We start from the raw sequence: 47,961 nt of genomic DNA on the forward strand, positions 1-47,961 counted from the left end.
GTGTATAAGAGACAGTCGCCGTACTGCGCCGCACTGGCTCCGCCCGCGCCGCCGGTGCCACCTGCTCCGCCGGTGCCACCGCTGAAGCCCGCCGCCCCGTCCACTCCGGCAGCACCGAGGCCGCCCGCGCCGCCGGCGCCGCCGTTGCCGAACAGCCACGCGATGGCGTCGCCGCCGGCGCCGCCGGCGCCCGCGGCCAAGTCGTCGATGCCTGCACCGCCGGTGCCGCCGGCGCCGCCGTTGCCCATGAACCAGCCGCCGGTGCCGCCGATACCGCCGTCAGCGCCGGGCCCGCCGTCACCACCGGCCCCGCCGTCGCCGAACATTCCGGCCGCCCCGCCGTTGCCGCCGACCAGGCCCGCCTCGATCTGGTCGAAGCCGTCACCGCCGTCGCCGAACCAGAGGCCGCCGGCTCCGCCGTCGGGGTTCTCCGCCGTCCCGTCCAGGCCGTTGCCGATCACATAGGCGCCCAGGAGTTGGTTGATGCCGTTGTTGATCTGTTCGCCGAACGGGCTGGTGATCCAGGCCTGCATCGATGCGTGCAGTGGTTCGTAGAACAGCTCGTCGAACCAGTCGGCGGAGTCGGATGCGGTGGTGGTGTCGGCGGCCACCCCGGTGTCCGGGGTGAACCAGTCGATCAGCCAGTCGAAGTCCAGGCCGTCGGCGTGTGCCGACGGGGTGACCGGGGCCAGGCCGAGGCCCAGGAAAGTTCCCACCGCCGCTCCGGCGCCCACCAGGCGCCGACGGACCGATTTGGACTTTCGCGGCGTGCCCGGACCACTCATCGCCTCAACGTACTAGCTGAGTGATACCTGAGCAAAGGGAAACAACGGTCTGGGTGGAGCAAGGACGCCGATTAAGCAGCGGACGCCGGGGTGAGCTTCACGACGGGGATCGGGCGGCTTGTCCGGCGCTGGTAGCCGTCGTAACGATTGGCATTGTTGGCGTTGACGATCCGCCACAGCCGGGCATAGTCCGGGTCGTCGGGCAGCACCGGCTGGGCGGTGGCCCGAAGGCGTTTCGGCCCGACGTTGATCGCTACTTCGGGGTGGGCCTTGAGGTTGTGGTACCAGCCGGGGGAGCGGGGAGCGCCGCCCATCGACGCGACGATCAGATACGCATCGCCGTCGCGCGCATAGGTAAGGGTAGTGGTGCGTGGCTTGCCCGTCTTGGCACCGACGGTGTGCAAAAGGAGGTTGGGCGGCAGGCCCGGCAGCTTATGGCCGATCCAGCCGTTGCTTCGCCGGTAGATCAGGTCGTGCAGGCCGAGGACGCGGACGCCCACCTTTTCGATCCAGGGAAGATGGTCCATCACATCAGTCTGACGGTGCCGACTCGCTGCTGGCCAGTGCGGCTCTCAGTATCGCCCCGGTGCACTCGCGGTCGCTGTCGCGGCGCACCAGCAGGCCTTTGGCGAAGGACAGCCGGTCGCCGTTGCGGCGCGGCACCACATGCAGGTGGATGTGAAAGACACTCTGGAAGGCTGCCCGGCCGTCGTTGATCGCGAGATTGTTTCCGTCGGCGTGCAAGCCGGAGGCCCGCGCGGCCTGGCCGATGCGTTGTCCGACTTTGAGCATGCCGGCCAGGGTGGCGGGCGGGGTGTCGGTCAGATCCACGAAGTGCTGCTTGGGGACCACCAGGGTGTGGCCGCGGGTGAAGGGCCGGATGTCGAGGAACGCCAGGTACTCGTCGTCTTCGAAGACGCGCACCGCGGGCGCGTCGCCGGCGACGACGGCACAGAACACGCAGGACATGGTGGCCACGTTAGCCCGTCAGGTTTTCAGCGCACCGGCCATCGCGTCGATCGCCCGGTCCAGGATGACTCGGGTGGTCGCGAAGTTCAGCCGTGCGAAGCCCGGGCCGCCGCCGAAGGGGATGCCCGGGCTCAGTGCCACCCGCGCATCCGCCAGCAAGATCGCGGCCGGCTCGGCCGGCAGCCCCAGTTTCCGGAAATCGACCCAGGCCAGGTAGGTGGCCTCCGGCTGGCTGACCCGCACCCCGGGTATCGCCGCGGGCAGCACCTGGCTGAGGTGGTCGCGGTTGGCTCGCAGGTAGGGCAGTAGCCCGTCCAGCCATCCGCCGCCGTGCTGGTAGGCGGCGATGTTGGCGCGGATGCCGACGGTGGCCGCACCCATCGTGTTCAGCATGTTGATCCGGTCCCAGGCGTCTGCGTCGCGCTGGTTGGACAAAACCACCTGTGCGCACATCAGGCCGGGCAGGTTCCAGCCCTTGGAGGCCGACATCAGGGTGATGACCGTGTCTGCGGCGGTGGCCGACACCGAGGCGGCGGCCACGTGGGGGCGGTCGTAGACCAGCGGGGCGTGTATCTCGTCGGCGATCACCCGGGCGCCGTGGCGCGCGGCGACGTCGACGATGGCGCTGAGCTCGGCGGCGGTGAACGCGGTGCCCAGCGGGTTGTTCGGGTTGCACAGAATCAGCGAACCCGCCCCGGCGGCGAACGCCGCGTCCAGAGCGTCCATGTCCATCACATAACGTCCGGAAGCCTGCTGGTGCATGGGGATTTCCATGCGCTGGCGTCCGGTGACGGTCAGCAGGTCGAAGAACGGCATGTAGGCCGGAACCGGCAGCACCACCGGGCTTTGCGGTCGGGTGAGGAACTCGATGACCACTTCCATGCCCTTGAGGACGTCGGGCACCACGCGCACCCATTCCGGCCGGGCGTCCCAGCCGTAGCGGTGCCGGCACCACTGCGTGAGTGCCACCGGCAGGGTCTCGGAGTTCAGCACCGGATAGCCGAACTCTTCGTCGGCGATGCAGGCGCGCAACCCGTCGAGCACCGCGGGTGCCGTGGGGAAGTCCATCTCGGCGATCCACAGCGGCAGCACGTCGGGAGGGAAGTGATTCCACTTGATGGTGTTGCGTGCTCGGAGCCGGTCGGGGGTCAACGCGTCGAAGACTTCAGCCCCCCCGACAGTCTGCCGCGAGATACGTTTGCCACGTGGTTGATCCTGTGATCGAGGAGTTGCTGGAGGGGCTGGAGGGCGCCGCGCGGGCCGAGCGTGCCGAGCTGATCGAATGGCTGCTGGGGCAGGGCATCACCGCCGCAGAGATCCGCGGGAGTGTCTCGCCGATGTTGCTGGCGTCGCGGCGGCTGATCGGCGATGACGGCACGTACGTCTCGGCTCGCCAGATCAGTGAGTCCAGTGGGATCACCCTCGAGCAGTTGCAGCGCTTGCAGCGGGCGGTCGGACTGCCCTGGATGGATGATCCGGATGCTCCGGTGCAGATGAGTGCCGACGCCAGCATCGCTGTGCACGCGCGCCGTTTCATCGACGCCGGTATCGACGCCGAGCAGGCCCTGCAAACGGCTCGCGTGCTGGCCGACGGCCTGGCACACACGGCGGAATTCATGCGATTCACGGTGATGTCGGCCATCGGCGAACCGGGGGTCACCGAACTGCAGGTCGCGCAGCGGTCCCGCGATCTGGTGGGACGGCTGGCGCCGATGCTGGGCGCCTTCGTCGAAGACACGCTGATGATGCAGCTGCGTCATCAGCTCGACATCGACGTGCTCACCGCCGGCGAGCGGGTGGCGGGGGCCCCGCTGCCGGGGGCCCGGCAGATCACCGTGGCATTCGCCGACCTGGTCGGGTTCACCCGGCTCGGGGAGATGGTTCCGCCCGAGGAACTGGTGGAGCTCGCCGAGCGGCTGGCCGTGCTGGGGCGCGAGATCGCCGTCCCGCCGGTGCGGTTCATCAAGACCATCGGAGACGCGGTGATGTTCGTCTGTCCCGAGCCGGCGCCGCTGGTCGAGGCGGTGCTGCGGCTGGTCGAGGAAGCTCAGGCCGACGACACCCTGCCGCGGCTTCGGGCCGGAATCGCCTCCGGAGAGGCGGTCAGCAGGGTCGGGGACTGGTTCGGCAGCCCGGTGAACACCGCCAGCCGAATCACCGGTGCCGCCCGGCCGGGGACGGTGCTGGTGGCCGAGCCGGTTCGGGTCGCGCTGGCCGACTCCGAGGCCTTCCGGTGGTCGTTTGCCGGCGGGCGTCGTCTCAAGGGCATCAAGGGCGAGGTGAATCTGTTTCGGGTGCGAGGCAACACCGAACACTGACCGGCGCCGTCACACCGGGGACCAACGGCCCCTGGCGCGGTACGGGTCGGGCTGAGAGCCTGGAAGCGGCAGATCTTGTGGGAGGTGGCTGATGCTGAACACATCGGTGGACTCGGATGTCCTGACCGAGGCGGTGCGGCTGGCGTGCCGGGCGCCGTCGCTGCACAACAGTCAACCGTGGCGCTGGGTTGCCCAGGCGGGGCGGCTGGATCTGTACCTGGACCCCAACCGTGCCGTGCACGGCGACCAGTCGGCACGTGAGGCGTTGATCAGCTGCGGCGCTGTCCTCGACCACCTGCGGGTTGCCATGGCCGCGGCCGGTTGGACCGCCGATATCGAGCGGTTCCCCGATGCCGCGCAGCCGGAACACCTGGCCTCGATAGGTTTCACCGCCGCCGACGGCCCGGTCACCGATCTGGACCGCTATCGCTCCGGTGCGATTCTGGCTCGTCGTACCGATCGGCTGCCTTTTCTGGAGCCGGGCAACTGGGAGCCGTTCGAGACGGTGCTCCACGACGCAGTGGGCGACCCGGTGCGGTTGTTCGTCCTGGACGCCGAGGCGCGCGCCACGCTTGCCGAGGCGTCCGAGCTCACCGAGGCGCTGCGCCTCTACGACTCGGCCTATCACGCCGAACTGGGCTGGTGGACAGCACCTTTCGAGGTTTCCGACGGCATACCGCAGAGTGCCCTGGTATCGGCAGCAGAAAGTGACCGGGTGGACGTCGGCCGGGCGTTCCCGGTGACCCACAACCGGGAGCGCCGTCTTCAGGTCGGCGAGGACCAGTCCAGGATCGTGCTGCTGTCAACCGCCGGCGACGAACCGGAAGACGCGCTGGCCTGCGGTGAGGCGCTCTCGCAGGTGCTGCTGGAAGCCACGATGGCCGGGTTGGCGACGTGCCCGGTGACCCACGTGACGGAGGTCCCGGCTGCGCGGACGATGCTCGCGGGAGCGGTCGGCGCCGAAGGCCTGCCGCAGGTACTGGTTCGCATCGGTGCGGCGCCGGCACTGGAGACGCCCCCGGCGCCGACGCCGCGACGTCCGCTGGGCGACGTGCTGCAACGGAAGCTTTGACGGCGAACGGAAGCTGTGACGGGCGAATGCCCGGGCACTAGGGCAGGCCCGGACTGACTTGGGAGCGTCTACACTTCCGCGCGGCTGGCTTCCACCCACTAGTCCAGCTCTTCGGATTCGGTCATATCCGAGCCTGCTTCGCCGTCGAATCTACGCCGTCTGATCGGGGTGGGCAATGGTTTGCTGGCGGCCGGTTTCCTGTCAGTTTGTCACTGTATTCACTTGTGTCACTGTGGTTTTGGTTGTGTAGAACGGCGGGCGGGTTGTCGGGGGCGCGGGCTATCATTAGAACATGCGTTCGGGTAATCGCGGGGAGATAGTCGAAGCCTTCGACGCGCTCTCGGAGCAGCTCGACCGGGCGCTGGACCTGGACTTCGATGCGCTGACCCCGCGGGAATGCCTGGCGCTGCTGCAGCGCTGCGAACGGCTGCGGCGCAGGCTGCCCGCCCTGGAACACCCGATGGTCAACCGGGTGGCCGCCACCGAGCCCGCCGAACTCGGTGGCAAACCCCGCTGGGTGCTCGCCGACGAACTGCACATCGGCCGCGGCGAGGCCGGCCGCCGCATCACCGAAGCCGCCGAACTCGGAGTCCGGCGCACCCTGACCGGCCAACCCCTGGACCCTCAACGACCGGCAGTGGCCGCTGCCCAACGCGCCGGCACCATCGGGGCAGCCCACATCGCGGTGATCCGGTCCTTCTTCGCCTACCTGCCCGACACCATCGATTCCGGAACCCTGACCCAGGCCGAACGCCACCTCACCGAGCTGGCCACCGCCTACCGGCCCGAGGAACTGACCAAACTCGCCCAACGCCTCGCCGACTACCTGCACCCCGACGGCAACCACACCGACGAGCAGCGGGCCCGCCGCCGCGGGCTGACCCTCGGGTCCCAAGACCGCGACGGCATGAGCCCCATCACCGGCCACCTCGACCCCAGGCCCGCGCCACCCTCGACGCCGTCCTGGCCCGCTGGGCCGCACCGGGCATGTGCAACCCCGCCGATCCGGCCCCTTGCACCAGCGGCACCCCCAGCCAAGCTTCCATCGACGCCGACACCCGCAGCGCCGCCCAGCGCAACCACGACGCCCTGACCGCCATGGGCCGAGCCCTGCTCGCCTCCGGGGAATTAGGCCAACACAACGGCCTGCCGGCCACCCTCATCGTCTCCACCAGCCTGACCGACCTGGAAGCCGGCACCGGCAAAGCCCATACCGGCGGCGGCACCTGGCTGCCCATGTCCGACGTCATCGCCATGGCCTCGCACGCCCACTACTACCTGCGCATCTACCAAGGCGCCCAAGAACTCGGGCTGTTTCACACCAAACGCCTGGCCACACCGGGCCAGCGCATCGTGTTGCACGCCAAAGAGCGCGGCTGTTCCCACCCGGGCTGCCCGGTACCGGGCTACCTCTGCGAAGCCCACCACGACACCGACTACGCCAGCACCGGCCGCACCCACATCGACGAACTCAGCCTGCGCTGCGGCCCCCACCACCAACTCATCACCTCAGGCGGCTGGAAAACCCGCAAACGCCACGACGGCACCACCCAAACCCTGCCCCCACCGCACCTGGATCGCGGCCAACCCCGGACCAACCACTACCACCACCCCGAAAAACTGCTACAGGACCACAACAGCGACGACGAGGTCCCGTAAGTCCGCTCAGCTGCGCTCGGCCATCGCCCAGTAAGCGCTGCGCCGGGCCAGCAATTCGGCGTGGGTGCCCTGCTCGACGATCCGTCCGGACTGCATCACCAGGATCAGGTCGGCGTCGCGGATCGTGGAGAGTCGGTGGGCGATGATGAAACTGGTTCGGCCCCGGCGAAGTTCGCGCATCGCGCGCTGGATCAGCAGTTCGGTGCGGGTGTCCACCGAACTGGTGGCCTCGTCGAGGATCAGCAGTTGCGGCCGGGCCAGAAATGCCCGGGCGATCGTGATCAACTGCTTCTCGCCGGCGCTGATGGCCCCGCCGTCGTCGTCGACCCGGGTGCGGTAGCCGTGCGGCAGGGCACGGACGAACGGGTCCACATGCGCTGCCCGGGCTGCCTCGATGATCTCCTCGTCGGTGGCGCCGGGCCCCCCGTAGCCGATGTTGTCGGCAATCGTCCCGGTGAACAGCCAGGTGTCCTGCAGCACCATTCCGATCGATGAGCGCAACGCGCAGCGATCCACGGCTGTGATGTCCACGCCATCGATGAGGATCTGGCCGCGGTCCACGTCGTAGAACCGCATCAGCAGATTGACCAGGGTGGTCTTGCCGGCGCCGGTCGGGCCGACGATCGCGACCGTGCTGCCGGGCGCCACGCTCAGTGACAGGTCCTCGATCACCGGCATGCCGGGCCGGTAGCTGAAGCTGACGTCGCGGAACTCCACCCGGCCGCGCGGGCTCGCGTCGCGCGGTTCGGAGCCCGGGCGCCACAGCGGGACCGGCGGTGCAGGAGGCTCTTCGGGTTCGTCGAGGAAGGCGAACACCCGCTCGGCGCTGGCGGCTCCGGACTGCAGGGCGTTGAACAGCGCGGCCAGGTTGCCCAGCGGCTGATTGAACTGGCGCACATAGGCGATGAAGGCCTGGACACTGCCGAGCGTGATCTGCCCGGTGGCCACCTGGAAGCCGCCGATCACCGCGACCGCGACGTAGCCGAGGTTGGCGATCAGCCCGGTCACCGGCGCGATCAGCCCGGAGAGGAACTGCGCGCCGAACCCGGCCCGGTACAACGCGTCGTTGCACTCGTCGAACCGCTGCTGTGCCCAGTCGCGATGACCGAAGGTCCGCACCAGGGTGAAGCCGCTGTAGGTCTCCTCCAGGTGGGCGCCCAGCCGGCCGGTTGCGGCCCACTGGGCGGCGTAGAGCCGTTGCGAGCGTCGGGTGATCGCCCGCACCGCCAACAGTGTCACCGGCACACCGGCCAGGGTGATCACGGCCAGTAGCGGCGAGATGGACAGCATCATCGCCAGCACCACCAGCACGGTCAGCACCGTGGAGAACAGTTGACTGACCGTCATCGACACCGAGGTCGCGGTGTTGTCCACATCGTTGGTGACCCGGCTCATCAACTCCCCGCGCCGCTGGGTGTCGAAGTAGCGCAGTGGGAGCCGGTGCAGCTTGTCCTCGACATCGCGGCGCAGCGCCCGCATGGTGCGCTGCAGGATCACGTTGAGCAGCCGAGCCTGCGCCCACACCATCAGCGCCGCAACCAGATACAGGGCCATCGCCAGTGCCAGGGTGCGCGCCACCGCGGCGAAGTCGACACCGGCGCCGGGCACCACATCCATTCGCGAGAGCATCTCGGCGAAGCTGCCGCGGCCGGCGGCGCGGGCCTCCTCGACGGCTTGCTGCTTGGTGATTCCAGCCGGCAGGCCGCGGCCGAGGATGCCGCTGAACACCAGGTCGGTGGCGTGACCGAGGATGCGCGGCCCGGCCACGCCGAGGCCGATCCCGGCCAGCGACAGCCCGATCACCCCGGCGATCAGTCGGCGCTGGGGGCCCATCCGGCGGGCCAGGCGCAGCGCGGTCGGCCAGAACTTCCCGGCCCGATCGGCGGGATCTGTTGCCGGTGTAGTCACGAGCCACCGATCCCGGCGGTCACCGACTGCGACTCGGCGAACTCGGCGTAGGTGGGGCAGTCGGCAAGCAGCTCGTGGTGGGTGCCCGCACCGACCACGCGGCCGTCGTCGATGACGATCACGTGATCGGCCTCGATGACGGTCGAGATCCGCTGGGCCACGATGATCACCGTCGCTTCGGCGGCCACCTCCCGCAAGGCCGTGCGCACGGCGGCGTCGGTGCGGGTGTCCAGCGCCGAGAACGCGTCGTCGAACAGGTAGATCGGGGGGCGCCGGATCACCGCCCGGGCGATCGCCAGTCGCTGACGCTGCCCGCCGGACAGATTAATCCCGCCCTGGGCCACCGGCATCGCCAGACCGTCGCGGTGCGCCGCCACGAAGTCGTCGGCGGCGGCCACCCGCAGCGCCTCCCACATCTGCTCGTCGCTGACGGTCACCCCGGCCGGGGCGCCGTAGCGCAGGTTGTCGGCGACCGTGCCGGAGAACAGGTGGCTGCGCTGGGGCACCAGCCCGATCTCCGACCACAGGGCCTCGGGGTCGCGCTCGCGCACATCCACGCCGTCGATGAGCACCGCGCCGTCGGTGACGTCACGCAGCCGGCAGATCAGCGACACCAGGGTCGACTTGCCCGATCCGGTGGAGCCGACCACCGCGGTGGTGGTGCCGGGCAGCGCGGTGAACGACACGTCGTGCAGCACCGAGCGATCAGCGCCGGGATAGCGGTAGCCGACACGCTCGAGCCTGATCTCGCCGGTGACGGCCGCCGGGGCGACCGGGGTCTCCGGGGCGGTGATGGTCGGCTCGGTGGACAGCACTTCGGTGATCCGCTCGGCGCAGACCGAAGCGCGGGGCAGGATCGCCAGCACCATGGTGGCCATCAGCACGGCCATCAGGATCTGCATGAAATAGGACAGGAAGGCGATGAGCGAGCCGACCTGCATCTGGCCGGCGTCGATGCGCAGGGCTCCGAACCAGATCAGGGCGACGCTGGACGTGTTGATGATCAGCGTGGTGACCGGCAGCATCAACACCTGCAGGTTGCCCACCGTCAGCGAGGCTTCCGATAAGGCGGTGTTGGCCTGGGCGAACCGCTGGCGTTCGGCGGCTTCACGGGCGAATGCGCGGATCACCCGGATTCCGGTGAGCTGGTCGCGCAGCACGCGGTTGATGTTGTCGATGAGCATCTGCATGCGGCGGAACAGCGGCAGCATCCGCGAGACGATCAGGTAGTTGGCCAGCGCCAGCACCGGCACGCTCACCGCCAGCAGCCAGGCCAGGCCGGCATCCTGGTGTATCGCCATGATCACCCCGCCGATGCTCATGATCGGGGCGGCGACCAGCGTGGTGGCGCTCAGCTGCACGACCAGCTGGATCTGGCGGACGTCGTTGGTGGTGCGGGTCAGCAGGGTCGGCGTCCCGAACCGGCTGGTCTCGCGTTCGGAGAACCCGATCACCCGGGTGAACACCGCTCGGCGCAGGTCGCGTCCGAAGCCGGCGCCGGTACGGGCGCCGAAGTAGACCGCGGCGACGGCACACAGCATCTGCAACCCGGTGACCCCCAGCATCACCGCGCCCAGCCGGGTGATGACGGCGGTGTCACCGCGGACCACGCCGTCGTCGATGATCGTGGCGTTGAGGGTCGGCAGGTACAGCGAGGCCAGCGTGCTGATCAGTTGCAGTGCCATCACCGCCGCGATCGGCCGGCGGTAGGGCCTGATGTAGCAGCGCAGCAGCGCCAGAAGCATGGGGTTACTGTCGCACACCCGCGGGTGGCCGGTGTTGCTGCGGCGACAGCCGGCGACACAAACCGACTGGTCACCGCGGTGTCGTGGTTGACGGGCGGCGGTGCCGCTACAGTGCATCGTGTGCGGCTCACAATGACGGTCCCGGCCCTGGCGGCCGCTGCCCTGATTCCGATGCTCGGCGGATGTTCCGATGCCGACTCGACTGAAGCCCAGTCCGGCAGCCAGACTTCGTCTTCGGCGCCTGAGCAGGGCACTCACGGCCCCTCGTTCCCGCTGTGCGGGGGAGTCAGCGACGAGACCATGACCAACCTCACGCGGGTGGCCGGCCTGGTCAGCACCGCCCAGAACTCGGTCGGCTGCCAGTGGCTGCTGCGCGGCGGGATCATGGGCCCGCACTTCTCGTTCTCCTGGTATCGCGGCAGCCCCATCGGTCGTGAGCGGAAAACCGAGGAGGTGTCGCGCACGTCGGTGGAGGACATCAATATCGACGGTCACAGCGGTTTCATCGCGATCGGCACCGCCCCGACGATGGGCGACAACCTGTGCGAGGTCGGGATTCAGTTCAAGGACGACTTCATCGAGTGGTCGGTCAGTTTCGCCCAGAAGCCGTTCCCGGATCCCTGCGACGTCGCCAAAGAGTTGACGCGCCAGTCGATTGCGAACGCCAAATGAACCGCCGGGCCCGTGCAGCGGTAGGGGCGCTGGCTGCGCTGGCGGTGCTGGTCGCACCGACCGCCTGCTCCCGTGAGGTGGGCGGGACGGCGGTCAAGGCCGGCTCAGGCGACACCAAGCGCAACAACAACTCCGAGCGGCAGTACCCGAACCTGCTCAAGGAGTGCGAGGTGCTGACCACCGACATCCTGGCCAAGACCGTGGGCGCCGACCCGCTGGACATCCAGAGCACGTTCGTGGGCGCGATCTGCCGTTGGCAGGCGGCCAACCCGGCCGGGCTGATCGACATCACCCGGTTCTGGTTCGAGCAGGGGAGCCTGGACAACGAGCGCAAGGTCGCCGAGTTCCTCAAGTACCAGATCGAGACCAAGTCCATTGTGGGCGTTCCGTCGATCGTGATGCGTCCGTCCGACCCCAACGGCTCGTGCGGGGTCGCCAGTGACGCCGCCGGAGTGGTCGGGTGGTGGGTCAACCCGCAGGCACCCGGGATCGACGCGTGTGAGCAGGCCCTGAAGCTGATGGAGCTCACGCTCGCGACGAACTCCTGAGTCGAGGGCTGCGCGGCGGGCTAGTGTGCGCCGTCCTTGCCCCCGGTTGACATCTGCCGCAGCTCGTCGATTGCCTCTGCCGCCGTCGGCGCGCTGTCGGGGTCGATGAGGGACTGGATCATCAGGCCCAGGACGACGGCCAGCGCGACTGATCCGCCCATCTCGGTGCGCGCGCGATGCTGGCCTTCGGCCAGGCGGGCACGGAGTTCGTCGTTGCGCTGAGCCTGCACGATCGCTTCCAGATGCGATGTCCACAGCGCCTTGTCGGTGGCGAAGGACTCGAGCACCGCCTGCCAGCGGTCCCGTGCTGCCGTCGAGTCGCCGCCCGAGGCTATCCGGGCGTCGAGTTCGTCGAGCTCCTCCAGCAGCGCCTGCACCAGCAGCTTCTCGCGGCTGCCGAAGTGATAGCCGATGGCGGCGTGGCTGACCCCGGCTGCCGCGGCGATGTCGCGCACCGTGGTATTCGCCCAGCCCCGTTCCACGAGGCAGCGCTTGGCGCCCTCCAGCAGATCCTCACGGTTGCCCATCAGTGCAGGTTAGCCAGGGCCGCCGCCTTTGCACAAATGGTTTGACCGAATGGATTGACCAAATGGTCAAATCGAGGGTACGGTACCGAACCAGGACGGCCCCGCGGTGGGGCCTGGAGCAGGGAGGTGCCGGTCATGGCCCACGAAGTCCTCGAACGCGTCGAGAAGATCGCCGCCCGGCTGGCGGCCACCGCCGACGACAGTGAGCGGCTGGGCAAGCTCTCCGATCAGTCGGTGTCGCTGATCCGCGAAGCCGGCGTGATGCGGATGCTGCAGCCCACGGACTTCGGCGGCTATGCCGCCCACCCACGCGATTTCGCCGAGACGGTCATGGCGGTGGCGAAGCACTGCGGCTCCACCGGCTGGGTGTGCGGCGTCGGGGGAGTGCACCCCTGGGAGATGGCGCTGATGGACCGCCGGCTGCAGGCCGAGATCTGGGCCGATGATCCCGACACCTGGATCGCCTCCCCGTATGCCGCGCAAGGCGTCGCGACTCCCGTCGACGGCGGCTATCGGTTGAGCGGCCGGTGGAACTTCTCCTCGGGCACCGATCACTGCGACTGGATCTTCCTGGGCGCACGGGTCGGTGGCGCCGACGGTGTGCCTCCGCGGGTGCTGCACGTCGTCCTGCCGCGCGCCGACTACACGATCGTCGAGGACTCCTGGGACGTGATCGGCCTGTCGGGAACCGGCAGCAAAGACATCATCGTCGACGGTGCGTTCATTCCCGGCTACCGCACCATCGACTTCGAGCACGTCGCCTCAGGCGCCCCCGCCGCCGAGGCGGCCGGACGCACCGAGACGCTCTACAAGCTGCCGTTCTGGACGATGTTCCCGCTCGGGATCACCGCGGCGCTCATCGGGATCACCGAGGGCGCGCTGGCGGCGCACCTGGACTATCAGCGCGACCGGGTGGCCGCCACCGGCACCAAGATCAAAGACGACCCGTACGTGCTGTACGCGATCTCGGAGGCCGCCGCGGAGATCGCGGCCTCGCGGTTGCAGCTCCTCGACGGCATCAGTCGAATGTACGACCTCGCCGACGCCGGGCGCGAGATCAGCTTTGAGGACCGTTCGCTGGTGCGGCGCAACCAAATTCGCTGTGCTTGGCGGGCGGTGGCCGCCGCGGACGCGATCTTCGCCCGCTCCGGAGGCAACGCCGCGCGCCGGAACAACCCGTTACAGCGGTTCTGGCGTGACGCCCACGTCGGCCTGGGGCACGCCATCCAGACCCCGGGGACCATCTATCACTCCAGCGCACTGACGGCCATGGGTGTCGAGCCGTCGCCGGCGTTGCGGGCGATGATCTGACGCCGCCGCCGGAAACCTACGATTACTACGTCTAGCGTCCAGCACGTAGTGAGCGTAGTATCGGCTGAAGGTTCCGCGGTAGTGGAGGAGGCGGTGGTGGAGTCGGTTTCCGGTGCAGCCCACACTCCCGGCAGTGGGCTGCAGAACGTTGCGCCCCAAGAGTGGCGGATCGTGTTCGGCCCGGCTCGACGGCTCGGCACCGAGGCCCCTGAACAAGCCGGCGAAGCTGTGTTGCGGCTCGAACTGCCGCCCGGGGTCGATGAGGCAGGCGATGTGGCTGTCGAGATGGAGGACGGTGCCCTGGTGGTCAGGCTGCGGGGCCTCGCCCTCGAGCAGGCTGACGCGGTGCACGAAGAAGCGGTCGAGCAGCCCGGTGCGGTGAGCGGGGAACAGGCCGCGCCGGTACCGGTCGAACTCCTTAACCAGCTCGCCGCCGTCGTCGAGGAGCAGCAGGGCATCCTCCGCAAAATCGAAGCAGCAACGGCGTTTTCACAGCGGGAACGGGTGACCCTGACGACGGCCACCGGAGAGCTGGAATACACTCTGCCGTTCGCACCGGATGAGACCTACAGTCCGGGGGCCGTCAGCGCCATATTGTCGCCAAGCGGTAAACCGCATCGGTCGATCGCGCAGGACCGGCGCCGCGCACACGAACTGCTGGGCGTCAAGATCGGCAATCAATATCGGTATCCGAAATTCCAGATCGACCCGGCGCGCCAGCAGATTCGCCCCGTTGTCGCCTACGCGAACCGTCTGCTGGAATGCGACGCAGACCCCTGGGGGACGTTGGACTGGTGGTACAGCGAGGACGAGGGCCTCGACGATCGGCGTCCGGTCGACATGCTCGAAAGCGGTGAGCTGACGGAGGAGCGGGTCGACCTCGCTATCCAGCTAGGTCAACAGGGCATGGAATGACCGATGCCGACCAATCGGTATAACGGACGCCCTGCCGATGTCGAAGTCGTCCCCCAAGGGACTGTGCTCTACCGCATCATGGCCGCCAACGCGTCCTACCCGGCCAATTCCTTCAACATGAACCCACGAAAACTGGGCCATCCCAAGCAAGGTCGCTTTGAGCCTGCCGACCCCAGGCTCGGCGGATACATCTACGTCGCCGACACACTGGCCGGCGCGGTCGCCGAGGGTGTCTTGCGCAACCAGACGATCTCCAAGCAGGGAGTGGTGCGTCGACCCTGGCTGGTCAACAAGAAACTCGTCCGGCTGCGTCTCGGCAGCGATGTCACCTTGGCATCGGTATACGGCTCTGGCGCCACCAAACTCAACCTGGATACCGCGCTGCTGTGCGGCGGTGTCAGCCGGTATTCGCAGACCCGCGAGACCGGCACCAAGATCCTGCTCAAGACCAAGCCCGCGTTCGGCATGCGGTGCCGCTGTCGCAACCATGACAAGTTGACGTCACTGATGCTCATCACCCGAGTTGGGCCCGCGCCGGTTCTGACGCTCATCGACGAGGTGGACATCTTCTTCGATGAGAAGGGCAGAGATTTGGTCCTCGGCATCCTCCACGCGGAGTTCGAGCTGCAGTACTCCGGCAAGCTGCCGAACTGACTGTGGCGGTGGGAATCCGCGGCGCTACCGCGGCACGTGAAAGTCCACCAGCGTGGCCGACCGCAGCTGTACGTCCGCCCAGCTGCCGCCGACCTGGAGAACGGCGATGCCCGACGTCGGGTATTTCTCCGAGACCCGCTGGGCCACCGCGGCATCGGTGCCGGGGCCGGCCAGTCCGAGCGCGACCCTCGACATGGCCGGCTCATGGCCGACGACCAGTAGGGTTCCGACGTCGTCGGCGACGGTGTTGATGGTCGCGATCACGGTTCCGGGGGTGGCGTCGTAGAGGTCGTCGACGTAGCGCACCGGTGCGCCCAATCCGGTCCGGTCGTAGGTCTGCCGGGTGCGCGTGGCGGTCGAACACAGCACCGCATCGACGGCCGGCGCGTGGGCCCGCAGCCAGTCCCCGGCCAAGCCGGCCTCCCGGACTCCCCGGGGTGCGAGCGGGCGCTCGTGGTCGGGCGCTCCGGGCGGATAGTCCGACTTGGCGTGCCGCAGCAGGATCAGGGTGCGGTGGGCGCTCACCCGATCCAGGGTAGGGGGCGCCTCGGCGACCGATTCCGCAGCCGTCCGAGTGTTGCGCCGCGGTGACTGAAGTGCCAGGTGTGACGCACGAGGTTGCGTCGCGAAGTGGGTCGCCGGACCTGCCGGTCGGGGTCCGCGGGCTTGTCGGTGCGCGGCCATACACTCGCGATGCCTGGCCGACGGGGAAGGGACGAGAAACCGACATGCGCTTCGTGCACACCGCCGATTGGCAGCTCGGCATGACCCGGCACTTTCTTGCCGGCGACGCTCAGCCCCGCTACTCGGCCGCCCGTCGAGACGCGGTGTCGGGACTGGGGGCGCTGGCAGCGCAGGCCGGCGCGGAGTTCGTGGTCGTCGCCGGCGACGTGTTCGAGGACAACCAGCTGGCTCCCGAGGTCATCAGTCAGTCGCTGGAGGCCATGCGCACCATCGGGATACCGGTCTACCTGCTGCCGGGAAACCACGATCCACTCGATGCCGCGTCGGTCTACACCAGCGCTTTGTTCACCGCCGAGTGCCCCGACAACGTGACCGTCCTGGACACCGCCGGCGTGCACCAAGTGCGCCCCGGCCTGGAGATCGTCGCTGCACCATGGCGATCCAAGCGTCCGACCACCGACCTGACCGCTGCCGTACTTGAGGGGCTTGACGCGGACGGCACCATCCGGATCCTGGTCGCCCACGGTGGCGTCGACGCCCTGGATCCCGATCCCGGCAATCCGGCGCTGATCGGGCTGGCGGGCCTGCAGGACGCCCTGTCGCGCGGCGCCATCCACTACGTAGCGTTGGGGGACAAGCACTCCCGCACCCAGGTGGGAACAACGGGCCGAATCTGGTACTCCGGTTCTCCGGAAGTCACCAATTTCGACGACATCGAATCCGATCCCGGTCATGTGCTGGTGGTCGACATCGACGAGGCGGACGGCAGCGTGCATGTCGACTCCCGCCACGTCGGCCGGTGGCGGTTTCTGACACTGCACCGCCAACTCGACACCGGGCGCGACGTCACCGACCTCGACATCAACCTCGACCAGCTGCCGGACAAGGAGCGCACGGTCGTCCAGCTGGCATTGACGGGGTCGCTCAGCGTCACCGACCGGGCTGCTCTCGATGCCTGCCTGGACCGGTACTCGCGCCTGTTCGCCTGGCTGGGTACCTGGAAGCGGCATACCCACCTGGTGGTGGTGCCCGCCGACGGCGAATTCTCCGACCTGGGGATCGGCGGGTTCGCCGCCGACGCGGTCGAGGAACTGGTCGCCGCCGCCCGTGGCAGCGACACCGGGGCCGCCGACGATGCCCATGCCGCGTTGGCGCTGTTGCTGCGCCTGGTCGACCGGGGCGTGGCATGAGACTGCACCGGCTGGTCCTGAACAACTATCGCGGCGTGGCACATCGGGAGGTCGATTTTCCCGACCAGGGTGTGGTGGTGGTGTCCGGCGCCAACGAGATCGGCAAGTCCTCGATGATCGAGGCGCTGGACCTGTTGCTGGAGGCCAAAGATCGCTCCGCCAAGAAGGACGTCAAACAGGTCAAGCCGACCCACGCCGACGTCGGTGCCGAAGTCACCGCCGAAATCAGCACTGGGCCTTACCGGTTCGTCTATCACAAGCGGTTCCACAAGGCGCCGCAGACCCAACTGACCATCCTTGAGCCGCGGCGCGAGCAGCTCACCGGCGACGAGGCGCATGACCGGGTACGCGCCATGCTGGCCGAGACCATGGACACCGGCCTGTGGCAGGCCCAGCGGGTGTTGCAGGCGTCTTCCACGGCCGCGGTCGATTTGTCGGGTTGCGATGCGCTGTCTCGCGCGCTGGACGTCGCCGCCGGCGACACCGCCACCCTCAGCGGCGCCGAGCCGCTGCTCATCGAGCGGATCGAGGCCGAGTACGCCCGCTACTTCACCGCGACCGGGCGTCCCACCGGGGAGTGGGCCGGCGCCATCGCCGCGCTGGCCGACGCCGACACCGAGGTGGCGCGGTGCGCCGAGCTGCTCGCCGAAGTCGACGACCGGGTCCACCGGCACGCCGCGCTGTCCGAGCAGTTGGCCGGGCTGACCGCCGAGCAGTCCGCCGCGGATGCCCGGCACGCCACGGCGCGGGCCGCCGCCGAAACCATCGCCGACTTGCGTGCCCGGCTCCACGATGCGCAGCTGGTGGCCACCGCGGCTCAAGCGACCTGTACCGCCACCGACACCGCCATGGCCGAACGGCAGCGACAGCGCGACGAACTCGAAGCGCGGGCTGCGGCAATCGGCCTGCTGGACGCCGAGATCGACGACGCCGCCCAAGCCCACGCCACCGCCCAAGTCGAGGCCGCCAAGGCCCAGGCCGCCGCGGCGGAGGCCGCGCACGCCGTGGCGGTTGCCGCCGAATGTGTCGCATCGGCCCGCCGCACCGCCGACCAACTCGCGGCGCGCGAGGAGGCCGACCGGCTCGCCGACCGGCTCGCCCGGATCGACGCCACCGCGGCACAGCTCGCCCCGATCGCCGAAGAGCTGGCGCAGATCGTCGTGACCGAGCCGATCCTGCGCCGCATCGAAGCGGCGTCCGCTGCGTGCGACCGTACCGGCGCCTCGCTGGCCGCGATCTCGGCGACTCTGGAACTGACCGCGGCCGCCGACGTCGAGCTGCTGATCGGCGGTGAGCACACCGCGCTGCCCGCCGGCCAGAGCTGGTGCGGCACGGTGACCGACGCCCTGGAGGTCGGCGTGCCCGGTGTGTTGACCGTGCGGGTGCGGCCCGGCGACAGTGCACGCGAGGCCGGCGCCGCCCATGACGCGGCACGTACCGAGCTGGCCGCGGCCCTGGCAGCCGCAGGTGTGGATGAGCCGGAGCAGGCGCGTCAGGCCGACCAGCGGCGCCGCGAACTGGAAGGCAACCGCGACCAGCTCAGCGCCGCGCTGGCGGCGTTGCGCGGTGACGACGACATCGAGGAGCTGCGTCAGCGGCTGACCCGGCTGCGCGCCGAGCACGGCGAGGCGGGCGCCGGACTCACACCGGAGCAGGTCCGTGCCGATCGTGACGCGGCCGAAGCACTGCGGGCGCAGGCTGACGCCGACTGCGAGGGCCTGCGCCGGGCGGCCCAAGACGCCGCTGCCCGGTGTGCGGAGGCCACCACGCGGCTGACGCTGCTGCGCGACAAGGTGGCCAACCAGCGCGCCGAGCTGGAGAACACCAGCCAACGCCTCGCCGCGCAGCGGGCCACCCTCGGCGACGCCGAGCTCACCGCCGCCGCCGAGGTGCACACTCAGGCGTTGCGCACCGCCGAGCAACGCGTCACCGAGCTGTCCGACCAGCTCGGCGCTGCCGAGCCCGGCACGGTGGAGGCTGAACTCGCGGCCGCGCAGACCGCGGCGGACGACCTGCGTGCCCGGCACACCGAGACCGCCCGCGCCCTGCACGAGGTGGAGATCGAACTCGCCGTGTTCGGCACCCAGGGCCGGCGGGGCCAGCTCGACGCCGCGCAGACCGCCCGCGAACACGCCGCGGCCGAACATGATCGGATCGGGCGCCGGGCGCGGGCCGCCCAGCTGCTGCGTTCGACCGTCTTCCGCCACCGAGACGACACCCGCCGGCGCTACGTCGAGCCGTTCCGCGCCGAGATTCAGCGGCTGGGCGCGCATGTCTTCGGCTCCGACTTCGAAGTCGACATCGACACCGACCTGAAGATCTGCGCCCGCACGCTGCGGGGCCGCACCGTGCCGTACGAGTCGCTGTCCGGCGGCGCGAAGGAACAGCTGGGCATCCTGACCCGGCTGGCCGGGGCGGTACTGGTGGCCAAGGAGGACAGCGTCCCGGTGGTGATCGACGACGCGCTCGGCTTCACCGACCCGGATCGCCTGGACAAGATGGGTGCGGTGTTCGACGCGGTCGGCTCACACGGTCAGGTGATCGTGTTGACGTGCAGCCCGGACCGCTACCGCAGCGTGACCGGTGCCCACCGCATCGACCTGACCGCCTGACCGCGTCCCTTGCGCCGAACGTGTAACCAGACCGCAGGACTGGCGGAATTCTCGAACTCAGTACACGTTCGGCGGCCCGGGTGGCGATTCAGTCCTTCATGAACCCGATCACGGTGTAGTCCAGATCCGCCAGACCGGGCGCGCCGAAGTTCGCCAGGGAACTGCGCACCGCGACATTGCCGGTGGTCTGGATCAACGGCAGGCTGAACCCCTCGGCCCACAGCAGGCTGTCGACCTCGTTGGCCCGTGCCCGAGCCACCGCCGGGTCGAGTGCTTCCAGCGTCTCCTCGATCTTGGCGTCGATGGCCGGGCTGCCGATCTTGCCGAAGTTGGCCTCGCCGTAGGAGGCGGAGATCTGCGTCAGACCCGCCAGGGGGAATGCGTCACCGACCCAGCTGAATTGGGCGATGTCGAAGTCGCCCACATTGACGTAGTCGGTGAAGAAGCCGCCCCCGGCCTTGGCGTCCAGTTGCAGCTTGACCCCGATCTGGGCCAGATTGTGTTGAGCGACTTGGGCGAACTGCCGGGTGCTCGACGCGTCGTAGAACAGGTGCCGGATCACCAGGGGACGGCCGTCCTTCTCCCGGAACTTCCCGTTCAGTCGCCAGCCGAGTTCGTCGAGTTCGCGCGCGGCGCGGTCCGGGTCGTAGGCCACCACCGCACTGTTGTCCTGGTAGCCCTCTTGCCCGGCGACATAGATGTGGTTGTTCAGCGGCACCGGATCTGCGGTCAGGCCGCGCTGGGTGACCTTGGCGATCGTGGACCGGTCGATACCGCGCATGACCGCCAGTCGCAGCGCCTTGTCGGCCAGGATGGCGCCGGGCGCACCGTTGAAGGTGAAGTGATTCCAGGCCGGGGTGGGGGCACGGCGGATCGAGATGCCCTCGGTGCGCCGCGCGATGGTCAGCTGGTCCAGGGTGGCCACCCCGGTGGCGTCGATGGTGTGGTTCTGCAGCGCCGGCATCCGGGCCGCCTCGTCGAGCACGAGGTAGGTGATGGTGTCCAGCTTCGGGCGCTTGCCCCACCAGGCGGGGTTGCGGGTCAAGGTGATGCGCTGGCTGGTGCGGTCCAGGGTGGACAGCACGAACGGTCCGGCCGAGGGTCCCGGCTTGCTCAGCTGGGCCTTGTTGAAGGTCTCCGGGTCGGCGGTCATGCTGGCGGGCAACAGCATCGAGTTGCCCGCGAACATGCCGCGCCACTCCGCGTAGGGTTTGGCGAACCGCATCACGGCCTGGCGGTCGTCGACGCCGCGCGTCACCGAGGCGACGCGTTCGGCGCCGTTGGTGGTCGCGATCGCGTACCGGCTGTCGGCGCCGCTGGTGGCATGGATCTGGCTGGCGATGTCCTTCCAGCTCAGCGGTGTCCCATCACTCCACACCGCTTTTGGGTTGATGGTGTAGGTGACCACCTGGGGGTTGGTGCCGGTCAGCTCCACGCTGGTGAAGTAGTCGGTGTCCACCCTCGCCGAGCCGTCGGGCCCGATGATGAATGCCCGCGGCATGGTGGCTTTGAGCATGGCGGCGTTCTCGGCCAGGTTTCCGTCGATGTGCAGCGGGTTGAAGTTCGGGGGGAACTGGGTCATCGACAGCCGGAGGTTGCCGCCGTCGCGCAGCCTGGCGGGGTCCTGCGGATTGATGTCGCTGGCGGTGCCGACGGCGGCAGTGCCTTCGGGGGCCGTGATGTCGACGGCCGAGCAGCCGCTGAGCACCAGGCCGGTCGCCCACAATGCGGCTACCACCCGGTTGACTCTGCGCCCACCAGGCGACCTTCTCGCAGAACTGCGGGGTGAGCGCAGAGTCAACGTGGGGGTCATGAGGTGACCACCGGCTGCGGTACGGCGGCCAGCAGCTGCCGGGTGTAGTCGTGCTGGGGGTTGCCGAAAACCTGGTCCGCCTCGCCCTGCTCGACGATCTCCCCGGCGAGCATCACGGCCACGCTGTGGGCCAGGTGTTTGACCACCGAGAGGTCATGCGACACAAACAGGTAGGACAGTCCGAATTGCTGCTGCAGATCCAGCAGCAGGTTGATGATTCCGGCCTGAATGGACACGTCGAGAGCTGACACGGGCTCGTCGAGCGCCAGGATCTTCGGTCGTAACGCCAGCGCCCGGGCAATGCCGATCCGCTGCTTCTGCCCGCCGGAGAATTCCGAGGGGTAGCGCAGCGCGTCGCCGCGGCGCAGCCCCACCAGCTCCAGCAGCTCGGCCACCCGGGCATGGATCGCGGCCTTGTCGAAACCATTGGCGCGCAGCGGTTCGGCCAGCAGGTCGAACACCGGCAGGCGTGGGTCCAGGGAGGCCACCGGGTCTTGGAACACCACCTGCAGGTCTTTCCGCAGCGCGCGACGGCCATCACGGGTCAACGTCGCGACGTCGCTGCCCAGGACTTCGATCGAACCGGACTGCGGCGCGGCCAGTTCCAGAACCTGGTGCAAGGTGGTGGATTTGCCCGAGCCGGATTCGCCGACGATCGCCAGGGTGCGGCCTTGCCGCAACTCGAAGCTCACGCCGGAGACGGCGCGCACCTCGCCGGCCCGGCGCCGCAGCAGCCCCTTGGTCAACGGATAGGTCTTGACCAGGTCGCGGACCCGCAGCACGGTGGGGGATTCGCCGGCTGGCTCGGTGGCCACCTCGGTGCGCACCCGGTAGATGTCGGCGGCGCTGCGCCCGGTGACTTGGTCGGTGTGGATGCACGCCGCCGAATGGGCGGCCCCGACGGGCAGCAGTGCCGGCTCGGCCTGCAGGCAGTCGGCGGCGGCCAAGGGGCAGCGCGGGGCGAACGGACCCCCCGCCTCGATGCCGGCCGTCAACGACGGTGGCGCTCCGGGGATCGGCACCAGCCGGGTGCCCTGAGGCGCGTCGAGGCGCGGCACCGAACCCAGCAGTCCCACCGTGTACGGCATCCGCCGGTCGGAGTAGAGCACCTCCACCGGCGCAGACTCCACCACCTTCCCGGCGTACATCACCAGTGCCCGGTCGGCGAATTCGGCGACCACGCCCAGGTCGTGGGTGATGATCAGCACCCCGGCGCCGGTCGCGTCTCGAGCCGTCCGCAAAACATCGAGGATCTGGGCCTGCACGGTCACGTCCAGGGCGGTGGTGGGCTCGTCGCAGATGAGCAGGTCCGGGTCGCAGGCGATCGCGATGGCGATCACCACGCGCTGGCGTTCGCCGCCGGACAGTTCGTGCGGAAACGCCCGCGCCCGCTGCTCCGGGCGGGCGATCCCCACCAGCTCCAGCAGCTCGACCGCACGGCGGCGCGCCGCGGCGCGACCCACCTGCGGTTGGTGTACCTCGATGGCCTCGGCGATCTGGTCGCCCACCGTGTACACCGGGGTGAGCGCCGACATCGGATCCTGGAACACCATCCCGATCGAGGCGCCGCGAACCTTCGACATCGCGGTGTCGCCTAACCCGATCAGTTGGCGGCCCTGCAGCCGAACCGAACCGGACACCTGCGCGTACTCCGGGAGAAGTCCCATCACGGCCATCGCCGCCGCGGACTTCCCCGAGCCCGACTCACCGACCATCGCCACCACTTCGCCGGCGTTCACGTGGTAGCTGACGCCGCGCACCGCGCGCACCGCGTCTGTCCCGGTGCCGAATGTCACTGCCAGGTCGGCGACTTCCAGCAGGGCGCTCATCGGCGACCCCGCAGCGTCGCGGCATCGGGGTCCAGGGCGTCGCGCAGGCCGTCGCCGGCGAGGTTGGCGCACACCAGGATGGTGATCAGCACGCCGGCCGGGAACAGGAACACCCACGGGAACGTGATGGCTGAGGCGGTGCCGTCGGCGATCAGGGTGCCCAGCGAGACATCGGGTGGTTGGATGCCGAAACCCAGATAGCTCAGGCCGGTTTCGGCCAGGATCGCCACCGCGACGTTGAGTGCGGTGTCGATGATGAGAATGGACGCCACGTTGGGCACCACGTGGTCGATGATGATGCGCCGGCTGGAGACGCCCATATATCTTGCGGCCCGGATGAATTCGCGTTCCCGCAGGCTCATGGTGAGCCCGCGCACCATGCGGGCGCTGATCATCCAGCTGAACCCGGCCAGCAGCAGCACCAGCAGGGCGATGTTGCCGCTGTTCTTGGTGCGCGGGGTGATGATCGCGATCAGGATGAATGCCGGAACCACCAGCAGCAGGTCCACCAGCCACATCAGTACGCGGTCGCGCCAGCCGCCGAAATATCCCGAGATCGCCCCCACCGTCGCGGCGATCACCGTGGAGATCAGCGCCACGCACACCCCGATCAGCATCGACTTCTGCATGCCCCGCAGGATCTGCGCCAACAGATCCTGCCCGAGCGCGTTGGTGCCCAGCCAGTGGCGGGCACCCGGGGGGACCAGCAGGGCGTCGTAGTCCAGGTCGGTGTAGGAGTAGGGCAGCAGACCCGGCAGCGTGTAGCAGCCGACGAACATCACCGCCAGCAGTGCCAGCGCGCCGACCGCGCTGCGGCTGCGCAGGAACCGGCGCAGCACCAGCGTGCGTCGTGAGGCGAACTCGATCTGGGTCGTCGGTGCCGCCCCGTCCCGGCGCCCCTCGGCGGCGCGGCTCATGACACCCGCACCCGGGGGTCGAGAAGGGCGTAGATGACGTCGGAGAGCAACCCGGCCAGCAGCACCACCGCGCCGGAGAACACCGTGATGGCCGCGACGATATTGGTGTCCTGGGTGGCCACGCCCTGCACCACCCACTCGCCCATGCCGTGCCAGCCGAAGATCTTCTCGACAAACACCGCGCCGGTGACCAGGCCGGCCACCCCGTAGGCGAACAGCGTCGCCATCGGGATGAGCGCGGTGCGCAGCCCGTGTTTGAACAGGGCGCGCCGGCGGGTCAGCCCCTTGGCCCGCGCCGTGCGGATGAAGTCCTGGCCCAGCACGTCGAGCATCGCGTTGCGCTGATAGCGGCTGAAGCTGGCGGCCGCGCCCAGCGCCAGGGTGAGCGACGGCAGCACCAGATGTTGCAGCCGATCGGCCAGCCCCGGCCAGAACCCGGTCACCAGGCCCGGGGAGGTCTCCCCGGTGTAGTCGAACAACTGGGCGCCCAACGCCCAGTTCACCCGCAGCGCGCTCAAGATCACCAGGTTGGCCAGTACGAAGGTGGGCACCGAGAGGATCAGCAGCGCCGCCAGGGTGATGACGCGGTCCGACAGCCGGTACTGGCGTACCGCCCCCCACGCGCCGGCCACCACGCCGATCACGGTGCCGGCCAGCGAACCGACGACCAGCAGGCGCAGGCTGACCCCGACGCGTCGGCCCAGTTCCCCGGAGACCGGCTGGCCGGTGACGGTGACACCGAAGTCGCCGCGCACGGCGTGCGAGGCCCAGTGCGCGTAACGCAGCGGAATCGGCTTGTCCAAACCCAGTTCGGCGGCTTTGGCGTCGATGACGGCCTGCGGTGGACGCGGGTTGCGCTGCATCAGGCTGTCCAGCGGCGCGAAGGCCAAGGACGTCAGGCAGAACGTCAGGAACGAAGCCAGGCCCAGCAGCACCAGATAGTTCAGCGCCCGCCCGGCCAGAAACCGCGTCATGGCCCACAAGGGTAGAGGGCCGCGGCGCGACCGCGCCGGATGCGCCATGCCGATCTGTGCTCGTGTCCGGGGCGCGGCGAGCGGGAAAGAAACTCGTCTGATTTTTACCCGTGAAATCCCCGAGAACCTTCACTAGGCTCCGCACGACTCCGGCACCACTCATCCGACAGAAAGAGAGAACTGTGACCGTCACCGACGAGTACCTGGCCAACAACGCGGAATACGCGAAGACCTTCTCGGGCCCGCTGCCCATGCCGCCGAGCAAGCACGTCGCGATCGTCGCTTGCATGGACGCTCGCCTGGACGTCTACCGCCTGCTGGGTCTCAACGAGGGCGAGGCGCACACCATCCGCAACGCCGGCGGCGTGGTCTCCGACGACGCGATCCGCTCGCTGGCCATCAGCCAGCGGCTGCTGGGCACCCGCGAGATCATCCTGATCCACCACACCGACTGCGGGATGCTGACGTTCACCGACGACGACTTCAAGCGGTCCATCCTGGAGGAGACCGGTATCCGCCCGACCTGGTCGGCCGAGGCATTCCCGGACGAGTTCGAGGACGTCCGCCAGTCGCTTCGGCGGATCCAGGCCAGTCCGTTCATCACCGCCACCACGTCGCTGCGCGGCTTCGTGTTCAACGTCGCCACCGGCAAGCTCGACGAAGTCACCCTGTAATTCCCGCACCTGCCCCTAGAGGTGGGGGAAGGCCTGTGCAACGCGGTGCGGGGTCCCTGTCGCAAGGCAGCGGGCCCCGCATCGTGCGTTGGCACGTGTCACGTTGACAGCACGGCAGTGCGACTGGTTGCATAGCCAGCTATAACCAATAAATATGGTAAGTCTCACCAAGATTACCGGGTATCCCTGGCAAGGAAGTCATGACCAGTAACGTCGCCGCGCCGCCGGAAGCCGACACGGCCGGGCAGTACCAGCTCACGCATCTACGCACGCTGGAGGCCGAGGCCATCCACATCATCCGGGAGGTGGCCGCGGAGTTCGAACGTCCGGTGCTGCTGTTCTCCGGCGGCAAGGACTCCATCGTCATGCTGCACCTGGCCGTCAAGGCCTTCCGTCCGGGCCGGCTGCCGTTCCCGGTGATGCACGTCGACACCGGCCACAACTTCGAAGAGGTCATCGCCGCGCGCGACGAGCTCGTCGCCGAGACCGGAGTCCGGCTGGTGGTGGCTTCGGTGCAAGACGACATCGACGCCGGGCGGGTGGTCGACGACGGTCCGTCGCGCAACCCGCTGCAGACCGTCACCCTGTTGCGTGCGATCCGGGAGAACAAGTTCGACGCCGCGTTCGGCGGCGCCCGGCGCGACGAGGAGAAGGCCCGCGCCAAGGAGCGGGTGTTCAGCTTCCGTGACGAGTTCGGCCAGTGGGACCCCAAGGCCCAGCGCCCCGAGCTGTGGAACCTGTACAACGGCCGGCACCGCAAGGGCGAACACATCCGGGCGTTCCCGCTGTCGAACTGGACCGAGTTCGACATCTGGTCCTACATCGGCACCGAGCAGATCGCCCTGCCGTCGATCTATTTTGCGCACCAGCGCAAGGTCTTCCGGCGCGACGGAATGCTGTTGGCCGACCACGAGTTCCTGCGGCCCGCCGACGGCGAAGAGGTGTTCGAGACCTCCGTCCGGTTCCGCACCGTCGGCGATGTCACCTGCACGGGCTGTGTGGAGTCCGCGGCGGCCACCGTGGAGGAGGTGATCGCCGAGACCGCGGTCTCGCGGCTCACCGAACGGGGCGCGACGCGCGCGGACGACCGGATCTCCGAAGCAGGCATGGAAGACCGCAAGAGGCAGGGGTATTTCTGATGGGTGCGGCCACCACGCTGCTTCGAATCGCGACGGCCGGCTCGGTCGACGACGGCAAGTCCACGCTGATCGGACGGTTGCTGTTCGACTCCAAGGCGGTCATGGAGGACCAGCTGGCCTCCGTCGAGCGCACGTCGCGCGAACGCGGCAACGACTACACCGACCTCGCTCTGGTCACCGATGGGCTGCGCGCCGAGCGCGAGCAGGGCATCACGATCGACGTCGCCTACCGCTATTTCGCAACGCCCAAGCGGAAATTCATCATCGCCGACACTCCAGGGCACATCCAGTACACCCGCAACATGGTGACCGGCGCCTCGACCGCCCAGCTGGCGATCGTGCTGGTCGACGCCCGGCACGGCCTACAGGAGCAGTCTCGCCGGCACACCTTCCTGGCATCGCTGCTGGGCATCCGCCACATCGTGCTGGCCGTCAACAAGATGGACCTGATCGACTGGGACGCCGACAAATTCGAGGCGATCCGCGACGACTTCCATTCGTTCGCCCCCCGCCTGGACGTCCACGACGTGACCACCATCCCGATCTCGGCGCTGCTCGGCGACAACGTGGTGACCAAGTCCGACAAGACGCCTTTCTACGACGGACCGGCGTTGCTGTCGCACCTCGAAGAGGTCTACATCGCCGGCGATCGCAACCTGGTCGACGTCCGGTTCCCGGTGCAGTACGTGATCCGGCCGCAGACCCACGAGCATGCCGACCACCGCAGCTACGCGGGTACGGTCGCCAGCGGCGTGCTGCGTCCCGGCGACGACGTGGTGGTGCTGCCGTCGGGCAAACCGAGCCGGATCGCCGCAATCGAGGGGCCCAACGGCGCTGTGGCGGAGGCATTTCCGCCGATGGCGGTCTCGGTGAGCCTTACCGACGACATCGACATCTCACGCGGCGACCTGATCGCCCGGACCAACAACCAGCCGCGCGTGGTTCAGGATTTCGACGCCACCGTGTGCTGGATGGCCGACGGCGTGAACCTGGAGCCGGGCAACGACTACGTCATCAAGCACACCCCCCGCACCACGCGGGTCAAGGTGATGGCGCTGGACTACCGCCTCGATGTCAACACCTTGCACCGCGACAAAGACGCCGACGAGCTCAAGCTCAACGAGCTCGGCCGGGTCTCGCTGCGTGCCCAGGTGCCCCTGATGCTCGACGAGTTCACCCGCAACGACGCCACCGGCTCGTTCATCCTGATCGACCAGGCCACCAACGGGACCGTGGCCGCCGGCATGGTGCTGCGCGATGTGTCGCCGCGCACGGCGAGCCCCAACACCGTGCGGCACCAGTCGCTGGTCACCGCGGCGGACCGGTTGTCCAAGGGGCTCACCGTGTGGTTGACCGGCCTGTCCGGTGCGGGCAAGTCGTCGGTGGCGATGCGCGTCGAACAGCTGCTGCTCGAGCGCGGCACGCCCGCCTACGTTCTCGACGGCGACAACCTGCGGCACGGCCTCAACGCCGACCTGGGCTTCTCGATGGCCGACCGCGCCGAGAACCTGCGCAGGCTGGCCCATGTGGCCACCTTGCTGGCCGACTCCGGCCAGATCGTGCTGGTGCCAGCCATCAGCCCGATGATCGAGCATCGCCAGCTGGCCCGCCAGGTGCACACCGACGCCGGGTTCGACTTCATCGAGGTGTTCTGCGACACCTCGCTCGAGGAGTGCGAGCAGCGCGACCCCAAGGGGCTCTACGCGAAGGCGCGGGCCGGCTTGATCACCCACTTCACCGGCATCGACAGCCCGTATCAGCGGCCGCGTAATCCCGACGTGCGCCTGACCTCGGACGACAGCATCGACGAGCAGGCCCGTCAGGTGGTCGCAGCGATCGACGCCCGGCAGTGAACGACCACCAGCTGGCAGGTCACCTCGCCACCGAGGCCGGCCGGCTGCTGCTGGCGGTGCGTCGGGAACTGTCCGGGGCCGGCGAAGCCGAGCGCAAGGCCGCCGGCGACCGGCGCTCCCACGAATTCCTGATGGCCGCCCTGGCGCAGGCGCGGCCGCAGGACGCGGTGCTGTCCGAGGAAGGCGCCGACAACCCGGCCCGGCTTCGCGCCGAACGGGTGTGGATCGTCGACCCGCTCGACGGCACCCGGGAGTTCAGCGAACTGGGCCGCGACGACTGGGCCGTGCACGTGGCGCTGTGGCAGGACGGCGATCTTGCGGCCGGGGCGGTGGCCCTGCCCGCACGAGACATCACGCTGGCGACCCCGTCGGTCGCCGCACCGCCCGCCGCCGACGGCCCGCCCCGGATCGCGGTGTCACGCAGCCGGCCCCCGGCGATCTCCGAGGCCGTTCGCGCCCGGCTGGACGGTGTTCTGGTGCCGATGGGCTCGGCAGGGGTGAAGGTGGCCGCCGTGGTCCAGGGCACCGCCGATGTCTACGTGCACGCCGGCGGGCAGTACGAGTGGGACTCGGCGGCCCCGGTGGCGCTGGCCCGGGCCGCCGGACTGCACACCTCCCGCCTGGACGGCTCGCCGCTGGTCTACAACCGGGCCGACCCCCTGCTGCCCGACCTCGTGGTGTGCCGCCCGGAATACGCCCAAGCGGTGCTCGCGGCAGTCAATTGACCCACCAGATGGAAGAATGCTCGCAATGCGCATGTCGGCCAAGGCGGAGTACGCGGTGCGAGCGATGGTCCAACTGGCCACCGCCGAGCCCGGTGCCCTGGTCAAGACCGATGAGATCGCGGCGGCGCAAGGCATTCCGGCGCAGTTCCTGGTCGACATCTTGTCCGATCTGCGCACCGACCGGCTGGTGCGCAGCCAGCGCGGCCGCGACGGCGGCTACGAACTGGCCCGGGCGGCAACCCAGATCAGCGTCGCGGATGTGCTGCGCTGCATCGACGGCCCGCTGGCCAGCGTTCGCGACATCGGCGTAGGCGATCTGCCCTACTCCGGTCCGACCGCCGCCCTGACCGACGTGTGGCGGGCGTTGCGGGCCAGCATGCGCTCGGTGCTGGAGAAGACCAGCCTGGCCGACGTGGCGTCGGGCCAGTTGCCGGATCACGTGGTCGAGCTGGCCGCCGACTACCGCACCCAGGAGCGCCAGCGGGGGCATTCGGGGGGTTAGCCCCTAACCGCGGGTCTGGATGCGGCGGTTCAGCTTCGGCTCTCCTGCGTCGAGCCTTGCTAACCGCCGGAGCCGTACGGGCGGGTGAGGATCTCCATGTTGTGGCCGGCGGGGTCGCGGAAATACACACCGCGCCCGCCATCGCGGTGGTTGATCTGCCCGGCCTGCGTGCCGCCGGGATCGGCCCAGTGCTCCAGCCCCCGGTCGGAGATCTTGGCGTAGATCGCGTCGAAGTCGGACTCGGCGACCAAGAAGGCGTAGTGCTGCGGCCGAATCGGCTCACCGGCGGGCACGTCGGCGTAATCCAGGCTGGCCTGGTGATCGAGGGCGAGCACCTGGAAGTGGCCGAAGGGCTGCGGTGCGGGCAGGCCGAACAGCTCGGCCAGAAACGCTGCTGAGGCCTGCTTGTCCCGGGCGGCCACGATGGTGTGATTGAACGAGATTCCCATTCCTTCCAGTGTCGGCCGTGCACGGCGCGCATGCCACAATCGCGGTCATGCGCGTGGGAATGACCATGCCGGTGATGGAACCGGACCTGAATGTGACGCTGCTGCGCGACTGGGCCCGCGCGATCGACGACGGGCCGTTCTCGGCGTTGTGCTGGGGCGAACGGATCGCCTTCGCCAACCCGGACAGCCTGACGCTGGCGGGTGCGCTGGCGGCGTGGACCGAGCGGGTTCGTCTGGTGACCACGGTGATCGTCCCGCAACTGCACGACCCCGTCATGCTGGCCAAGGCGCTGGCCACCGCGGACGTGCTCTGCGACGGCCGGCTCACCGTCGGGCTGGGCGTGGGCGGCCGGGTCGAGGACTATCGCGCTGTCGGCGCCGACCCGGCTACGCAGACCATGCGCGCGATGGCCGACGCGGTGGCGATCATGCGACGGGTCTGGGCGGGGGAGAAGGTCACCGAGTCGGTGCTGCCGGTGGGGCCGAGCCCGGTGCAACCCGGTGGGCCGCCGCTGCTGGTCGGCACCATCGGTCCCAAAACGCTGCGCAGTGCCGCGTCGTGGGCCGAGGGCCTGGCCGGAATCACCATGGACCTCGATGTGGCCAAGCAGAACGAACTGTTCGACGTCGCGCGCGACGCCTGGCACCGGGCGGGCCGGGGCAAGCCGCAGCTGGCGACGTCGTTCTGGTTCGCGCTGGGTGATCGCGACGTTGCCCGCGACCAGGTCCGCCGGCACCTGTTGCGCTACATGAACTGGATTCCCGCCGAGTACGTCGAGGCGATGGCGCCCTCGACCGGCTGGGCGGGCAGCGAGGACGAGCTCGCCGAGGTGCTGCGCCGGTTTGCCGCGGTGGGAACCGATGAGGTCCACCTGATTCCCACCAGCTCGGATCTGGGCCAGCTGCGCAGCGTGGCCGACGTGGTCGCCGAGATCAGCCGGGCCGGCTGAGCGGGCTTTCCTGCCGGTTGCGACACCGTCACGGATACGTCTCTATCGTTCACCGCCAGCCACACCAGCCCCAGAAATCACTATGGTCGCAGGGGAGTGAGACCCGGCACCGGGTCCGGGGAAAGGTGGGACATGTCGGCGACGCGTCGAATCGTCTCGGCGGCATTGGTGCCCGCGGTGGTTCTTGGGTTGGTGGCCGCCACCGAATTCGCCCCACCAGCCAACGCCGCTACCTGCCACGCCCCCGAGGCCAACATCGACCCGCCGCCGGGATCGCCCACCACCGGTGCGGGTCAGATGCCGACCGGGCGCCGGCCCCGCGGCACCAACGATCAGGCGCCGCTGCCCAAGCTGGGCCCGCTGATCGCCGCTCTGATCAACCCGAACGGCACCATCAAGCAGCAGGCCGCGGTGGTGCCGCCGGTTCCCAACCCCGCCGGCCAGGTCGCCCCGAACGTCGCCCAGCCGGTGCAGCCCGTTCCGCACGTCGGCGCCGACCAGGGCATCTCCACCGCCGATCCCGGCGGGGCCATCGCCGGTGCGCAGACGTCCCTGGTGGAGTGGGTGACCGGGCCCAACAGCCCCAATAGGACACTGGAGCGCTTCGGCATCTCCGGAACCGACCTCGGCATTCCTTGGGACAACGGGGATCCCGTCAACAGGCAGATTCTCATGGCTTTCGGCGACACCTTCGGCTACTGCCGTATCGAGGGTAAGCAGTGGCGCAAGAACGTGCTGTTGCGCAGCCAGGACAACAACCTGTCCGACGGCATCACGGTGACCGCCGGAGCGGTGGGCAACAAGTATTCGGGTTCGCCGCTGCGGCAGGCGAATTTCTCCAAGCAGATTCTGCCCGCTGTGCAACTGGCGCCCCACCAGGAGGGCATGATCCCCACTGCCGCCATCGGGATTGCCGGCAACCAGTACATGAACTTCATGTCGATCAAGAAGTGGGGCCGCGACGGCGAGTGGTCCACCAATTACTCGGCGATCGCGGTCTCCAACGACAACGGCGAAACGTGGGGCGTCTATCCGGGCACCGTGCGGTCCACCTCGCCGGAGAACGTCCCCCGGGCGCGCTTCGTGCCCGGTAACGAGAAGTTTCAGATGGGCGCGTTCCTGCGCGGCAACGACGGCTATCTGTACTCCTATGGCACGCCTTCGGGCCGCGGCGGCTCGGCGTACCTGTCGCGGGTGCCCGAGCGCAGCATTCCCGACCTCACCACATACGAGTACTGGAACGGCGACAACGGGGCGTGGGTGCCCAACAACCCGGCTGCGGCCACACCGGTGATCCCCGGACCGGTGGGCGAGATGTCGGTGCAGTACAACACCTATCTGCGGCAGTACCTGGCGCTGTACGGCAACGGCGGCAACGACGTCGTGGCCCGCACCGCGCCGACGCCGCAGGGGCCGTGGAGCGCAGAGCAGACGCTGATCCCCACCGGCCAGATTCCCGGCGGAATCTACGCGCCCTACATGCACCCCTGGTCGACCGGCAAAGAGGTGTACTTCACCCTCTCGCTGTGGAACGCCTACGACGTGATGCTGATGCGCACGGTGCTGGGCTGAGGGCGGCCGCTCAACACCGCGACGCGACCACTTCGTCGGCCACCGCCAAGGCCAGCGCCATGATCGACACCTGAGGATTGACCTCGGGGCAGCTGGGCAGGATGGACGCATCGGCGACCCAGACGCCGTCCACTCCGCGCAGTCTCCCGCGCTCGTCGACGGGGCACACCTGGTCGTCGCTTCCGGCGGCGGCGGTGCCCGTCGGGTGGAATGCCGCCAGGTGCAGGCGCCGGGGATCGGCCCGGCGCAGAACGTCGCTCAGCTCCGCAAACGAGGACACCGTGGGCGCCGAGGACAGGCCGGTGATCACCTCGACCGCGCCGGCGGCAAACAGCAGGCGGCCCATGGCCTCGATCGCCACCACCAGTTTGGCCAGATCCCGATCAGTGATCCCGTAGCGCAGCACTGCCGGTCCGCGCGCTGTTCTGACGACTCGCCCCACGCCCTCATCGGCAACCATGGCGCCCACCGACCCGATGTGATGCGCCCGGTCGAGCCAGCTCAGCAGTTCCCCCCCATAGCCCGGGAACACCATTGAGCCCATCCCGGGCGGCGTGGCGGTGGCCTCGATCAGGATGCCGTGTGACCGGTGCAGCTCCTCGACCGCAGCGCTCTGCAGGACGCCGTTCCAGGCGTACACCTCTTCGTCGAAACGGCCGGCCAGCGGGACCGAGGGGTGCAGGGCCAGGTTGCGGCCCAGGCGCGGATGACCGCCGAGCCGGCTGCGCCACAGAAGTTTCGGCGTCTCGCCGGCGCCGCTGGCGATCACCACCGTCGATGCGAGCACCTCGAAGGTGGAACCGTCGGGTCGCAGCGCCCGGACCCCGCTGGCGCGGCCACGCGAATGCAACACGCGGGTCACCCGGGCCTGGGAAATGATGCGGGCTCCGGCGTCGCACGCCTGCGGCAGCGCGTTGAGGTGGACCCCGAACTTGGCGTTGCCGGGGCAACCCAACGCGCATTGGCAGCAGCCGCCGCAGCCGGGGGCGTTGCGGGTGAGCGGTGCAGCGCTCCAGCCGAGTTCGCGGGCACCCGCTAGGAGCAGAGAGCCGTTGCGGCCCATGATGTCGAGGGGAACCGGGCCGACCTGCAGGGTGGCTTCGACGTCATCGAGTGCGCCTGCCAGCACGTCCTGATCGGCAAGTGCCAGGCCGAAGTGATCTCGCCATCGTTGTTGCACGTCTGCCGGCGGGCGATAGCAGGTGCCCGAATTCACCACGGTGGAGCCGCCGACGGCGCGGCCGATGGGCAGCACCACCGGCGGTCGGCCCAGTGCTAGCGTGGTGCCCCCGGCGCGGTAGAGACCGGCATAGCGGTCCATCGGGTGGGTGGTGCGGAACTCGTCGGTGGTCCAGTGCCGGCCTTCCTCGAGCACCACCGTGTCCAGGCCGGCCCGCGCCAGGGTCCGCGCCACCATGGCGCCGCCGGCGCCGGAGCCGACCACCACGGCATCGGCCCGAATCACCGTGGCGGCTTCGGTCGAAGCGGTGACCGCCAGCGCTGCGTCGGGCCGCACGACCGGGGTCGACTGCGCGTGTGCAAGCAGCTCGCCCGCGTAGGTGTCGGCGCCATTGGCCAGCAGTGCCACCGCTTTGAGGCCGTCGACTGCCGCCTCGGTGGCTGCACCCAGTCCGGCGATGCGGCGCAGGACGGCCGCTCGCGCATCGGGCGGCAGGCGGCGCGCGGTTCGGCCGGTCCCGAGGTAGCCGGCTGCCGCCATCGACAGCAACCCGGCGTGTACCGCGAGCCGGGTGCCACTGGGCAGCTGTCGGACGTAACGCTCGATCCGGGAGACGAGCACCTCTGGTGGGGGGCCGCCGTGTTCCTGCGGCAACAGTGCGGCGCCGAATGATGCGGCGGCGCGGCCGGCGAGTGTCATGAGACCAACGTGAGTGGGCGGGGAGAACGACGCCGACCAAGGCGGCGGCCCGATTTGAGGAAGAACGGATATGTCGCGAAGAGGACCGCTGCCACAGCGTGCGCGCGCCACCCCAAGGACTCGGTGCGAAGCCGCAGAATCCCACTGTTCCACATGAAGTCGCGGCCGTTGCGCGAGCCGAAGGGCCGCCACATGATGCCCAGGCCGGGGACGTTGTTGTACAGCCCGAAGGATGCCCCGAAGAAGGTCCCCAGCACCGCGGCCTCTGCCAGATCACGCTCGGCGACGTCGACTTCACGTTCGATCAAGACGCCGGCGGCAACCAGCATCGGGGGATCAAGCAGAAAACTCATCCAAGCGACCTTTCGTTGACGGGTGGCGCCGCGTCGCCGCGGAAGCCGATCTCGGCATGTCCGGTGCCCGACACCGACCAGCTGCGTTCCACGACGCGCACCCCGCGCCGGCGCCGGCCGACCTCGATGTGGATATCGGCCTGCCCGGTGTTGGTGCACACCGCTTCGGCGCCGTCGGGATCCTGATAGCGCATGCTGACGCATCGATCGGCCGGTTGATCGACGCGTATTCGAATGTCACGCTTGCCGATTCGTCCCTCCAGCTGCCACTGGGGCAGGTCGAGGACGGTGCGCACCCGCACGGCCGGCAGGCCGCTGCCCGGCCAGTCCCGGCCATTGGCGCGCAACCGGATGAAGGCCGCCGGCCGCAGCGCGCGTAGGCCTGGCCGTCGCGATACCGCGGTGACGACCTCGAGGGCGTCCTGGCCGCCGAGGTCGGCGTGGATCCAGCCCCACCGCTCGGCGTTTCCGTGACCGTAGATGTGCGATACCGCACCGCGCCATCCATCGATCTTGTGCGCAGTCCCGTTGAGCGACAACGTTCCCCGGAACTCGGCGGTCGGGGCCAACACCACCTGCGCGCCGGGCAGCAGCTCGCGCTCCCAGACGAATCGGGGGAAGGTCCACAGCGGGGCTGCGGGGTCTGTCCAGAGCAGGTCCCATTCCATGGCGCCGGCGCGTCCGCCGAGAAAGCCCGGGCCGACCCGGCCACCGGCGCCGCGGTACCAGCTGCCGTCGTGCTCGTGGGGCGCCAGCGGCTCGGGGCCGAACCTCTGAGTCTGCGGTTCGCCCTGTGCCGGAAACCAGGTGATCCAGCCATGGCTGAACGGCGGGCCGCCGTCGGTCGGCGCGACAACCTCGTGGTGGATCCACAGGCCGGCGCGGCTCACCGGATCCGACAGGGTCGCGTACCACACCTCAAGGCGACCGGACTGTCCGCGCCAGCGGACCGCGGCCGCCGATGCCAAATCATTCGACGTCATCCTGCGCACTGTATTGGTTGAGCCAGCCAATCGGGCAACCGCAGCCTTGCCGAGCTGCTGGAGATCCGGGAGGCGCGGTGAGGGCTGAGCAGCTGGGAACCCCGCTATCCGGCGTCGATCACAGCACGCAACGCCGCACCGACTTCGGCGACCAGGCCCGGGGTGTAGCCGGCGACGTTGATGGTGACTCCGCCGACGCCGGCGTCGAGCACCTTGGTCTTGATCTGCTCGGCGATCGATTCCGGGCTGCCCGCCACCGCCCGCTGTGCGATCGGGGCCGGAATCTGATCGGCGGTCAGGTTCGCGCCGGCCAGTGCGGTGAGCAGCATGGTGGTTTCCAGCGTGGCCGGATCACGGCCCACTTCCTCGCAGCTGCGCCGCACCGCGTCCATCTTCTGCGGGAGCTCGTCGAACCCGGTGATGAGGTTGAGGTGGTCGAAGTGACGGGCCGCCATCGGGATCGTCTTCTTCTCGCCGCTGCCGCCGATCAACAGCGGAATGTGGTCGCGGTAGCGCGGCTCGGCCACGGCCTCGCGGGTCCGGTACCACGTGCCCTCGAAGGTCGGCCGCTCACCTTTGATCATCGGCAAGATGATCTGCAGCGCCTCGTCGAGCCGGTTGAACCGGTCGGTGAAGGTACCGAATTCGAAGCCCAGCTGATCGTGTTCGAGCTCGAACCAGCCGGTGCCGATACCCAGGACGGCGCGGCCGCCGCTGACCACGTCCAGGGTGGTGATGATCTTGGCCAGCAGCGCCGGGTTGCGATAGGTGTTGCCGGTGACCAGCGTGCCCAGCTGCACCGTCTCGGTCGCCGTCGCCAGCGCACCCAGGGCGGTGTAGGCCTCGAGCATCGGCTGATCGGGGGCGCCCAGCATGGGCAGTTGGTAGAAGTGGTCCATCAGGAACACGGCGTCGAAGCCGCTGGCCTCGGCCTCGCGGGCTTGGGCGATCACGGTGGGGAAGAGCTGGGAAACGTCGGTGCCGTAGGAGAAGTTGGGGATCTGGAAGCCAAGGCGAATCGTCACGGGGTCGACATTAGGGGCAGCGGGGGAGTCGGCTGGGGTGATTCCGGCTATGCGCGAAGCGAAATTCTGCCGTCGCCGCAGGCTGCGCCGACAAGTAGGGCAAAGAAGGTGGAGCTCATGATGCCGTCGACCATGCGGTTGTGGCGGTGCGCGGCCGGCTGTGAGAACCCGGATGGATCAGCTGTCGCGGTGGGCGAAACGGCTAAAGCCTTCGAACGGACCTGCGCTGGCCTTTTCAGCGGTTACGCTTCGCCGAAACCGCACAAATAGCGGCAAGGCCGACTCCTTGGAGGTATGCCTCGTGGGGCTCACCATCGGAATCATCGTCGTCGTTGTCATACTTCTGCTCGCGGTGTTGGTGATCGCGGGCTACAACGGGCTGGTTCGGGCGCGTAACGCGTATAAGAACGCCTTCGCCCAGATCGACGTTCAGTTGCGGCGTCGCTTCGACCTCATTCCCAACCTGATCGAAACCGCCAAGGCGTACCTGGCGCACGAGCGCCAGACCCTGGAGGCCGTCGTCAATGCGCGTGGCGCCGCGATGAACGGCCTTGCCGCTGCCCAGGCCAACCCCGGTGACCCGGCGGCGATGCAGCAGTTGGCGGAGGGTCAGCAGGCGCTCAACGGCGCGCTGAGCCGGCTCAACGTGGTGGTCGAGCAGTACCCCGACCTCAAGGCGAACCAGACCATGATGCAACTGTCGGAGGAACTGACCTCCACGGAGAACAAGGTCGCGTTCGCCCGCCAGGCCTACAACGACGCGGTGATGAACTACAACAACCGGCGTGAGACGTTCCCCGGCAACGTCTATGCCGGCATATTCAACTTTGCTCCGGCAGCCCTGCTCGAGATCCCGCCGGAACGCCCGGAGATGCGGGACGCGCCGAAGGTTCAGTTCTGACCGACCGGCGGCCATGAACTTCTTCGAGCACCAGCGGGCCGCCAAGGGAACCACGTTGAAGTTGGTGCTTCTCTTCGGGGCTTCGGTGCTGGCGTTGGTCGCGGCGATCAATGCCGCCGCGGTGATCGCACTGGTCTATCTGACTCAGGATTACGGCGGGATCGACGCGTCATCGATTCTTGCGGTCGTCATCATCGTCACCGCAATCACGCTTCTGGTCATCGCAGGTGGAACGCTGTTCAAGACAATTTCGCTGCGTCAGGGGGGTACTGCTGTCGCCGCGGCCGTCGGCGCGGTACCCGTGGACACGACGACGACCGACCCGCAGTTGCGTAGGTACGTCAACATCGTCGAGGAGATGTCGCTGGCCTCCGGCGTGCCTGCGCCACGATTATTCGTCATGCCGGGTGAACCCGGAATCAATGCTTTCGCCGCAGGTTTCACGCCTGCCGATGCCGCCATCGCGGTGACAGGTGGTGCTCTGGCGCAACTCAACCGTGATGAGTTACAGGGTGTCATCGCTCATGAGTTCAGCCACATCCTCAACGGCGATATGCGGCTGAACATTCGACTCATCGGACTACTCAGCGGCATCCTGCTGATCGGAATGATCGGCTTGCGCATGCTGCAGTTCGGCGGCCGCGGCAGCGACAGCAAGCGCGCGCTGCCCCTCGTTGCGTTCGCCTTCGCGATCATGGTGCTCGGCTACGTCGGCGTGTTCTTCGCCAACGTGATCAAGGCTGCGGTATCACGGCAACGGGAGTGGCTGGCCGACGCGTCGGCGGTGCAGTTCACTCGCCAGACCGACGGCCTCGAAGGCGCACTGAAGAAGATCGGCGGCATACCGACCGGTTCGCGGCTGCGTAACTCCCGCAATGCGGCCGAGGTCAGCCACATGCTGTTCGGAGAGGGCGCGCGACGGTCGTTCGCGTCGTTGTTCGCGACGCATCCGCCACTCACCGACCGGATCAAGGCGCTCAACCCAGCCTTCGACCCCGGCGAGATCGCCGAACTACAGCAGCGCTACGCCAAGCAGGCGCCCGACGGCCTGGCCGAGGACGTCGCCGCGGGTTTCGCCCCCGTCGGAGCCGCACTCGGCCGTCAGACCCCCGCGCCAGAGCAACTTCCCAACGCCGGCTGGCGCACCAGCCCCGAGCACGTCGCTGCTCGCGCAGGCACGTTCACTCCGGACGACCTGAAGTACGGCGCGGCCCTGCATGCGCGGATTCCTGACGATGTCCGGACGCTGGCCAGCCAGCCCACCACGGCCCCCGCGGCCGTCATCGCGTTGCTTCTCGCGCCGTCGAGCGGGGGTCTGCACGCCCGCGAGCTGGCCTCGGTGACCGAACAGCTGGGGCCGACACAGGCGCGGGAAGCCGCCGCGCTCGCCGACCGGATGCGGGCGCTGCCGCACGAACTTCGGCTCCCAGTCGTCGCGCTGGCTTTGCCGCAGATCGCCACCCACTCTCGTGCCGAACAGGACGCACTCATCACGGTGCTGAACACGCTCGCCGTCGCCGACGAGAAGGTGACGATGTTCGAGTACTGCCTGACCCGCCTGGTCTGGAACTACGTGCTCGATACCAACGATCCGGCTCGCCGGAGCAAGGTGGGCAGCGGTTCGCTCACCGGTGTGCGTCCGGTGGTGACGACCCTGCTGGCGACTCTCGCGGTCGCGGGGGGCGCAGATCAAAATATGGCGGCACAGTCGTTGGACATTGCGCTGCACCGACTTTACGGCGACAACGCAAGGCCCGAGAACCCGCGCAGGCTGAGCTGGCAGCAGACCCTCGACGAAGGCTGGGCCGCCCTGGATGCCTTGGATCCGAGGGCGAAGCAAGCACTCGTCGAAGCGATGGTGGAAGCGGTGCTGCACGACGGTACCGTGACGGCGTCGGAAGCCGACTTACTTCGTGCAGCATGCGGTTTGATGCACGTGCCCCTGCCTGCGCTGTTGGGCTGACTGACGTCGGTCGAGCCTGCCGAGCAGTCCCGGGTCGGTGATGTACGACAACACAACGTGCTCGGCAGAGCGGCCAATGCGGCGGTATCAGCTGTCCAGCTCCCTGTGCCGGGGGTGTACTCGATATTCCATCGAATGTTTGCGTCGGATGGGGTGGCGTCGGCCGGCGTAGTAGGCGGCCACGTACAGGAAGTAAAAAACACCGGCGGTGATGACTGTGTTGACGACAAACTGGACGTATTGTCCGCGCGCAATCGGATAGCCCCAGCTGGCGTCGCCGTGTCCGGTCACGACGGCGAGCATTGCGGCGAAGGCACCACTCATGACTCCCGCCCAGATCTCGCCTTTTTCTGTGGCGGCGAAATACACATTTCCGGAGCCGATCGCACTGAGTACGACGAGAGCCCACCACATGGTTGTGGCGGTGAGTAGTCCGCTGTAGGAGTCGGGGTGTGGATCGATCTCCTGCTGTGCGGGATCGGTTGTTGGAGGTTCATCTTCGGGATCGGGGTCTTCGATCGTCAAGGAGTAGATCTTTCCGCCGATCTTGATGTAGGGAGTCGATACATACGCTGCGACGGCCATTCCCGACGCAAAAAATATTCCCATCCCGGCTGCGTTTTTCCAGGTGGGATATGTCGCCAGGACGCCAAAAACGCCCGCAATACAAGCAGAACTCCAATAGATCCGCCGCTGCGCGTGAATGCTGATGTTAAGAAACGAAAGGGCAAATCCCGTAAAGAAGCACAAGATTACTACGAAGAAGGCCAGATTGCTCACCATTAGTCGCCCATCGCTTTCTCCACCGCTAATTCCCCGCCAAAACTGCCTGCAATAGCACCGGCAAGTCCGACAATCACGGTGCCTTCCGGCCCCACCCACGAACCCCAAGCTGCCCCTGCTGCGAATCCTCCTAACCAGCCGCCAAGACTGCGACCTCCGAGTTTTGCGGACTCTCGGGCGGTGGGAGCTCCACCCAAGATGTCGTCGCCCGTCACCAAGACGTCCAAAAGAACGGCCGAACGAGACAGCCTCTTGCCCAGCGTTTTCAGGGCGTCGACGTCTGCTGCAGACCATGTCGGGGCGTTGCCCCAATGCTTGCCCTGGGGTAGGGCGTTCGCCTGTGAACTCAGTCCGCTGCCCAAACCGCCTACCCCGGTGGATATGTCAGAGCCCGCTTCGTGGATCAGCTGTCGGGGCGACTTGCCGCTTCGCACCTCCTCGAGTGCTTGGCTGATACCTGCCGGGGATACCCCCGCCGATTTCAGCTGGTCGGCGAAGCCTCCCAGGACCAATGCCCGGGCCTGCAACTCACAGCGATCGAGCATCTGGGTTGCTTGATCGGGTGTCAGCGGTGGCCGGTCTGAATAGGCCCGCCCGGATTCAAGGAAACGCTGAAACTGCAGTCTGGCTTGGGCGCGGGTGCGCGCGTCGCCTCCGAGCACCGGATCGGTTGGCAGGGGGCCGATGAACTGGGAATTCCGCAAGTCATCCAGACGTTGCTGGGCCAGTCGGCGCGCTGCCGGGTCTGGGGTCGGATCGTCGGCAATCGTCTGATCGCGTTGCCGCGCCGCATCTGATGGGTCTGGTGTGAGTGGAGCCGGTGTCTGCGGTTTCGTGCCGGCACCGGTTGCGTTGTGGGTGCCGTCTTCGCCGAAGGCGAAGTAGTGCAGACCTGTGGTTGCGGTGGTCAGGTCGCGGGCGATCTGGTTTTCGTTGGTGACCAGGTTGGCGACGCGGGACTTGATGAAACTTCCATGATCGGCCGCGGCCTGCTCGCGTTGAGCCTGTTCGGCGGTGGAGCTGTAGTAGGGCCACGTATCGGTGACGGAGTAGTCGTCGCCGACGCGGAATTCGTCGCGTTCGGCGGCGGCGACGGCGTAGAGCACCTCGGCTTTGTTGTGGTGTTGGGTCTGCGCGCCGCGGGCGGCGGTAGTGGCGGCGTTGCGCAGCGCGTCGGCTGGTCCGTGGACTTTGACCAGATCTGCGGCGGATCGGCGCTGAAAGCCTTCGGCGCCGGCGCCGGTCCACGGTGTGCCGCCGGGCCTGGCCGCAGCGTCGCGGACTTCGGTGAACGCGGCTTCCCAGGAGTCGGCGAGGTTGGTCCAGGCGGTGGTGTTGGCGATCAGGTGATCCCAGGTGGCGTCTTCGACTTCGGTCAGTGTCGGTAGCCCGGACATAGCGGCCTACCTGCCGGTTGCGAGCGCGCCGGCGCCGGCGTCGACGCCGGAGTGCGGGGCCAGGGGTGGGGGGCCGCCTGCTGGCTGGGTGACCGCGGTCAGGGCGGCTGCGGCGTTGTTGTCCATCGCCTCGTATTCGTTGGCGGTGGTGGTGAGTTTTGTCGCGTTGGCCCTCAGCCGGGCGCGCATCGCTGCTGCGGCTGTGCCGGCGCCAGTGTTGGTGGTGGTGCATGCTGCACTGCTGGTCTGCCATGCGGACGCTGGAAGTGTTGGTAACTGCGGTGCGACCTGGCCGGCCAGCATCGCGCAGCGTTGCGCCAGTTGGCGCAGGTCGGCTGGGACGACCCGCAGGACGGGGCTGGTCACCCGCCAAGCGTATAAGTGAATCCGAATTTGCGGAATTCAGTCGCCGAGCGCGCTGGGCCAATGAGGTGGCATTTTGGGTGGTGCCCCCGGCAGGATTCGAACCTGCGGCCTTCTGCTCCGGAGGCAGACGCTCTATCCCCTGAGCTACGGGGGCGCTCGCGTGATGCGGCGCCATGTGGGCTTTGACAGAGTAGCGCATGAATGCCCCGACCCGAGAACCGGACGGATTCGGGGCCTGACCACGACAGACCATAGGATGGGGCCTCGTGACCCCCGCCGATCTGGCCGAATTGCTCAAAACCACCGCCGCAGCGGTGCTGGCCGAGCACGACCTGGACACCGCCGCGCTGCCCGCGACGGTGACGGTCGAGCGGCCGCGCAACCCCGAACACGGTGACTACGCCACCAACCTGGCCCTTCAGCTGGGCAAGAAGGTGGGCGCCAACCCGCGTGAGCTGGCCGGTTGGCTGGCGCAGGCGCTGGAGCAGGCCGACGGGATCGCCGCGGCCGAGGTCGCCGGCCCGGGGTTTGTGAACCTGCGCATCGAGGCCTCGGCGCAGGGCGCCGTGGTGGCCAACATCGTCGCCGCGGGCGCCGACTACGGCCATTCCCGCGAGTTCGCCGACCTCAACGTCAACCTCGAGTTCGTCTCGGCCAACCCCACCGGCCCCATCCACATCGGCGGCACCCGCTGGGCCGCGGTCGGCGACGCGCTGGGCCGGCTGCTGAGCACGCAGGGCGCCGCGGTGACCCGCGAGTACTACTTCAACGATCACGGCGCCCAGATCGACCGGTTCGCCAACTCGCTGATCGCCGCCGCCAAGGGCGAGCCCGCCCCCGAGGACGGCTACGCCGGCGCCTACATCAACGACATCGCCGCCGCCGTGCTGGCCCAGGCCCCGGACGCGCTGAACAGCCCGGACGCCCAGGAGACCTTCCGCGCGATCGGCGTCGACCTGATGTTCACCCACATCAAGGCCTCGCTGCACGAGTTCGGCACCGACTTCGACGTGTTCACCCACGAAGACTCGATGCACACCTCCGGGCGGGTCGAGCAGGCCATCGCGCGGCTGCGCGCCAACGGCAACATCTACGAAAAGGACGGTGCCACCTGGTTGCGCACCAGTTCCTACGGCGACGACAAAGACCGCGTCGTGATCAAGAGCGACGGCAAGCCCGCCTACATCGCCGGCGACTTGGCCTACTACCTGGACAAGCGCGAACGCGGCTTCAACCTGTGCATCTACATGCTCGGCGCCGACCACCACGGCTACATCGCCCGGCTCAAGGCAGCTGCGGCGGCTTTCGGCGACGACCCGGCAACGGTCGAGGTGCTCATCGGACAGATGGTCAACCTGGTGCGCGACGGACAGCCGGTCAAGATGAGCAAGCGCGCCGGCACGGTGATCACTCTCGATGACCTGGTCGAGGCCATCGGCGTGGACGCCGCGCGCTACAGCCTGACCCGCTCCTCGGTGGACACGCCCATCGACATCGACTTGGCGCTGTGGTCCTCGGCGAGCAACGAAAACCCGGTCTACTACGTGCAATACGCGCACGCCCGACTCTGCGCGCTGGCCCGCAACGCCGCCGAACTGGGCCTGGTCGCGAGCACCGCCAACCTCGGACTGCTGAGCCACGACAAGGAAGGCGCGCTGATCCGCAACCTGGGCGAGTTCCCCCGGGTGCTGGAAACCGCTGCCGCGCTGCGCGAGCCGCACCGGGTGTGCCGGTACCTCGAGGACCTCGCCGGCGACTACCACCGGTTCTATGACAGCTGCCGGGTGCTGCCGCAGGGCGACGAAGAACCCACGGATCTGCACGCCGCGCGCCTGGCGCTGTGTCAGGCCACCCGCCAGGTGATCGCCAACGGGCTGGGCATCCTGGGCGTCAGCGCACCGGAGCGGATGTGAACGTCCACCCCGCCGGCCCCCGCCACGCCGAAGCGCTCCAGCCCGACGGCCTGCCGCCGCGGCCGCAGAACCCGCAGCAACTGCTGGAGCTGGCGCCGAACGTCTGGCCCCGCAACACCGTTCGCGGCGACGACGGCGTGACGCGGATCGCCGGCGTGAAACTGACCGACTTGGCCGCCGAGTACGGCACCCCGCTGTTCGTTATCGACGAGGACGACTTCCGGGGCCGCTGCCGCGAGATCGCCGACGCGTTCGGCGGCGGCGAGCACGTGCACTACGCCGCCAAAGCCTTTCTGTGCAGCGAGATCGCGCGCTGGATCGACCAGGAGGGCCTGTGCCTGGACGTCGCGACCGGCGGCGAGCTGGCGGTGGCTCTGCGCGCCGGTTTCCCCGCGCAGCGAATCACCCTGCACGGCAACAACAAATCTGTTGAGGAACTGACCACCGCGGTCAACGCCGGCGTCGGCCACATCGTGCTCGACTCGTTGATCGAGATCGACCGCCTCGACGCCGTCGCCGCGGCGGCCGGTGTGGTGCAGGACGTGCTGGTGCGAGTCACCGTCGGCGTGGAGGCCCACACCCACGAGTTCATCTCGACCGCGCACGAAGACCAGAAGTTCGGGCTCTCGCTGGCCAGCGGCGCGGCGATGGAGGCCATCCGGCGGGTGTTCGCCGCCGAGCATCTGCGACTGATCGGCGTGCACAGCCACATCGGCTCGCAGATCTTCGACGTCGCCGGTTTCGAGCTGGCCGCCCACCGGGTCATCGGGCTGCTGCGCGATGTGGTCGCCGAATTCGGCTTCGACAAGACCGCGCAGCTGTCGGTGATCGACCTGGGCGGGGGACTGGGCATCTCCTACCTGCCGCAGGACGACCCGCCGCCGATGGCCGAGCTGGCCGCCAAGCTGGCCGCGATCGTGCGCGACGAGTCCGCGGCGGTCGGCCTGCCCGCCCCCCAGCTGGTCGTCGAACCCGGCCGGGCCATCGCTGGGCCGGGCACCGTGACGCTCTATGAGGTCGGCACCGTCAAAGACGTCGACATCAGCGCCACCGCGCACCGCCGCTACGTCAGCGTCGACGGCGGTATGAGCGACAACATCCGCCCGGCGCTTTATGACGCGCATTACGACGTGCGCCTGGTGTCGCGGACCATCGACGGTGCCGACGCCGAGCCCGAGGTGGCACGCATCGTCGGCAAGCACTGTGAAAGCGGCGATATCATCGTTCGCGACACCTGGGTGCCCCGCGGCCTGGTGCCCGGCGACCTGGTCGCCGTGGCCGCAACGGGCGCCTACTGTTACTCGATGTCGAGCCGGTACAACCTGCTCACCCGCCCGGCGGTGGTGGCGGTACGCGACGGAAAAGCTCGCCTTATGCTGCGCCGGGAGACCGTCGAAGACCTAATCAGCCTGGAGGTGGGGTAGAAGTGGCCGGTTCGCAGGTATCCGGGGCCCCCATCGGGGTGGCCGTACTCGGTCTGGGCAACGTCGGCAGCGAGGTGGTCCGCATCCTCGAAGCCAGCGCCGACGACCTGGCGGCCCGCATCGGGGCGCCGTTGGTGCTGCGCGGTGTCGGGGTGCGTCGTGTTTCGGCTGACCGCGGTGTCCCGGTGGAGTTGCTCACCGACGACATCGACAGCCTGGTCTCGCGCAGCGACGTCGACATCGTCGTGGAGCTGATGGGTCCGGTCGAGCCCGCCCGCAAGGCGATCCTGTCGGCGATCGCGCACGGCAAGTCCGTCGTCACCGCCAACAAGGCCCTGCTGTCGCGCTCCACCGGCGAGCTGGCCGAGGCCGCCGAGAACGCTTTGGTGGATCTGTACTTCGAAGCCAGCGTCGCCGGCGCGATCCCGGTCATCCGCCCACTGACCCAGTCACTGGCCGGGGACACCGTGCTGCGGGTGGCCGGCATCGTCAACGGCACCACCAACTACATCCTGTCCGAGATGGACTCCACCGGCGCCGACTACACCAGCGCGCTGGCCGACGCGAGCGCGCTCGGCTACGCCGAGGCCGACCCGACCGCCGACGTTGAGGGCTACGACGCCGCTGCCAAGGCCGCGATCCTGGCGTCGATCGCTTTCCACACCCGCGTCACCGCCGACGACGTCTACCGCGAGGGCATCACCAGCATCAGCCCGGCGGACTTCACCAGCGCACGGGCCCTGGGCTGCACCATCAAGCTGCTGGCGATCTGCGAGCGCCTCACCACCCCCGATGGCCAGCAGCGGGTTTCGGCCCGCGTGTACCCGGCGCTGGTTCCCCTGACCCACCCACTGGCCAGCGTCAACGGCGCCTTCAACGCGGTGGTGGTCGAGGCCGAGGCGGCCGGTCGGCTGATGTTCTACGGCCAGGGCGCCGGGGGTGCGCCGACGGCGTCGGCGGTCACCGGAGACCTGGTGATGGCGGCGCGTAACCGGGTGCAGGGCGGTCGCGGCCCCCGCGAGTCCAAGTACGCCCAGCTGGCCATCGCGCCGATCGGCGACGTCGCCACCCGCTACTACGTGAGCATGGACGTGGCCGACAAACCGGGCGTGCTGTCCACGGTGGCCGCCGAGTTCGCCGCGCACGGTGTGAGCATCGCCGAGGTGCGCCAGGAAGGCGTCGCCGACGGTGAAGGCCAGCTGGTGGGTGCTCGTATCGTGGTGGTCACCCACCGAGCCGCCGAGTCGGCTTTGTCGAAAACTGTTGCGGCGCTTGCGGGCCTGGACGCAGTCCAGCGGATCGCCAGTGTGCTGAGACTGGAAGGAACAGACCAGTGAGCTCCACCCGGACACCTATCCATCGCCCTTGGCCCGGGCTGATCGGCGCCTACCGCGATCGGCTCCCCATCGGCGACGACTGGACGCCGATCACCCTGCACGAGGGCGGCACCCCGCTGATCCACGCCAAGCGGATCTCCGAGCAGACCGGCTGCACCGTGCACCTCAAGGTCGAAGGCCTCAACCCGACCGGTTCGTTCAAGGACCGGGGGATGACGATGGCGGTCACCGACGCGGTGGCCCGCGGCCAGAAGGCGGTGCTGTGCGCATCGACCGGAAACACGTCGGCATCGGCGGCGGCCTACGCGGCGCGCGCCGGCATCACCTGCGCGGTGCTGATCCCGCAGGGCAAGATCGCCATGGGCAAGCTGGCGCAGGCAGTCATGCACGGCGCCAAGATCATTCAGATCGACGGCAACTTCGACGACTGCCTGGAACTGGCCCGCAAGATGGCCACCGACTTTCCCACCATCTCGCTGGTGAACTCGGTGAACCCGGTGCGTATCGAGGGCCAGAAGACCGCGGCTTTCGAGATCGTCGATGCCTTGGGCACCGCACCCGACATCCATTCGCTGCCGGTCGGCAACGCCGGCAACATCACCGCGTACTGGAAGGGCTACCGCGAATACCACGCCGACGGCCTGACGGAGAAGCTGCCGAAGATGCTGGGC

The 47,961-nt window shown here is 68.6% G+C and carries 42 protein-coding genes, 1 tRNA gene and 1 pseudogene; 23 read left to right on the forward strand and 21 right to left on the reverse strand.

Annotated features, from left to right (window positions below):
- The 4 genes from LI92_RS23645 to LI92_RS03180 all read right to left on the reverse strand — a co-directional run.
- The coding region (locus LI92_RS23645; RefSeq protein WP_353585439.1) for a PGRS repeat-containing protein at positions 1–785 on the reverse strand (785 nt) is incomplete at its 3' end.
- A 71-nt stretch (positions 786–856) separates the two neighbouring features.
- Positions 857–1,312, reverse strand: a complete 456-nt coding sequence (locus LI92_RS03170; RefSeq protein ID WP_046315900.1) for a nitroreductase family deazaflavin-dependent oxidoreductase — start codon at positions 1,310–1,312, stop codon at positions 857–859.
- A gap of 4 nt (positions 1,313–1,316) precedes the next feature.
- A complete protein-coding gene (locus LI92_RS03175; RefSeq protein ID WP_046315902.1) occupies positions 1,317–1,754 on the reverse strand; it encodes an HIT family protein in 438 nt (145 codons plus the stop codon).
- An 18-nt stretch (positions 1,755–1,772) separates the two neighbouring features.
- On the reverse strand, positions 1,773–2,906 hold the full coding sequence (locus LI92_RS03180) for a MalY/PatB family protein (RefSeq protein ID WP_502691388.1): 1,134 nt from the start codon (positions 2,904–2,906) through the stop codon (positions 1,773–1,775).
- A gap of 53 nt (positions 2,907–2,959) precedes the next feature.
- On the opposite strand from LI92_RS03180, the gene LI92_RS03185 reads away from it, so the two are divergent.
- From LI92_RS03185 to LI92_RS03195, 3 genes and pseudogenes are all read left to right on the forward strand, one after another.
- Positions 2,960–4,072, forward strand: a complete 1,113-nt coding sequence (locus LI92_RS03185; protein WP_046315831.1) for an adenylate/guanylate cyclase domain-containing protein — start codon at positions 2,960–2,962, stop codon at positions 4,070–4,072.
- 91 nt (positions 4,073–4,163) lie between these two features.
- Entirely contained in the window at positions 4,164–5,144 is a 981-nt protein-coding gene (locus LI92_RS03190; RefSeq protein ID WP_046315832.1) for an Acg family FMN-binding oxidoreductase, read from the forward strand.
- A gap of 292 nt (positions 5,145–5,436) precedes the next feature.
- A pseudogene (locus LI92_RS03195) lies at positions 5,437–6,803 on the forward strand (HNH endonuclease signature motif containing protein).
- Between the two features lie 6 nt (positions 6,804–6,809).
- Here the strand turns inward: LI92_RS03195 and LI92_RS03200 are convergent.
- Positions 6,810–8,711 carry an ABC transporter ATP-binding protein gene (locus LI92_RS03200; RefSeq protein ID WP_046315834.1) on the reverse strand — a complete coding sequence of 634 codons (1,902 nt, stop codon included), beginning with the start codon at positions 8,709–8,711 and terminating at the stop codon, positions 6,810–6,812.
- Complete coding sequence (locus LI92_RS03205; protein ID WP_046315836.1) at positions 8,708–10,456, reverse strand: ABC transporter ATP-binding protein; 1,749 nt, start codon at positions 10,454–10,456, stop codon at positions 8,708–8,710. The genes LI92_RS03200 and LI92_RS03205 overlap by 4 nt, the downstream gene beginning before the upstream one ends.
- A 132-nt stretch (positions 10,457–10,588) precedes the next feature.
- Between LI92_RS03205 and LI92_RS03210 the strand changes: the two genes are divergently transcribed.
- Entirely contained in the window at positions 10,589–11,128 is a 540-nt protein-coding gene (locus LI92_RS03210; RefSeq protein ID WP_046315904.1) for a DUF3558 domain-containing protein, read from the forward strand.
- Positions 11,125–11,676, forward strand: a complete 552-nt coding sequence (locus LI92_RS03215) for a DUF3558 domain-containing protein (protein ID WP_046315838.1) — start codon at positions 11,125–11,127, stop codon at positions 11,674–11,676. Before LI92_RS03210 ends, LI92_RS03215 begins: the two co-directional genes overlap by 4 nt.
- Before the next feature lie 20 nt (positions 11,677–11,696).
- Here LI92_RS03215 and LI92_RS03220 read toward each other — a convergent pair whose 3' ends face one another.
- The gene (locus tag LI92_RS03220) at positions 11,697–12,203 is read right to left on the reverse strand and encodes a TetR/AcrR family transcriptional regulator (protein WP_046315840.1); all 507 of its coding nucleotides are present in this window, start codon (positions 12,201–12,203) and stop codon (positions 11,697–11,699) included.
- 135 nt (positions 12,204–12,338) lie between these two features.
- On the opposite strand from LI92_RS03220, the gene LI92_RS03225 reads away from it, so the two are divergent.
- The 3 genes from LI92_RS03225 (at position 12,339) to LI92_RS03235 (ending at position 15,083) form a co-directional block, all read left to right on the forward strand.
- A complete protein-coding gene (locus LI92_RS03225; RefSeq protein ID WP_046315842.1) occupies positions 12,339–13,514 on the forward strand; it encodes an acyl-CoA dehydrogenase family protein in 1,176 nt (391 codons plus the stop codon).
- Positions 13,515–13,595: 81 nt separating this feature from the next.
- Complete coding sequence (locus LI92_RS21790) at positions 13,596–14,429, forward strand: hypothetical protein (protein ID WP_052740685.1); 834 nt, start codon at positions 13,596–13,598, stop codon at positions 14,427–14,429.
- Between the two features lie 78 nt (positions 14,430–14,507).
- A complete protein-coding gene (locus tag LI92_RS03235; RefSeq protein WP_192829967.1) occupies positions 14,508–15,083 on the forward strand; it encodes an RES domain-containing protein in 576 nt (191 codons plus the stop codon).
- A 24-nt stretch (positions 15,084–15,107) separates the two neighbouring features.
- Here the strand turns inward: LI92_RS03235 and LI92_RS03240 are convergent, their stop codons facing one another.
- A complete protein-coding gene (locus tag LI92_RS03240) occupies positions 15,108–15,608 on the reverse strand; it encodes a SixA phosphatase family protein (RefSeq protein ID WP_046315846.1) in 501 nt (166 codons plus the stop codon).
- Between the two features lie 203 nt (positions 15,609–15,811).
- Here LI92_RS03240 and LI92_RS03245 point away from each other — a divergent pair, with 203 nt between their 5' ends.
- Positions 15,812–16,957, forward strand: coding sequence for a metallophosphoesterase family protein (locus tag LI92_RS03245; RefSeq protein WP_046315848.1), 1,146 nt, complete (start codon positions 15,812–15,814; stop codon positions 16,955–16,957).
- Positions 16,954–19,569 carry an AAA family ATPase gene (locus LI92_RS03250; protein WP_046315850.1) on the forward strand — a complete coding sequence of 872 codons (2,616 nt, stop codon included), beginning with the start codon at positions 16,954–16,956 and terminating at the stop codon, positions 19,567–19,569. Before LI92_RS03245 ends, LI92_RS03250 begins: the two co-directional genes overlap by 4 nt.
- Positions 19,570–19,657: 88 nt before the next feature.
- Here LI92_RS03250 and LI92_RS03255 read toward each other — a convergent pair whose 3' ends face one another.
- The 4 genes from LI92_RS03255 to LI92_RS03270 are packed head-to-tail and all read right to left on the reverse strand — an operon-like array spanning position 19,658 to position 25,102.
- Positions 19,658–21,382 carry an ABC transporter family substrate-binding protein gene (locus LI92_RS03255; RefSeq protein WP_286134823.1) on the reverse strand — a complete coding sequence of 575 codons (1,725 nt, stop codon included), beginning with the start codon at positions 21,380–21,382 and terminating at the stop codon, positions 19,658–19,660.
- Positions 21,379–23,211, reverse strand: coding sequence for a dipeptide ABC transporter ATP-binding protein (locus LI92_RS03260; RefSeq protein ID WP_046315852.1), 1,833 nt, complete (start codon positions 23,209–23,211; stop codon positions 21,379–21,381). The genes LI92_RS03255 and LI92_RS03260 overlap by 4 nt, the downstream gene beginning before the upstream one ends.
- Positions 23,208–24,128: an ABC transporter permease gene (locus LI92_RS03265; protein WP_046315854.1), complete on the reverse strand. Its 921-nt coding sequence runs from the start codon at positions 24,126–24,128 to the stop codon at positions 23,208–23,210. The genes LI92_RS03260 and LI92_RS03265 overlap by 4 nt, the downstream gene beginning before the upstream one ends.
- Positions 24,125–25,102 (reverse strand): ABC transporter permease, encoded by a 978-nt coding sequence (locus tag LI92_RS03270; protein WP_046315856.1) that lies wholly within the window; start codon positions 25,100–25,102, stop codon positions 24,125–24,127. The genes LI92_RS03265 and LI92_RS03270 overlap by 4 nt, the downstream gene beginning before the upstream one ends.
- A gap of 182 nt (positions 25,103–25,284) precedes the next feature.
- On the opposite strand from LI92_RS03270, the gene LI92_RS03275 reads away from it, so the two are divergent.
- From LI92_RS03275 to LI92_RS03295, 5 genes are all read left to right on the forward strand, one after another.
- Positions 25,285–25,776 (forward strand): beta-class carbonic anhydrase, encoded by a 492-nt coding sequence (locus tag LI92_RS03275; protein WP_046315858.1) that lies wholly within the window; start codon positions 25,285–25,287, stop codon positions 25,774–25,776.
- 200 nt (positions 25,777–25,976) lie between these two features.
- Positions 25,977–26,915 (forward strand): sulfate adenylyltransferase subunit CysD, encoded by a 939-nt coding sequence (gene cysD, locus LI92_RS03280; RefSeq protein ID WP_046315860.1) that lies wholly within the window; start codon positions 25,977–25,979, stop codon positions 26,913–26,915.
- Positions 26,915–28,768, forward strand: a complete 1,854-nt coding sequence (gene cysC, locus LI92_RS03285) for an adenylyl-sulfate kinase (protein WP_046315862.1) — start codon at positions 26,915–26,917, stop codon at positions 28,766–28,768. Before cysD ends, cysC begins: the two co-directional genes overlap by 1 nt.
- On the forward strand, positions 28,765–29,493 hold the full coding sequence (locus LI92_RS03290; protein WP_046315864.1) for a 3'(2'),5'-bisphosphate nucleotidase CysQ: 729 nt from the start codon (positions 28,765–28,767) through the stop codon (positions 29,491–29,493). Before cysC ends, LI92_RS03290 begins: the two co-directional genes overlap by 4 nt.
- Positions 29,494–29,518: 25 nt before the next feature.
- A complete protein-coding gene (locus LI92_RS03295; RefSeq protein WP_046315866.1) occupies positions 29,519–29,995 on the forward strand; it encodes an Rrf2 family transcriptional regulator in 477 nt (158 codons plus the stop codon).
- A 59-nt stretch (positions 29,996–30,054) separates the two neighbouring features.
- On the opposite strand, the gene LI92_RS03300 is transcribed toward LI92_RS03295, so the two are convergent.
- Complete coding sequence (locus tag LI92_RS03300) at positions 30,055–30,444, reverse strand: VOC family protein (protein WP_046315868.1); 390 nt, start codon at positions 30,442–30,444, stop codon at positions 30,055–30,057.
- 59 nt (positions 30,445–30,503) lie between these two features.
- Here LI92_RS03300 and LI92_RS03305 point away from each other — a divergent pair, with 59 nt between their 5' ends.
- Both LI92_RS03305 and LI92_RS03310 read left to right on the forward strand, forming a co-directional pair.
- A complete protein-coding gene (locus LI92_RS03305; protein ID WP_046315910.1) occupies positions 30,504–31,394 on the forward strand; it encodes an LLM class flavin-dependent oxidoreductase in 891 nt (296 codons plus the stop codon).
- A 132-nt stretch (positions 31,395–31,526) separates the two neighbouring features.
- On the forward strand, positions 31,527–32,966 hold the full coding sequence (locus LI92_RS03310; RefSeq protein WP_046315870.1) for a glycoside hydrolase family 183 protein: 1,440 nt from the start codon (positions 31,527–31,529) through the stop codon (positions 32,964–32,966).
- Positions 32,967–32,976: 10 nt separating this feature from the next.
- On the opposite strand, the gene LI92_RS03315 is transcribed toward LI92_RS03310, so the two are convergent.
- From LI92_RS03315 to LI92_RS03330, 4 genes are all read right to left on the reverse strand, one after another.
- Complete coding sequence (locus tag LI92_RS03315; protein WP_046315872.1) at positions 32,977–34,845, reverse strand: GMC family oxidoreductase; 1,869 nt, start codon at positions 34,843–34,845, stop codon at positions 32,977–32,979.
- Positions 34,842–35,198 (reverse strand): hypothetical protein, encoded by a 357-nt coding sequence (locus LI92_RS03320; RefSeq protein ID WP_046315874.1) that lies wholly within the window; start codon positions 35,196–35,198, stop codon positions 34,842–34,844. The genes LI92_RS03315 and LI92_RS03320 overlap by 4 nt, the downstream gene beginning before the upstream one ends.
- Positions 35,195–36,181, reverse strand: a complete 987-nt coding sequence (locus LI92_RS03325) for a tocopherol cyclase family protein (protein ID WP_046315876.1) — start codon at positions 36,179–36,181, stop codon at positions 35,195–35,197. Before LI92_RS03325 ends, LI92_RS03320 begins: the two co-directional genes overlap by 4 nt.
- A 104-nt stretch (positions 36,182–36,285) precedes the next feature.
- Positions 36,286–37,206: an LLM class F420-dependent oxidoreductase gene (locus tag LI92_RS03330; protein ID WP_046315881.1), complete on the reverse strand. Its 921-nt coding sequence runs from the start codon at positions 37,204–37,206 to the stop codon at positions 36,286–36,288.
- Between the two features lie 301 nt (positions 37,207–37,507).
- On the opposite strand from LI92_RS03330, the gene LI92_RS03335 reads away from it, so the two are divergent.
- Both LI92_RS03335 and LI92_RS03340 read left to right on the forward strand, forming a co-directional pair.
- Positions 37,508–38,107 carry a LemA family protein gene (locus tag LI92_RS03335; protein ID WP_046315884.1) on the forward strand — a complete coding sequence of 200 codons (600 nt, stop codon included), beginning with the start codon at positions 37,508–37,510 and terminating at the stop codon, positions 38,105–38,107.
- A gap of 13 nt (positions 38,108–38,120) precedes the next feature.
- Positions 38,121–40,070, forward strand: coding sequence for a M48 family metallopeptidase (locus LI92_RS03340; RefSeq protein ID WP_046315886.1), 1,950 nt, complete (start codon positions 38,121–38,123; stop codon positions 40,068–40,070).
- A gap of 87 nt (positions 40,071–40,157) precedes the next feature.
- Here the strand turns inward: LI92_RS03340 and LI92_RS03345 are convergent, their stop codons facing one another.
- The 4 genes from LI92_RS03345 to LI92_RS03360 all read right to left on the reverse strand — a co-directional run bounded on the left by LI92_RS03345 (position 40,158) and on the right by LI92_RS03360 (position 42,770).
- Entirely contained in the window at positions 40,158–40,853 is a 696-nt protein-coding gene (locus LI92_RS03345; RefSeq protein WP_192829969.1) for a hypothetical protein, read from the reverse strand.
- Entirely contained in the window at positions 40,853–42,250 is a 1,398-nt protein-coding gene (locus LI92_RS21795) for a hypothetical protein (RefSeq protein ID WP_052740687.1), read from the reverse strand. Before LI92_RS21795 ends, LI92_RS03345 begins: the two co-directional genes overlap by 1 nt.
- Positions 42,251–42,256: 6 nt before the next feature.
- Positions 42,257–42,616 carry a hypothetical protein gene (locus tag LI92_RS03355; RefSeq protein WP_052740688.1) on the reverse strand — a complete coding sequence of 120 codons (360 nt, stop codon included), beginning with the start codon at positions 42,614–42,616 and terminating at the stop codon, positions 42,257–42,259.
- 78 nt (positions 42,617–42,694) lie between these two features.
- Positions 42,695–42,770: transfer RNA gene (locus LI92_RS03360), tRNA-Arg, on the reverse strand.
- 112 nt (positions 42,771–42,882) lie between these two features.
- On the opposite strand from LI92_RS03360, the gene argS reads away from it, so the two are divergent.
- The 4 genes from argS to thrC all read left to right on the forward strand — a co-directional run.
- Positions 42,883–44,529 (forward strand): arginine--tRNA ligase, encoded by a 1,647-nt coding sequence (argS, locus tag LI92_RS03365; protein ID WP_046315891.1) that lies wholly within the window; start codon positions 42,883–42,885, stop codon positions 44,527–44,529.
- A gap of 50 nt (positions 44,530–44,579) precedes the next feature.
- Positions 44,580–45,953 (forward strand): diaminopimelate decarboxylase, encoded by a 1,374-nt coding sequence (gene lysA, locus LI92_RS03370; RefSeq protein WP_286134824.1) that lies wholly within the window; start codon positions 44,580–44,582, stop codon positions 45,951–45,953.
- A gap of 2 nt (positions 45,954–45,955) precedes the next feature.
- Complete coding sequence (locus tag LI92_RS03375; protein ID WP_046315894.1) at positions 45,956–47,290, forward strand: homoserine dehydrogenase; 1,335 nt, start codon at positions 45,956–45,958, stop codon at positions 47,288–47,290.
- On the forward strand, positions 47,287–47,961 hold a 675-nt coding region (gene thrC / locus LI92_RS03380), incomplete at its 3' end, for a threonine synthase (RefSeq protein WP_046315896.1). The genes LI92_RS03375 and thrC, both read left to right, overlap by 4 nt.

This window comes from Mycobacterium sp. UM_Kg1 (assembly GCF_000972925.1).
In the GTDB taxonomy this organism is placed as follows: Bacteria; Actinomycetota; Actinomycetes; order Mycobacteriales; family Mycobacteriaceae; genus Mycobacterium; species Mycobacterium hiberniae.

Bases quoted from the DNA above. Each gene is read 5' to 3' on its own strand.
- LI92_RS03215 (WP_046315838.1), top strand. From the start codon at position 11,125: ATGAACCGCCGGGCCCGTGCAGCGGTAGGGGCGCTGGCTGCGCTGGCG.
- LI92_RS03265 (WP_046315854.1), bottom strand. From the start codon at position 24,128: ATGAGCCGCGCCGCCGAGGGGCGCCGGGACGGGGCGGCACCGACGACC.
- LI92_RS03190 (WP_046315832.1), top strand. From the start codon at position 4,164: ATGCTGAACACATCGGTGGACTCGGATGTCCTGACCGAGGCGGTGCGG.
- cysD (WP_046315860.1), top strand. From the start codon at position 25,977: ATGACCAGTAACGTCGCCGCGCCGCCGGAAGCCGACACGGCCGGGCAG.
- LI92_RS03305 (WP_046315910.1), top strand. From the start codon at position 30,504: ATGACCATGCCGGTGATGGAACCGGACCTGAATGTGACGCTGCTGCGC.
- LI92_RS03295 (WP_046315866.1), top strand. From the start codon at position 29,519: ATGCGCATGTCGGCCAAGGCGGAGTACGCGGTGCGAGCGATGGTCCAA.
- LI92_RS03345 (WP_192829969.1), bottom strand. From the start codon at position 40,853: ATGGTGAGCAATCTGGCCTTCTTCGTAGTAATCTTGTGCTTCTTTACG.
- LI92_RS03310 (WP_046315870.1), top strand. From the start codon at position 31,527: ATGTCGGCGACGCGTCGAATCGTCTCGGCGGCATTGGTGCCCGCGGTG.
- LI92_RS03255 (WP_286134823.1), bottom strand. From the start codon at position 21,382: ATGACCCCCACGTTGACTCTGCGCTCACCCCGCAGTTCTGCGAGAAGG.
- LI92_RS03315 (WP_046315872.1), bottom strand. From the start codon at position 34,845: ATGACACTCGCCGGCCGCGCCGCCGCATCATTCGGCGCCGCACTGTTG.
- LI92_RS03205 (WP_046315836.1), bottom strand. From the start codon at position 10,456: ATGCTTCTGGCGCTGCTGCGCTGCTACATCAGGCCCTACCGCCGGCCG.
- cysC (WP_046315862.1), top strand. From the start codon at position 26,915: ATGGGTGCGGCCACCACGCTGCTTCGAATCGCGACGGCCGGCTCGGTC.
- LI92_RS03325 (WP_046315876.1), bottom strand. From the start codon at position 36,181: ATGACGTCGAATGATTTGGCATCGGCGGCCGCGGTCCGCTGGCGCGGA.
- LI92_RS03340 (WP_046315886.1), top strand. From the start codon at position 38,121: ATGAACTTCTTCGAGCACCAGCGGGCCGCCAAGGGAACCACGTTGAAG.
- LI92_RS03235 (WP_192829967.1), top strand. From the start codon at position 14,508: ATGGCCGCCAACGCGTCCTACCCGGCCAATTCCTTCAACATGAACCCA.
- LI92_RS03175 (WP_046315902.1), bottom strand. From the start codon at position 1,754: ATGTCCTGCGTGTTCTGTGCCGTCGTCGCCGGCGACGCGCCCGCGGTG.
- LI92_RS03220 (WP_046315840.1), bottom strand. From the start codon at position 12,203: ATGGGCAACCGTGAGGATCTGCTGGAGGGCGCCAAGCGCTGCCTCGTG.
- LI92_RS03260 (WP_046315852.1), bottom strand. From the start codon at position 23,211: ATGAGCGCCCTGCTGGAAGTCGCCGACCTGGCAGTGACATTCGGCACC.
- LI92_RS03270 (WP_046315856.1), bottom strand. From the start codon at position 25,102: ATGACGCGGTTTCTGGCCGGGCGGGCGCTGAACTATCTGGTGCTGCTG.
- LI92_RS03210 (WP_046315904.1), top strand. From the start codon at position 10,589: ATGACGGTCCCGGCCCTGGCGGCCGCTGCCCTGATTCCGATGCTCGGC.
- LI92_RS03245 (WP_046315848.1), top strand. From the start codon at position 15,812: ATGCGCTTCGTGCACACCGCCGATTGGCAGCTCGGCATGACCCGGCAC.
- LI92_RS03225 (WP_046315842.1), top strand. From the start codon at position 12,339: ATGGCCCACGAAGTCCTCGAACGCGTCGAGAAGATCGCCGCCCGGCTG.
- LI92_RS03320 (WP_046315874.1), bottom strand. From the start codon at position 35,198: ATGAGTTTTCTGCTTGATCCCCCGATGCTGGTTGCCGCCGGCGTCTTG.
- LI92_RS03250 (WP_046315850.1), top strand. From the start codon at position 16,954: ATGAGACTGCACCGGCTGGTCCTGAACAACTATCGCGGCGTGGCACAT.
- LI92_RS03300 (WP_046315868.1), bottom strand. From the start codon at position 30,444: ATGGGAATCTCGTTCAATCACACCATCGTGGCCGCCCGGGACAAGCAG.
- LI92_RS21795 (WP_052740687.1), bottom strand. From the start codon at position 42,250: ATGTCCGGGCTACCGACACTGACCGAAGTCGAAGACGCCACCTGGGAT.
- LI92_RS03170 (WP_046315900.1), bottom strand. From the start codon at position 1,312: ATGGACCATCTTCCCTGGATCGAAAAGGTGGGCGTCCGCGTCCTCGGC.